At 49.4% G+C, this 57,671-nt stretch carries 57 protein-coding genes and 1 tRNA gene (1 of these 58 running past the window's edge); 43 read left to right on the forward strand and 15 right to left on the reverse strand.

The features are described 5' to 3' along the window. The 8 genes from VGK02_00490 to aroF form a co-directional block, all read left to right on the forward strand. Positions 1 to 232: IS110 family transposase (locus VGK02_00490; GenBank protein ID HEY3373528.1), on the forward strand; the 232-nt coding region annotated here is incomplete at its 5' end. A 39-nt stretch (positions 233 to 271) separates the two neighbouring features. Then, a complete protein-coding gene (locus VGK02_00495; GenBank protein HEY3373529.1) occupies positions 272 to 931 on the forward strand; it encodes a hypothetical protein in 660 nt (219 codons plus the stop codon). Between the two features lie 296 nt (positions 932 to 1,227). Continuing rightward, positions 1,228 to 2,157 carry an ImmA/IrrE family metallo-endopeptidase gene (locus tag VGK02_00500; GenBank protein ID HEY3373530.1) on the forward strand — a complete coding sequence of 310 codons (930 nt, stop codon included), beginning with the start codon at positions 1,228 to 1,230 and terminating at the stop codon, positions 2,155 to 2,157. Positions 2,158 to 2,189: 32 nt separating this feature from the next. Beyond that, positions 2,190 to 3,026: an IS1 family transposase gene (locus VGK02_00505; protein ID HEY3373531.1), complete on the forward strand. Its 837-nt coding sequence runs from the start codon at positions 2,190 to 2,192 to the stop codon at positions 3,024 to 3,026. 212 nt (positions 3,027 to 3,238) lie between these two features. After that, the gene (locus VGK02_00510; protein HEY3373532.1) at positions 3,239 to 4,396 is read left to right on the forward strand and encodes a GuaB3 family IMP dehydrogenase-related protein; all 1,158 of its coding nucleotides are present in this window, start codon (positions 3,239 to 3,241) and stop codon (positions 4,394 to 4,396) included. Between the two features lie 12 nt (positions 4,397 to 4,408). Beyond that, positions 4,409 to 5,953 carry a glutamine-hydrolyzing GMP synthase gene (gene guaA / locus VGK02_00515; GenBank protein HEY3373533.1) on the forward strand — a complete coding sequence of 515 codons (1,545 nt, stop codon included), beginning with the start codon at positions 4,409 to 4,411 and terminating at the stop codon, positions 5,951 to 5,953. Between the two features lie 9 nt (positions 5,954 to 5,962). Further along, entirely contained in the window at positions 5,963 to 6,232 is a 270-nt protein-coding gene (locus VGK02_00520; protein ID HEY3373534.1) for a chorismate mutase, read from the forward strand. 9 nt (positions 6,233 to 6,241) lie between these two features. Beyond that, a complete protein-coding gene (gene aroF / locus VGK02_00525) occupies positions 6,242 to 7,006 on the forward strand; it encodes a 3-deoxy-7-phosphoheptulonate synthase (GenBank protein HEY3373535.1) in 765 nt (254 codons plus the stop codon). Positions 7,007 to 7,189: 183 nt separating this feature from the next. Here aroF and VGK02_00530 read toward each other — a convergent pair whose 3' ends face one another. Beyond that, the gene (locus tag VGK02_00530; GenBank protein HEY3373536.1) at positions 7,190 to 7,537 is read right to left on the reverse strand and encodes a DUF190 domain-containing protein; all 348 of its coding nucleotides are present in this window, start codon (positions 7,535 to 7,537) and stop codon (positions 7,190 to 7,192) included. Between the two features lie 8 nt (positions 7,538 to 7,545). Further along, positions 7,546 to 7,953 carry a fluoride efflux transporter CrcB gene (crcB, locus tag VGK02_00535; protein HEY3373537.1) on the reverse strand — a complete coding sequence of 136 codons (408 nt, stop codon included), beginning with the start codon at positions 7,951 to 7,953 and terminating at the stop codon, positions 7,546 to 7,548. A 191-nt stretch (positions 7,954 to 8,144) separates the two neighbouring features. Between crcB and pcrA the strand changes: the two genes are divergently transcribed. From pcrA to VGK02_00550, 3 genes are all read left to right on the forward strand, one after another. Continuing rightward, the gene (pcrA, locus tag VGK02_00540; GenBank protein HEY3373538.1) at positions 8,145 to 10,247 is read left to right on the forward strand and encodes a DNA helicase PcrA; all 2,103 of its coding nucleotides are present in this window, start codon (positions 8,145 to 8,147) and stop codon (positions 10,245 to 10,247) included. Further along, positions 10,248 to 11,078, forward strand: coding sequence for a DUF166 family protein (locus VGK02_00545; GenBank protein HEY3373539.1), 831 nt, complete (start codon positions 10,248 to 10,250; stop codon positions 11,076 to 11,078). It abuts the gene before it with no gap. A 121-nt stretch (positions 11,079 to 11,199) separates the two neighbouring features. Next, a complete protein-coding gene (locus tag VGK02_00550; GenBank protein ID HEY3373540.1) occupies positions 11,200 to 11,553 on the forward strand; it encodes a hypothetical protein in 354 nt (117 codons plus the stop codon). 137 nt (positions 11,554 to 11,690) lie between these two features. Here the strand turns inward: VGK02_00550 and VGK02_00555 are convergent, their stop codons facing one another. The 3 genes from VGK02_00555 to VGK02_00565 form a co-directional block, all read right to left on the reverse strand. Next, positions 11,691 to 11,906, reverse strand: coding sequence for a heavy-metal-associated domain-containing protein (locus VGK02_00555; GenBank protein HEY3373541.1), 216 nt, complete (start codon positions 11,904 to 11,906; stop codon positions 11,691 to 11,693). 67 nt (positions 11,907 to 11,973) lie between these two features. Further along, positions 11,974 to 13,209, reverse strand: a complete 1,236-nt coding sequence (locus VGK02_00560; GenBank protein ID HEY3373542.1) for a SufD family Fe-S cluster assembly protein — start codon at positions 13,207 to 13,209, stop codon at positions 11,974 to 11,976. After that, on the reverse strand, positions 13,185 to 13,910 hold the full coding sequence (locus tag VGK02_00565; protein ID HEY3373543.1) for an ABC transporter ATP-binding protein: 726 nt from the start codon (positions 13,908 to 13,910) through the stop codon (positions 13,185 to 13,187). The genes VGK02_00560 and VGK02_00565 overlap by 25 nt, the downstream gene beginning before the upstream one ends. A 344-nt stretch (positions 13,911 to 14,254) precedes the next feature. Here VGK02_00565 and VGK02_00570 point away from each other — a divergent pair, with 344 nt between their 5' ends. Together VGK02_00570 and VGK02_00575 are read left to right on the forward strand one after the other, a co-directional pair. Beyond that, positions 14,255 to 14,668 (forward strand): OsmC family protein, encoded by a 414-nt coding sequence (locus tag VGK02_00570; GenBank protein ID HEY3373544.1) that lies wholly within the window; start codon positions 14,255 to 14,257, stop codon positions 14,666 to 14,668. Positions 14,669 to 14,858: 190 nt separating this feature from the next. Further along, a complete protein-coding gene (locus tag VGK02_00575; protein ID HEY3373545.1) occupies positions 14,859 to 16,256 on the forward strand; it encodes a polysaccharide biosynthesis tyrosine autokinase in 1,398 nt (465 codons plus the stop codon). Here VGK02_00575 and rfbD read toward each other — a convergent pair whose 3' ends face one another. After that, on the reverse strand, positions 16,257 to 17,096 hold the full coding sequence (gene rfbD, locus VGK02_00580; protein ID HEY3373546.1) for a dTDP-4-dehydrorhamnose reductase: 840 nt from the start codon (positions 17,094 to 17,096) through the stop codon (positions 16,257 to 16,259). 201 nt (positions 17,097 to 17,297) lie between these two features. Between rfbD and VGK02_00585 the strand changes: the two genes are divergently transcribed. The 14 genes from VGK02_00585 (at position 17,298) to VGK02_00650 (ending at position 34,336) form a co-directional block, all read left to right on the forward strand. Then, positions 17,298 to 18,362 (forward strand): glucose-1-phosphate thymidylyltransferase, encoded by a 1,065-nt coding sequence (locus VGK02_00585; GenBank protein ID HEY3373547.1) that lies wholly within the window; start codon positions 17,298 to 17,300, stop codon positions 18,360 to 18,362. A 62-nt stretch (positions 18,363 to 18,424) separates the two neighbouring features. Beyond that, positions 18,425 to 18,880 carry a dTDP-4-dehydrorhamnose 3,5-epimerase family protein gene (locus VGK02_00590; protein ID HEY3373548.1) on the forward strand — a complete coding sequence of 152 codons (456 nt, stop codon included), beginning with the start codon at positions 18,425 to 18,427 and terminating at the stop codon, positions 18,878 to 18,880. Positions 18,881 to 18,910: 30 nt separating this feature from the next. Continuing rightward, on the forward strand, positions 18,911 to 19,876 hold the full coding sequence (gene rfbB / locus VGK02_00595) for a dTDP-glucose 4,6-dehydratase (protein ID HEY3373549.1): 966 nt from the start codon (positions 18,911 to 18,913) through the stop codon (positions 19,874 to 19,876). Between the two features lie 297 nt (positions 19,877 to 20,173). Then, positions 20,174 to 22,000, forward strand: a complete 1,827-nt coding sequence (locus VGK02_00600; protein ID HEY3373550.1) for a right-handed parallel beta-helix repeat-containing protein — start codon at positions 20,174 to 20,176, stop codon at positions 21,998 to 22,000. Between the two features lie 358 nt (positions 22,001 to 22,358). Beyond that, on the forward strand, positions 22,359 to 23,888 hold the full coding sequence (locus VGK02_00605; protein ID HEY3373551.1) for a flippase: 1,530 nt from the start codon (positions 22,359 to 22,361) through the stop codon (positions 23,886 to 23,888). Then, positions 23,889 to 24,893: a glycosyltransferase family 2 protein gene (locus VGK02_00610; GenBank protein ID HEY3373552.1), complete on the forward strand. Its 1,005-nt coding sequence runs from the start codon at positions 23,889 to 23,891 to the stop codon at positions 24,891 to 24,893. Then, entirely contained in the window at positions 24,890 to 26,170 is a 1,281-nt protein-coding gene (locus tag VGK02_00615) for an O-antigen ligase family protein (protein HEY3373553.1), read from the forward strand. The genes VGK02_00610 and VGK02_00615 overlap by 4 nt, the downstream gene beginning before the upstream one ends. Further along, complete coding sequence (locus VGK02_00620; GenBank protein ID HEY3373554.1) at positions 26,167 to 27,297, forward strand: glycosyltransferase family 4 protein; 1,131 nt, start codon at positions 26,167 to 26,169, stop codon at positions 27,295 to 27,297. The genes VGK02_00615 and VGK02_00620 overlap by 4 nt, the downstream gene beginning before the upstream one ends. Then, positions 27,284 to 28,402, forward strand: coding sequence for a glycosyltransferase family 4 protein (locus VGK02_00625; GenBank protein ID HEY3373555.1), 1,119 nt, complete (start codon positions 27,284 to 27,286; stop codon positions 28,400 to 28,402). The genes VGK02_00620 and VGK02_00625 overlap by 14 nt, the downstream gene beginning before the upstream one ends. Then, complete coding sequence (locus VGK02_00630; GenBank protein ID HEY3373556.1) at positions 28,399 to 30,090, forward strand: sugar transferase; 1,692 nt, start codon at positions 28,399 to 28,401, stop codon at positions 30,088 to 30,090. The genes VGK02_00625 and VGK02_00630 overlap by 4 nt, the downstream gene beginning before the upstream one ends. Further along, complete coding sequence (locus VGK02_00635) at positions 30,071 to 30,784, forward strand: HAD family hydrolase (GenBank protein HEY3373557.1); 714 nt, start codon at positions 30,071 to 30,073, stop codon at positions 30,782 to 30,784. The genes VGK02_00630 and VGK02_00635 overlap by 20 nt, the downstream gene beginning before the upstream one ends. Before the next feature lie 15 nt (positions 30,785 to 30,799). Beyond that, on the forward strand, positions 30,800 to 31,975 hold the full coding sequence (locus VGK02_00640) for a hypothetical protein (GenBank protein HEY3373558.1): 1,176 nt from the start codon (positions 30,800 to 30,802) through the stop codon (positions 31,973 to 31,975). Between the two features lie 88 nt (positions 31,976 to 32,063). Continuing rightward, on the forward strand, positions 32,064 to 33,119 hold the full coding sequence (locus VGK02_00645) for a hypothetical protein (GenBank protein HEY3373559.1): 1,056 nt from the start codon (positions 32,064 to 32,066) through the stop codon (positions 33,117 to 33,119). A gap of 59 nt (positions 33,120 to 33,178) precedes the next feature. Then, positions 33,179 to 34,336 carry a glycosyltransferase family 4 protein gene (locus tag VGK02_00650; GenBank protein ID HEY3373560.1) on the forward strand — a complete coding sequence of 386 codons (1,158 nt, stop codon included), beginning with the start codon at positions 33,179 to 33,181 and terminating at the stop codon, positions 34,334 to 34,336. Here VGK02_00650 and VGK02_00655 read toward each other — a convergent pair. After that, positions 34,333 to 35,091: a class I SAM-dependent methyltransferase gene (locus VGK02_00655; GenBank protein HEY3373561.1), complete on the reverse strand. Its 759-nt coding sequence runs from the start codon at positions 35,089 to 35,091 to the stop codon at positions 34,333 to 34,335. The genes VGK02_00650 and VGK02_00655 overlap by 4 nt on opposite strands. Before the next feature lie 198 nt (positions 35,092 to 35,289). Beyond that, positions 35,290 to 37,128, reverse strand: a complete 1,839-nt coding sequence (locus tag VGK02_00660; GenBank protein HEY3373562.1) for a nucleoside-diphosphate sugar epimerase/dehydratase — start codon at positions 37,126 to 37,128, stop codon at positions 35,290 to 35,292. A 433-nt stretch (positions 37,129 to 37,561) separates the two neighbouring features. Between VGK02_00660 and VGK02_00665 the strand changes: the two genes are divergently transcribed. The 5 genes from VGK02_00665 to VGK02_00685 all read left to right on the forward strand — a co-directional run bounded on the left by VGK02_00665 (position 37,562) and on the right by VGK02_00685 (position 41,650). Then, positions 37,562 to 38,083: a hypothetical protein gene (locus VGK02_00665; GenBank protein ID HEY3373563.1), complete on the forward strand. Its 522-nt coding sequence runs from the start codon at positions 37,562 to 37,564 to the stop codon at positions 38,081 to 38,083. A gap of 98 nt (positions 38,084 to 38,181) precedes the next feature. Beyond that, a tRNA-Cys gene (locus VGK02_00670) sits at positions 38,182 to 38,253 on the forward strand. Between the two features lie 542 nt (positions 38,254 to 38,795). Next, on the forward strand, positions 38,796 to 39,968 hold the full coding sequence (locus VGK02_00675; GenBank protein HEY3373564.1) for a homocysteine biosynthesis protein: 1,173 nt from the start codon (positions 38,796 to 38,798) through the stop codon (positions 39,966 to 39,968). Next, the gene (locus VGK02_00680; GenBank protein HEY3373565.1) at positions 39,969 to 40,376 is read left to right on the forward strand and encodes an NIL domain-containing protein; all 408 of its coding nucleotides are present in this window, start codon (positions 39,969 to 39,971) and stop codon (positions 40,374 to 40,376) included. A gap of 215 nt (positions 40,377 to 40,591) precedes the next feature. Then, complete coding sequence (locus VGK02_00685; protein ID HEY3373566.1) at positions 40,592 to 41,650, forward strand: hypothetical protein; 1,059 nt, start codon at positions 40,592 to 40,594, stop codon at positions 41,648 to 41,650. 22 nt (positions 41,651 to 41,672) lie between these two features. On the opposite strand, the gene VGK02_00690 is transcribed toward VGK02_00685, so the two are convergent. Then, a complete protein-coding gene (locus VGK02_00690) occupies positions 41,673 to 41,882 on the reverse strand; it encodes a hypothetical protein (GenBank protein ID HEY3373567.1) in 210 nt (69 codons plus the stop codon). 197 nt (positions 41,883 to 42,079) lie between these two features. Here VGK02_00690 and VGK02_00695 point away from each other — a divergent pair, with 197 nt between their 5' ends. The 5 genes from VGK02_00695 to VGK02_00715 all read left to right on the forward strand — a co-directional run bounded on the left by VGK02_00695 (position 42,080) and on the right by VGK02_00715 (position 48,308). Continuing rightward, on the forward strand, positions 42,080 to 42,874 hold the full coding sequence (locus VGK02_00695) for a hypothetical protein (protein ID HEY3373568.1): 795 nt from the start codon (positions 42,080 to 42,082) through the stop codon (positions 42,872 to 42,874). Between the two features lie 30 nt (positions 42,875 to 42,904). Next, positions 42,905 to 43,684: an endonuclease III gene (gene nth, locus VGK02_00700; protein ID HEY3373569.1), complete on the forward strand. Its 780-nt coding sequence runs from the start codon at positions 42,905 to 42,907 to the stop codon at positions 43,682 to 43,684. A gap of 124 nt (positions 43,685 to 43,808) precedes the next feature. After that, positions 43,809 to 45,431 (forward strand): Eco57I restriction-modification methylase domain-containing protein, encoded by a 1,623-nt coding sequence (locus VGK02_00705; protein ID HEY3373570.1) that lies wholly within the window; start codon positions 43,809 to 43,811, stop codon positions 45,429 to 45,431. Between the two features lie 9 nt (positions 45,432 to 45,440). Continuing rightward, positions 45,441 to 46,142 carry a PaeR7I family type II restriction endonuclease gene (locus VGK02_00710; protein ID HEY3373571.1) on the forward strand — a complete coding sequence of 234 codons (702 nt, stop codon included), beginning with the start codon at positions 45,441 to 45,443 and terminating at the stop codon, positions 46,140 to 46,142. Between the two features lie 357 nt (positions 46,143 to 46,499). Then, complete coding sequence (locus tag VGK02_00715; protein ID HEY3373572.1) at positions 46,500 to 48,308, forward strand: ATP-dependent DNA ligase; 1,809 nt, start codon at positions 46,500 to 46,502, stop codon at positions 48,306 to 48,308. Between the two features lie 4 nt (positions 48,309 to 48,312). Here the strand turns inward: VGK02_00715 and VGK02_00720 are convergent, their stop codons facing one another. Continuing rightward, positions 48,313 to 49,860: an FAD-dependent oxidoreductase gene (locus VGK02_00720; protein HEY3373573.1), complete on the reverse strand. Its 1,548-nt coding sequence runs from the start codon at positions 49,858 to 49,860 to the stop codon at positions 48,313 to 48,315. 159 nt (positions 49,861 to 50,019) lie between these two features. Here VGK02_00720 and VGK02_00725 point away from each other — a divergent pair, with 159 nt between their 5' ends. The 4 genes from VGK02_00725 (at position 50,020) to VGK02_00740 (ending at position 53,166) form a co-directional block, all read left to right on the forward strand. Continuing rightward, positions 50,020 to 51,360, forward strand: a complete 1,341-nt coding sequence (locus VGK02_00725; protein ID HEY3373574.1) for a hypothetical protein — start codon at positions 50,020 to 50,022, stop codon at positions 51,358 to 51,360. A gap of 7 nt (positions 51,361 to 51,367) precedes the next feature. After that, positions 51,368 to 51,877, forward strand: coding sequence for a nitroreductase family protein (locus tag VGK02_00730; protein HEY3373575.1), 510 nt, complete (start codon positions 51,368 to 51,370; stop codon positions 51,875 to 51,877). Between the two features lie 204 nt (positions 51,878 to 52,081). Next, positions 52,082 to 52,582, forward strand: a complete 501-nt coding sequence (locus VGK02_00735; protein HEY3373576.1) for a spore germination protein GerW family protein — start codon at positions 52,082 to 52,084, stop codon at positions 52,580 to 52,582. Between the two features lie 35 nt (positions 52,583 to 52,617). Further along, a complete protein-coding gene (locus VGK02_00740) occupies positions 52,618 to 53,166 on the forward strand; it encodes a type 1 glutamine amidotransferase domain-containing protein (GenBank protein ID HEY3373577.1) in 549 nt (182 codons plus the stop codon). 70 nt (positions 53,167 to 53,236) lie between these two features. Here the strand turns inward: VGK02_00740 and VGK02_00745 are convergent, their stop codons facing one another. Genes VGK02_00745 through VGK02_00755 form a run of 3 tightly spaced genes read right to left on the reverse strand, consistent with a single transcriptional unit; the run spans position 53,237 to position 54,206 of the window. Further along, entirely contained in the window at positions 53,237 to 53,614 is a 378-nt protein-coding gene (locus VGK02_00745) for a hypothetical protein (protein ID HEY3373578.1), read from the reverse strand. Beyond that, positions 53,578 to 54,003, reverse strand: coding sequence for a phage holin family protein (locus tag VGK02_00750; GenBank protein HEY3373579.1), 426 nt, complete (start codon positions 54,001 to 54,003; stop codon positions 53,578 to 53,580). Before VGK02_00750 ends, VGK02_00745 begins: the two co-directional genes overlap by 37 nt. A gap of 2 nt (positions 54,004 to 54,005) precedes the next feature. Further along, positions 54,006 to 54,206: a hypothetical protein gene (locus VGK02_00755; GenBank protein ID HEY3373580.1), complete on the reverse strand. Its 201-nt coding sequence runs from the start codon at positions 54,204 to 54,206 to the stop codon at positions 54,006 to 54,008. Between the two features lie 155 nt (positions 54,207 to 54,361). On the opposite strand from VGK02_00755, the gene amrS reads away from it, so the two are divergent. Next, positions 54,362 to 55,270: an AmmeMemoRadiSam system radical SAM enzyme gene (amrS, locus tag VGK02_00760; GenBank protein ID HEY3373581.1), complete on the forward strand. Its 909-nt coding sequence runs from the start codon at positions 54,362 to 54,364 to the stop codon at positions 55,268 to 55,270. Positions 55,271 to 55,563: 293 nt separating this feature from the next. Next, complete coding sequence (locus VGK02_00765; GenBank protein HEY3373582.1) at positions 55,564 to 56,298, forward strand: hypothetical protein; 735 nt, start codon at positions 55,564 to 55,566, stop codon at positions 56,296 to 56,298. A gap of 22 nt (positions 56,299 to 56,320) precedes the next feature. Here the strand turns inward: VGK02_00765 and VGK02_00770 are convergent, their stop codons facing one another. Continuing rightward, positions 56,321 to 57,634 (reverse strand): alkaline phosphatase family protein, encoded by a 1,314-nt coding sequence (locus VGK02_00770; GenBank protein ID HEY3373583.1) that lies wholly within the window; start codon positions 57,632 to 57,634, stop codon positions 56,321 to 56,323. Beyond that, a protein-coding gene (locus VGK02_00775; GenBank protein ID HEY3373584.1) for a hypothetical protein crosses the window boundary here: on the reverse strand, positions 57,631 to 57,671 show its 3' portion. Its footprint extends 772 nt past the window's final position; 41 of the gene's 813 nt are visible here — the last part of the coding sequence; the start codon falls outside the window, past its right edge; it ends in the stop codon at positions 57,631 to 57,633. The genes VGK02_00770 and VGK02_00775 overlap by 4 nt, the downstream gene beginning before the upstream one ends.

Raw genomic sequence — 57,671 nt, forward strand, 5'->3', positions numbered from 1 at the left:
AATAACTAAGCGAGGAAGTAAGCTCGGCAGGACAACACTCGTACAGTGTACGTTAATAGCCATTCGCTATTCCGAGTACTTAAAAGCGTTTTACGACAAGCTCAAAGCGAAGAAAGGTTCGGGCAAGGCCATTATTGCTACGGCAAAAAAGCTGCTTGGCATCATCTATCAGACCCTGAAGAACAAGTGGGTCTTTGAGGATTTCAGCAACTTTGTGCTGAGATCGACATAAAAATGTAAGTTGGAGTAGATTTCTTTCATAGGAGAATTAATGGATAGCAAAGCGCTTGAGCAGTTAGTTTTGAAGTATTTAACCGCACCATTTTTGAAGAGTGTCACCGAAGCAGTCTATCTTGCAAGACGTGATGGTTGGGAAGAATCTCGGCAGGCGTTTGAAGAGACGGAAGCAGAAAACATCAGGGGCTTTTACACTAGAGCGAAGTTAGAAGGGCTTCTTCGCGATGTAGCAGATAGATATGGCCTCCAATCAGAAGTTAAGAAAGCGCCGAAACAGCCATGGAATCATACTGAAATAACAAGCGGGCCTGTTACTCTAACCGCTGCAACAGTATCCGCTCCGTGTGCGATGGTAGATGCATGCGACTACAGAAGAGGTCTTGCCAGGACTGCTCAGGGGCAGCTATTCAATCCAGACCCTCCATATGTCATTCCCAGCGAAGACGACCCTGATCGCTGTTACGTAATACTAACACACAGTCGTTATCGGGGGCTTCGAGATGATTATCGAGAGAACGGACACCTTCCGGGGTCTATCTATCTGGTCTGGCCAGCGGCGGACTTTGATTGCTATGTTCATGATATTAACCTAATGGAAGCCTATCCTGATATTGCCAGGAGATATGTACCGAAGCATTGGGATGAGGAAGCGATTTTAGAATATCTCAGGAAATCAAAGAAAGGTATTGTTTAATAATGAAGACAGGAACACCGGGGTTTGTTGGCGCACGCCTTAGGGAAGCTCGGGAGGCTCGCGGAATAACGGCCGCTTCACTGTCTGAACTTTCAGGTGTGTCACCGCAAGCAATCTCACAGTATGAAAATGGTGCGTGCTCGCCTAATTCAAAAACGCTAGAAACCATGGCGAGTGCGCTAAACATGCCACTACCGTTTTTTACTGCACCATCAAGGTCATTGGAAGGCGACACAATCTTCTTTCGCTCTATGAGTGCGGCAACTATTAGGGCGAGAACTAGCGCAAAGTGGAAGGTGAAGTGGTTAATAGACATTGCAATGCATATTGGGCAGTTTATATCCTCACCTGCTGCTAATCTGCCAGATTTAGGGTTGCCAACTGACCCGCTGCTTATTTCTGATGACGACATTGAGAACGCTGCTCAGGATGCAAGGCGTTATTGGGGCATGGGAGACTCACCAATAGGGAATATGATTCTGCTGCTTGAGAATCAAGGAGTATTCACGGCTCGGCTAGAGCTAGGTGCGGAATCATTAGATAGTCTATCAATGCTTGATCCTGAAGATGGTCGGCCTTACATCATATTGGGCACAGATAAGGGTACAGCCGTAAGGTGGCGATTTGACGCGGCGCATGAGCTTGGGCATCTTCTTCTGCATCAGCATGTAAATAAGCGGATTCTTGCAAGAACTGCTGACTTTAAGAGGATAGAGGAGCAGGCGCACCGTTTTGCCGCAGCATTTCTTCTCCCAATGGAGCCTTTCTGTGAGGACTTATTCGCAGTATCTCTTGATGCAATGCGGGCAATGAAGCCCAGGTGGAAGGTATCTATTGCGCTGATGATTATGCGTGCGCGGCAGGCTGGTTTTCTATCAGAGGAGGCTGAGAAGCGTCTTTGGACTAACCTTAGTCGCCGTCAATGGCGACGGCAAGAGCCATATGACCTCGAGATGCCAGCAGAAGAGCCTCGACTCTTACGTCGTGCAACCGAGATGCTTCTATCGTCAGGTATGCAGACCATAGAAGACTTGACCGCAAATACACAGCTATCTAGTGCGGATATAGAGAGGTTGGTTGGTTTTCCTTTAGGGTACTTGACTAATGACTTTACACCTATAAACATAATACAACGTCAACCTATAAATACGCCCAGCCAAAGTGGGGCTAGCGCCCGCGTAATTCAGTTGAAATCCCGTAAGAATGAAACTGACCATAATGCTTGATAATGCCTAACAGCTCAAGTATAATGGTCAGTATGAACAAGCTATCAGTCGAGAAGCGAGCACAAATAATAGGATGCCTAGTAGAGGGAATGAGTATTCGCGGTACTGTTCGAATAACCGGAGCCGCTAAGAATACCGTAACCAAGCTGCTTGTCGATCTCGGTAATGCTTGCTCAGACTATCAAGACAAAGTAATGCACGACCTGCCATGTAAGAAGCTCCAGTTTGATGAAATCTGGAGCTTTGTCTATGCCAAGCAGAAAAACGTACCGGAAGAGCACCAGGGCGAATATGGCTATGGCGACGTGTGGACGTGGGTAGCACTAGATGCTGACACCAAGCTCGTTCCGTCTTGGTTGGTCGGAGAGCGCAACACCGCAGATGCTAGAGCATTTGTCGCTGACGTCGCATCGAGGCTTCGCAACAAAGTACAGCTCACCACAGACGGTTACAAACCCTACCTTGAGGCTATCGAGAAGAGCTTCGGTGGGGATATCGACTATGCAGTACTTCATAAGCTCTACGGAACCGAACCTGAAACACAAAAGCGCTACTCACCGGCACACTGTATCGGTGCGGAGGTAAAGGTTATCGCTGGAAACCCAGATATAAAATACGCTTCGACATCTTACGTCGAGCGCCAGAACCTTACAATGCGTATGGGAATGAGAAGGTTTACACGACTCACAAACGCCTTCTCCAAGAAAGCGGAGAACTTAGCACATGCGGTTAGTCTCCACTTCATGTATTACAACTTCGCTAGACCGCATAAGACTCTATCTGGTCCTTACAAGACGACTCCCGCTATGGCTGCTGGTATAGCGGACCATGTTTGGACGCTCGAAGAGATTGCAAAATTGTTGGATTGAAACTGACCCACTACCGGATACTGCTGTTTCTTGACACAAGCAATCTCCGGGTGTACTATAGTCAAAATTTTATCCATGAATCGAGCACCTATGATCAGAGTCATCAGTTGAATAATTCTGTACGCGACACCCAGAAGCTAGCCCCTAGAGGGCGCAAAGCGCTGGGGTTTTTTGTATAATCATATATACCACTACTTTTTACGGGAGGACGTATGGAAATAGAGATAGGGCGAGGCAAACGAGGAAGACGTGCATATGGTTTTGACGACATCGCGATCGTGCCGAGTAGGCGCACGCGCGACCCTGAAGACATTGATATAGCCTGGGATTTTGCGGGGCACAAATTCGAATTGCCGCTTCTGGCGTCAGCAATGGATGGCGTCGTAAGCCCGAGTCTTGCGATTGCGCTCGGTAAGCTGGGCGGCCTGGCGGTTTTAAATCTCGAAGGATTGCAGACGCGCTACGAGGACACCGCTCCTATCTTTGAGAAAATTGCCGGCTACTCGAAAGAGGATGCGACGCGCGGCCTCCAGGAGATTTACAAAGAGCCCGTTAAAGAAGCGCTTATTGCGAAACGGATCAAGGAGATCAAAGATGGCGGCGTTATCGCTGCGGCGTCCCTTACCCCTCAGAAGGTCGAGAAATATTACAGGATCGCGCTCAAGGCCGGTCTTGATATCTTAATTATCCAGGGAACGGTTGTTAGCGCCGAGCATGTCAGTACTATGGTCGAGCCGCTAAATCTTAAGAAATTCATCAGCGAACTCGATATCCCGGTCATAGTCGGCGGTTGCGCATCGTACTCCGGCGCGCTCCACCTCATGAGAACCGGCGCGGCCGGAGTTCTCGTCGGGGTTGGCCCTGGTGCCGCCTGCACGACCAGGCGCGTGCTCGGCCTTGGCGTGCCGCAGGCAACGGCTATTGCCGATGCGGCTGCGGCCAGAATGACGTATCTTGAGGAAAGCGGCCGGTATTGCCAGGTTATAGCCGACGGCGGTATGCGCTACGGCGGCGACATATCCAAGGCGATAGTGTGCGGCGCGGATTCCGTGATGATCGGCTCGCCGATCGCCAGCGCACAGGAAGCGCCGGGTCTCGGTTATCACTGGGGCATGGCAACGTTCCATCCAACGCTTCCAAGAGGGACGCGTGTGTATGCCGGTCACAAATATTCACTCGAGCAGCTGTTGCTGGGGCCTGCAAACGAAAACAACGGAACTCTCAATTTGTTTGGCGCACTTCGCACCTCGATGGCGACATGCGGCTATCAAAATATTAAAGAATTTCAGAAAGCTGAGGTCATGGTTGCACCATCACTGCAGACCGAGGGTAAAGTGCTTCAGCAATCGCAAGGCGTCGGAATGGCGTAAGGAGAATCAATATTGGCATCATTAAACGAAAACCAGACAGTTCTTGTTGTAGATTACGGGGCGCAGTATGCTCAGCTCATCGCGCGTCGTGTGCGCGAGTGCAAAGTATACTCGGAGATCGTACCGCACGATATCTCGATAGAAGCGCTTAAGGCAAAAAACCCGACCGGCCTGATATTATCGGGCGGTCCGGCGAGCGTATATGCGGATAAAGCTCCGGCGGTAAACCCGGCCTTTTTCGAGCTCGGCGTGCCGATTTTGGGCATATGTTACGGTATGCAGCTGATGGCGCATACGCTGGGTGGCGAGGTAGCTCGCACAGGAAACCGGGAATACGGTAAGACAGACCTGGTTGTTGATGCCGATAACGGTCTTTTCAGGGATCTTCCCCTGAACCAGATTGTATGGATGAGCCATCAGGATGCGGTCAAAAATGTACCCGCCGGTTTTATGGTTACGGCGCACACGAACAGCGCCCCGGTCGCGGCGATGGTAGATCCTGCCAAGAAACTCTACGGAGTGCAGTTTCATCCGGAGGTAGTGCACACCGAATACGGTATGAGCGTGCTCAAGCATTTTCTCTACGATGCATGTGAATGTGCGCCGAATTGGACGATGGTTTCAATTATTGAAGAAGCGGTCGATAAAATTAAGAAGCAGGTAGGGGATAATAAAGTCGTCTGCGGTTTAAGCGGCGGCGTCGATTCCGCAGTTGCGGCTATTATGGTTCATAAGGCCATCGGCGACAACTTGACCTGTATTTTTGTCGACCACGGTCTGCTTCGCAAGGGCGAGGCGGAGAAGGTCGAAGAGACCTTCAAGAAACATTTCCACATAAATCTTATCCACGTACAAGCGCAAGACCGGTTCTTAACCAAACTCGAAGACGTAACCGATCCCGAGCGCAAACGCAAAATTATCGGTGAGGAGTTTATCCGCGTCTTCGAGGAAGAGGCTATAAAATTCCATGATGCGAAATACCTTGTACAAGGCACACTGTATCCGGATGTTATTGAAAGCGGCACCAGAGACGCCGCAAAGATAAAAACACACCACAATGTGGGCGGCCTGCCGGAGGATATGGAACTCGAGCTGGTCGAGCCGCTGCGTGCGCTTTTTAAAGATGAAGTGCGCGCCGTCGGCGAAGAACTTGGCCTTCCGGAAGAGATCGTATGGCGCCACCCATTCCCGGGGCCGGGCTTAGCTGTTCGCATTATTGGCGAAATAACTCTAGAGCGGCTGGATGTCCTGCGCGACGCCGACGCGATTTTCGAAGAGGAAATTAAGCGTGCCGGTTTATACCGCGTAATCTGGCAATCGTTTGCGGTGTTGCCGTGCGTAAAAAGTGTCGGGGTTATGGGCGATGAGCGCACATACGCCTATCCCATAATTCTGCGTGCTGTGACCAGCGAGGATGCTATGACTGCCGATTGGGCGCGCATCCCGTTTGATATACTTGAGAAGATATCGAATCGTATTATCAACGAGGTCGATTACGTAAATCGCGTTGCCTATGATATTAGCTCGAAGCCGCCGGCAACGATTGAATGGGAATAGGGAGGGCTTATGAGCGACAAAGCGTTGAAGGAGATTTACGATCTGCGTGCAAGAATCGATGAGATCGATCGGGGAATAGTTGAGCGCCTTAACGACCGGGCAAAGCTATCGCTCGATATTCGGGAAATCAAAGAAGAGAACAGCATCCAGCTCTACGATCCGGGCCGGGAAGAGGCAATCTTCCAAAATGTAACGACGCAAAACGACGGGCCGCTGTATGATGACGATTTGCGCGGGGTATTCGAAGCGATATTGCGCGCAATGAAGAGCCTGGATTAGGAGGTTAACGTGATAACGAATCGCGATCTTACCGTCATTTCAGGACCTTGTGCAATTGAGAGTGAAGAGCAAGTGATGGAGGTAGCAAAGGCTGTCTCAGAGCTTGGGCTTACATATTTGAGGGGCGGCGCGTTTAAGCCCCGGACCTCCCCGTACAGCTTCCAGGGTCTCGCAGAAGAAGGCTTGCGATTTCTATCGCGCGCCGCAAAAGAGTACGGGCTTCAAGCGGTAACCGAGGTCATGGATACCGAACACGTCGAGCTGGTTCTGCGCTATGTCGACGTGATTCAGGTCGGTACGAGGAACATGGCAAATTTCTCACTATTAAAGAAGATAGGCCAGCTCACAGCTGAGAGACAGGTGCCGGTGGTTTTCAAGCGCGGCATGTCGGCGACTATTGACGAGTGGTTGCTTGCATCGGAGTATATAACGACAGCCGGTAACCCAAATGTAATTCTCTGCGAGCGAGGCATCCGTACCTTCGAAACCGCAACACGCTTTACCCTGGATCTCGGTGCGGTGCCGGTTGTGAAGAAACTCAGCTCCCACCCGATTATCGTAGATATCAGCCACGCGATGGGGCACAGCGACTATATTATCCCGATGAGCAGGGCTGCCGCAGCCGTAGGTGCTGACGGCCTGATGATCGAAGTTCATCCAAATCCAAAGAAGGCGCTCTGTGATGGTGCGCAGTCGCTGACACCGGAGCAAATGAAGCAGCTGGTAAATGAAGTAAGGCCAATTTGCAAGGTTATAGGTAAGCAGCTCGTGTAGTATTTGCGCTTAGATTTAAATGGCAGCGTTTACGTAGAAGCCATTCTTTAAGGTGCTTGCTAAGCTTGCGAAGCATAGCCATATAGCTAGTTGATACACCTTAGGGATTAGTCTGAACAAATATTTGATAACTTATAATTATTAACGTTGAGCCGCCATTAACGGGCGGCTTTTTTTATGCAACTACTCTTCGTCACCGAATCGGTGCCGGTAGACCAAGATATCAACATCCTCCAGCGTTACCAATCCCTCGGAAACCATCTCGTCTAAGATAGGCAGAAACGCGTTAATTCTGTCTTCACGGTCGACTATCTCGATTACGATGGGGAGGTCATCGCTCAGGCGGAGAATTCGCATTGTATGGATGCGGCTATGGGCGCCGAACCCCTCAACGCCGCGCAACATCGTTGCGCCGGCTAAGCCTTCTTCGCGCGCTCGTTCGATGATTGCCGAATACAGCGGTTTCTGATGGTACTGATCGGATTCGCCGATAAAGATACGAACCAGCTTACCGGAACCGGTGATTTTCATGTAGCCTCCTAGATATTGCGCCCGATCATTATGCCAATATATACCCCTAGAAGCGACAACAGCACGCTCGCCACGATGTTGGCGGTTGCAAGCAGAAAGCTCCCGCTCTCGATAAGGTTCATCGTCTCCAGGCTGAATGTTGAGAATGTGGTGTAGGCGCCGAGAAACCCAATCGCGAAAAACGGGCGCCAGAATCCCGCCACACCGAGACGTTCCATGGAAACGGCGAAGAACAAACCAAGCAGAAACGAGCCGGTCACGTTAATAACGAACGTGCCCCACGGGAAGACGAAGCGCCCGGAACCCATAATCCAGCCGCCGACCAGGTATCGTGTTATAGCGCCAAGGAACCCACCGATTCCAACATAAAGCAGTTTAATTATTCTCGCTCCCGGGATAGTCGATATAGCCGTAATCGCATGGTCCTATTATATACCATGCGGTGCATAAAACTTTAGAAATACATATAGCGTTGCGCTATAATAGGAGGGCGCCGGCAATAATAAGGGTCCCATTTGCAGACCCTTATTTTTTTCGGTCATTTATAATTACAGACGACGATATACCGCAGCAACGTAACGAGATAATTAACACGAGGTCATAATAGATGCTAGATAATTTAAACCCGGTTCAATCCGAAGCAGTACAACATACGGACGGCCCGCTTTTGGTTGTGGCAGGTGCGGGGAGCGGTAAGACGAGAGTGCTTACCTACCGGATCGCCTACCTTATCAAGGAGAAAGGCGTCAATCCGCTCAACATACTTGCAATAACCTTTACCAATAAAGCGGCGAACGAGATGAAAGAGCGCGTCGCCCTTCTCGTCGGCAGGATAAGCCGTGCGATGTGGGTGAGCACGTTTCATTCGACGTGCGTTCGAATCCTGCGTGCGGAGGCCGACCGGCTCGGCTACAGCAGCAACTTCGTCATCTACGATGATAAGGATTCAACCCGTCTTGTCACGTACTGCATGCGCGATCTTAACATAGACAACAAGCGTTACCCGGCCTCGAAGATAGCAAACGCGATCTCGGACGCAAAAAACGAGCTCATCGATGCCGAGACGTTCGCCATGCGCGCGATAACACACCCCGAGCGCGTGGTAGCCGATGTATATAAGCTGTACCAGGAACGTATCTACCAGAGCAACGCTATGGATTTCGACGACCTTATTATGAACGCGGTCAGTCTCTTTAAGCTCTTTCCGTCGGTTCGCGAGACGTACCAGGAGAAGTTTCAGTACATCCTCATAGATGAGTATCAGGATACCAACCTCGCGCAGTACGAACTGGTGCGCACGCTCGCCGGCAAACACCGCAACCTCTGTGTCGTCGGCGACGAAGATCAAAGTATCTATAAATTCCGCGGGGCGGACATCCGCAACATCTTGGAATTTGAAAACGATTACCCGGATGCCAACGTGATAAAGCTCGAACAAAACTATCGCTCGACAAAAACGATTCTCAAAGCGGCGAATTTCGTGATGCAGAACAACCGCACGCGCAAACCCAAAGCTCTGTGGACCGAGAATGAAGAGGGCGAACTAATCGTCCGTTCCCAGAGCGAAAACGAGCACGAAGAGGCGACGTTCGTGGCGACCGAAATCGAGCAAATGGTAAAAACAGGTACCAAGTACAGAGATATGGCCGTTTTTTACCGCACAAACGCCCAGTCGCGTGTGCTTGAAGAGATATTTCTGCGTTTCGGCGTTCCCTACCGGATCATCGGCGGTCTTAAATTCTACGACCGCGCCGAGATCAAAGACATTCTTGCATACTTGCGCGTGCTCTATAATCCGCTCGACGCCGTAAGTTTTAAGCGCATTATTAATGTGCCGAAGCGCGGGTTAGGCGATACCACGATCGCAAAGATAGACGCTTTTGCGCTCCGCAACAACGTCAGTTTTTATGATGCGCTGGTTAAGGTCGATGAGATACATGACCTTTCAACAGCGGCAACTAAAAATATCAAAAAGTTTCTAGTGCTCCTTGATGAGCTGCAGGGTATCAAAGAGAAAGAGACGCTTGAGAACATCACAAAAGCTTTGCTCGATCTAACGGGGTATCTCGCATCATACGAGGCGGAAGGTACAATAGAAGCCCAGGGTAAAGCTGAGAACGTTCGAGAATTCCTCGGCGTTATAAAAGAGTTCGAGGACAGCCGGGATGAAACATCGCTCGATGAGTTCTTGGAAGAGATTTCGTTAATTGCGGATATCGACAACTACGACGACGAGCAGAATTCCGTTACCTTAATGACCGTGCACAACGCTAAAGGGCTTGAATTTAACGTTGTCTTCATCGTCGGCTTGGAGGAAGGCATTTTCCCTCATATTCGCTCGATGACCGAGCCCGCCGAACTAGAAGAGGAGCGCCGGCTCTTTTATGTGGGCGTTACTCGCGCGATGAAACAGCTGTATCTATGCAATGCCTGGTCGAGAAACCTCTGGGGCGGCGTTAACTACAATTCGCCGTCACGGTTTATCAACGAGATACCGGCCGACCTGATGACGAGCGGGGAGCAGGTCGACACCAAGGCGTTGCCGCCGTCTGAAATCGGTGAGTTTGTCGCCGGCGATACCGTATACCACAAGAAATTCGGTGAAGGCCGCGTGCTGTCCGTTAAGGGACCCGATCAGGTAAGTGTATTGTTTGCCGTCGAAGGTGAAAAAACGCTGCTCCTAAAATACGCACCGTTAGAAAAACGGTAGGTGGTAATCATCGAACTCTACGTTATCTCTGCAGGGGCCGCCCCGGCCGTCAAGCAAGGGGAGAGTCAATACCTCCTGCAGTTCGACAAAAACTACGCGCTGCGCTTTTTGGCGCATCTCAAAAATACCGATAAGCTCTGCACGGCATGTGGAGAAGACTGTGTAAAATGCCGGGTGAAGCTGGTACCTGACTTTTCAAACCGCATTGCCGGACACCTTCAACTGCCGGTTCTGACGAATCAGTTCATCGATGACCCCGATGACTACCTGCACGGTCTGCTGCCGGTACATGATATAACCATTGCGATAAATATTCACAACGACCTGCTGGTTGAAATCCCGAGGCTTGCCGCACAGGCGGGAAGCAAGGCTCTCATCGTGCCGGTCGAGCATCCCGATTGGCTCGGCAGGTGGACAAAAGAAGAACTTGAAGAAGCATGCAAGACGATGGGCTTAGAATTCGCCGCGCCAAAACCTTTCTGTAATCTTACCGCCGACCCCGATTCGTATATCGGCAGGTTCATGAACGAGTTTCGGATTGGCAGACCCATCTTAGACCTTACCGTAGAAAACGGCGTCATCAAAAAGGCGGATGTTGTGCAAAGCGCTCCGTGTGGTGCCACGTACTATCTTGCCCGCATCCTCGAAAGCCGCAAGGCTGATGAAACCATTATACAGGTCGCATGCAAGGGTCTCTCAAGCTATCCATGCACCGCAAGCACCAAGATCGACTCCGAATTTAAAGACAGCATCACCCATGCGGCCAACTATATTATGATAGATATCCTCAATGACCGCTTAGGGCTGAGCAATACGGCCGCAAACAGATAAATCTCCATAGTATCCGATTATACTCCTACCCCGAATCATGGTGCCGTCATTTTGCTTGGCATATCTATCGGATTTGAAAATATGGGTATAAGTAATGCAGATGAATTGGGGAGGGTCGATCATGGCTAGACCTGAACGCAGAATGGATGAGGAGCAATATCCGACACGAAGCCCGGTTGGAAGAGTGGTTGAGCCGATGAGCGTTGCGGCAGTCTTAAGTACGGTATTTGGTGTTCTAGCAATATTGGCGAGCGTGACTAACCTGGGAGGCATAATCGGGCCTGTCGCAGGCATTATTCTGGCAGTTATTGCGGTAATTTTGGGTGCGGTTGGTCTTGGACAAACACTCTCCGGTGTTAGATCGGGGACGATTTGGGCTGTAATTGGAATTATCCTTGGTTTAGTTGCTGCAGTACTCGGCATTTTGGCGGTAGCGTTTGGAATCGGAGTTTCATTAATACGGATTGTTACCTAAAAAGATTTAAAAAAGTGCTAAAGTTTTTCGCTATAGGTGCCGATATATATTAAGTAGAAGCGCCACAACGTGGCGCTTTTTATTTCCGTCTCCCGAGGGTGAGAACAAGGGATAGGCTAATTACGAGCACCTTTATGCTAACCAACAACCTCGTACCCGATATCTCTCATTTTGTGCTTAATCTCAATCTCACTCGTGAAATCCGTGTTGTATGTAACCGTGACCATCTTGTTGTCTCTATCGACCTGAACACTTTCTATGCCGGCTTGTCCTCTAAGACCGCCTTCGATCGCACCGACACAGTGGTCGCAGCTTATTTCCGGGGCAAAGAGCTTTACCGTTGTTGTGGCCATATACTATCCCTCCAAATACTCTTCCTGGTGTTTTATGCCACTCAACGACTTCACTCTAAACGTCGCGTTACATAAAGCCCTTCTCACCGGTTTCGACAGCTTTTTGAACGGCTGCCTCGAGGTGCGGCGGCAAACCCATAATGCCGACATCTAAGAAACCACGGATGATCGTCGATTTTGCTTCGTCTTCGCTTAAGCCGCGCGCCATGAGGTATTCGATCTCTTCCTTGGCGATCTTGCCGACCGCAGCTTCGTGCGACATCTCGACATCAGCGACGCGGCCCTCAAGCTCGGGCACGGCCGCTACGATACCGGTTTCCGTAAGGATAAGGCCGTTGCACTCCATATGCGCTTTAACACCGGGGACCTCGCCGATCATATGCCCGCGGGAAATAACCGTCCCGCCGGTAGAAATGGTGCGTGAGATGATCTCGGCTTTGGCGCCGGGGGCCCTAAGCCAGGTGCGGGCACCGCTGTCGACATGGCTGCCTTCAGGCACGGCGATGATCGAGTTGAAGCTGGCTGTGGCGTTTCTGCCGTTTAGATAGGCGTTCGGGTACATCTGAAGCGAGTGCGCTTTGCGAAGCAGGATGTAGTTCGACAGATACACACCGCCTTCTTCGATGATGATACCGGTGCGCGGCCGTACCGCGACGTTCTCGTTCCAACCGTGGATCATCGTAAACGAGACCTTGGCTCCTTTTTTAATAAAGAACTCGGAAACGCCGAGATGGATACCTTCTTTAACGTGCGGTCCCGTTGTACAGCCGGTGATAATATGAAGCTCTGAGCCTTCCTCGGCTATTATGATGTTGTGGACGTTTTGGGCGAATTGCTCTTCCCGTAGGTAGAGGCATGCCTGCAGCGGAAATGTCGTTTTTACGCCGGGCAGCGTTCTGATGAAGTATCCGTCGTTCTGGTGCAGCTGCACGTGCGCGGTATATTTATCCTGGTCGACATTTACCGCTTTCCACCAGTAGTCCTCGAGCCAGTCGTATTTCTCAAGGGCTTCTCTAGTGCCCATGACCTCGACGCCTTCCTGCATCGAACGGCGATGCGATACGCTGACGTCATGTTGCACGAAACTGCCGGAGCGCTGGGATTCTTTAGTATCGACGCCGACGGCGTAGAGACGCTCTTTCTCGTCCTTTGGAAGCGTATCCAGGTTTTCGACGTAGGCCTGACCCTGGGATACCTTAATATATTTCGTCAGATCTATGTCTTCGCCAAACGGCGCTTTTTTATCGATTGCGGCGTGCGCACGCACATTTAATTCTTCTAGCATACCGGACAAATTGCGCATTCATCATACCCACTTTCTTTGATGTGTTTGAGCATATCTCTAGGGTTTCCCGAGCAAGAGACCTTGCCGTTGATTAGGATATGTCCTCTGTCGGCTTCCACGTAATCGAGAATATAGCCGGTGTGCGTGATGATAAGCCCCGAATTTACGCGTTTCCGCTTCATGCCTTTTTGCAGCAGCTTATTGATTGCTCGCCCCAAAAGCGATATGTTCTCGAGATCGACACCCGATTCCGGCTCGTCGAGGAGGACGAATTTTGGTTCTTGCGCCATAAGCTGTGCGAGCTCGGAACGCTTAATCTCTCCTCCAGAGAACCCGTCGTTAACATCGCGGCTTAAAAGGTAACCGAGGTTTACCTCGTTTGCAATTGCGTCGATATCGACACCGTCGCGTGCCGAGAGCTCGATGATTTGGTGGGTCCTCAAGCCCTTTATCGTCGGCGGGCGTTGGAAACTCATCCCGATGCCTTTTCGGGCTCTTTCATGAAGCGGCATATACGTAACATCTTCACCGTTGAAAATGATTTTGCCCGCGGTGACTTTATATTCCGGGAATCCCATGATCGCCATCAAGAGTGTGGTTTTCCCGGCCCCGTTCGGGCCGAACAGCACGTGCGTTTGCGCTTCATCTATCTGCAGGTTAACTCCGTGGAGGATTTCCTTACCGGATACCTCTACTTTTAAATCCATAAGTTCAAGCATAGCATCTCCTTTCTGCGATACTCGCTGCATGAGCGCACGTAAACTTAGTTGCGCACGCTCATGAATATTATTGAATTATAGCTGTTACGGGCTGAATTCATCAATCAACATGCATGTGGTTATATACCCGGCAACCGCTTATTTAAATCACTAATCACGGCTGTAGCGGGTAAATAATGGATATTATGCCGGTGATATACGCCTCACAGTAGTGTTATTGGGCACATCATAATCCGCAGGATTAACGCTTATAAGAATAGCTAAGAGGGTACATACCCATATGTAAGAAATGTCGATTATGTGTACATAAATAGACGGGTATCGTGAATCCGGCGGAGGATACTATGAAGCTTCATGTCGAGTGGGTAGATAACCTGCAATTTGTTGGCGCGGGCGAACGTAAGATGACAGTTGTGATGGACTCGCTTCCCGAGCATGGCGGTGAAGGTGCGGGTTTTCGCCCTACGGAATTGCTCTTGCTCTCCTTGGCCGGCTGCACGGCGATTGATATTATCAGCATCTTGGAGAAACAGCACCATAGCGTAACTTCATTTAGTGTCGAGGTCGAGGGCATTCAGCAGGATCAATACCCGAAAAGGTTTACGCAAATCGAATTAACCTACAGAATAACCGGCGATAGCATCAGCGAATCGGCATTGAAGCGGGCTATCGAATTATCGGAAGAAAAGTATTGTTCGGTGCGGGCGACGCTTTTAAACGCACCCAAGATAGAATCTCGATATGAGGTTGTGCCATAGATCGTAGGCGCAAGGAATAGATCTCAAACAGGGCTTTGTTTGAAAATCTATTACAAACGGTCATTAGTACGTTAACTCCTCATGTTTAAAGTGAGAGATGTTTTGCAATAAATAGAGGAAGTAATTTACAAAAACCGAAAGGAGCTGTATTGCCGAGCAAGCCGTGTTTCTACTTGTTCGGTAAGAACTTATGGATAAATCAACCGATACCGACTTAATCGAAAGTTTGCATATATTAGGCAAGCGAAAAGGCTTGATACTAATAGTGACTTTGCTATGTATGCTTGCCGCCGCCATAATATCGTCGAGAATGATACCAGTATATGAAACATCGGCCAAATTGTTGGTTGCCCACAGGCCGGCTGCATCGTCGAATCAGACAACCGCTGATCCGTATCAATCCGTATTATTGGATGAGAGGCTGGCAAAAACATTCAGCGAGCTTTTAAACGGACAAGTCGTCGCAAATGAGGTTATTAAACGACTTAAGCTAAATACGGGCTCGGGGGATCTTCTCAAAAGGATAACTGCGGCGCCAATTATCGATACCCAGCTTATACAGGTAACAGTCAAGGACACTAATCCCAAGAGAGCCACCGACATTACAAACATGTTAGGCATAGTTTTATCGGAGAGGATTAAAGACATTCAATCGTTTTCATCCTCAGAACCGGTGACGTTCATACGATTGGTAGAACCTGCCACACAGCCGATATATCCGGTGCAACCGAAGCCCGCACTCTATCTAGTGATCAGCATGCTCGCAGGGTTGATGTTCAGTTCGGGCTTGGCTTTTCTACTCGAGCGATTGGATACATCAGTAAAGGTCGCCCCCGAAATTGAACGTTTAACGGGGCTGTCCGCTCTGGGCACTATTCCGGTAATGACTAATAGAAGGGCAGTGGGTAAACAAGAGGCAAACTCGGTTGTTCTGGAGGCATTTAGAAGCCTGCGCACTAATATCCAGTATTTCAATTTCGATCAATCGACCAAGGTAATCCTTGTGTCGAGCGCAGGCCCGAAAGAAGGCAAAACTACGGTAAGCGCGAACCTGGCGATAATGCTCGCCAAGGGAGGCCAGAAGGTTATGTTTATTGACTGCGACTTCAGAAAACCACAAGCGCATACTGTTCTTAACGTAAAAAATGAGGTCGGCCTTTCGAACATATTAGCGAGCAAGGTAGATGCAAGGGGTGCGGTTGTGAGCACTCAAATCGAAGGGCTCGATATGATACCGAGCGGCCTGATTCCTCCTAATCCTGCCGAAATGCTTGGATCCACCCGCATGAAGGATTTTCTTATGAGCTTAAGGACATCGTATGATTTCATTATTATCGACTCACCGCCGATTCTTGCGGTGACGGATGCCGCGGTAGTTGCACCGAACGTGGACGGGGTCTTGCTGGTCACGCGTTATGGGCAAACTAAGAAGCATGCTCTTATCAGTGCAAAAGCCGCGTTTGAAAAGATAGGCGCCCGTATGCTGGGCATTGTCATTAACCATGTGATGCCGGGTAACGGATACGACTATAACTATATCCGGTACGAAACACATCCGAGTGGAGCCCCGGCCCGAAGAGCTTCTTAGCTAACGCTTTATCATAAACTCTTCGAGAGCGGCGTCCCAAGGACGCATAAAGTCGCCAATTGTAAGCTCAAGTGCCATGTTCCGGAGCGCCGAAAACCCCGGCCGCTTTGCCGGTCGATTAAGTGCCTGGGTGGTGATAGGCTCCACTACAATATCATTTCTGCCTGCAAGCTCTAGTATTTTGCTTGCGAAACCGAACCAGGAGACTTCACCCTTATTAACCATATGGTATGTTCCGTAGTTTTGGGTGGCTAAAAGCTTGAGAATTCCTCGCGCTGCGTCTTTCGTATAGGTGGGCGAACCTACTTGGTCGCTCACTATCTGTAGTCTATCCTTCTCATCGGCCAACCGCAGTATGGTTTTGACGAAGTTGTTGCCATGCTCCCCATACAGCCAAGCGATCCGCACTACGTAGAATTTATTGAGGAGCGCACGTACGATTTGCTCTCCGGCATACTTTGACGCGCCGTAGACCGCTAGCGGGTTCGGCATATCCCACTCCAGATACCGTTCACCCTTCTTACCGTCAAAGACAAAATCGGTGCTTATGTAAAGCATCGGTATATCCAGAGCTTGGCAGCCAAGCGCAATGTTTTGCGTGCCCACCGCATTTACTTTATACGCTAAAGCGACGTTAGTCTCACACCCGTCGACATTAGTGAACGCTGCTGCGTGGACCACGATATCGGGATTGATTCTTGCGATGTTTTTGCCGGTTACTACATTATCCGTTACGTCGAAACCATCTATGTCGACGCCGATTACGTCATGCTTAGCAGAAAAGGCGGCGAGCAGATCGGTGCCAAGCATTCCCTTAGCGCCGGTTACAAGTATCTTCACGAGCGGTCTCCTTTACTTAGGTTGTGATATTTATATCCATTCTTACTTTCAACCAATCACAGCACTACTCTTGCAACAGAGCGCAGGACGCTAGATAGCCGGGCCTTTAAGATTTAGTAAATGCATGTTTTGGGAATAACAAGACGTGCAAATGTCGGAAACATAGGTAAATTTCAACGTCGAAGGCTCGGAGGATGATTAATGAAAGGCTTAATCCTTAGCGGTGGAAGCGGCACGCGTCTACGACCGATTACGTTTACGAGTGCGAAACAATTAGTACCCGTCGCCAACAAACCTATTCTCTTTTATGCGATCGAAACCGTTAGAGATGCGGGCATAAAAGACATTGGAATCGTAGTTGGCGATACGAAAGGAGAGGTCATGCATGCCGTTGGTGATGGCAGCCGGTTTGGAGTCACTATCACCTATATCGAGCAAGAAGCCCCTTTGGGTCTGGCGCATGCCGTAAAAATCTCCCAGGACTTTATCGGCGAGGACGATTTCGTCATGTTCCTTGGGGATAACATGATAAAAGACGGTATCAACGGTCTCGTTGAAGCATTTAACAGCAATAAACCCAACTGCCAGATACTCTTAGCTCACGTTAAAAACCCGCAGCAGTTCGGTGTGGCCGAGCTGGGCGACGGAAAGGTGAAAAGACTCGTTGAGAAACCTAAGAACCCTCCGTCGGATCTGGCGTTAGTCGGCGTCTACATGTTCGACAAGAACATATTCAAGGCGGTGAATGAGATCACGCCGTCCCGACGCAATGAACTCGAGATCACCGACGCCATCCAGTACCTGGTGGGGAACGGCTATGATGTGCACCCGCATGTTATCAGCGGCTGGTGGAAAGACACCGGAAAGCTTGAGGATATGTTGGAAGCCAACCGGATAATGCTTGAAGACATCGAGCCCAGAATCGACGGTATTATAGGCGAAAACACCCGGCTTTACGGGCGTGTTGTTGTGGAAGAAGACGCCGAGATTCATGATTCCGTGATTCGCGGGCCTGCGATTATCGGCAAGAACAGCAAGGTTTTGCACAGCTATATCGGCCCCTTCACCTCGGTTCACGATAACGTGACGATAACCGGAAGCGAGATCGAGCACTCGATAATACTGGCCGACTGCATAATCGATGCGATTGGCAGCCGCATTGAGGACAGCCTTTTAGGTAGAAATGTAACGGTTCATCGAAGCGAGCAGCGGCCCAAAGCGTACCGGCTGATGGTCGGCGATAACAGCGAGGTTGAAGTGGCGTAGATAACTTGTTTGTACTGGCCCATGCATGGGGAAGTTTGATGGTCTAAGAGGAGGCTGATAACGTGATAGACGGTGTGAAGCAAAAAAAGCTGCGAGTGATTCCGGACGAGCGCGGTCGTTTGATGGAGATGCTTAGAAGTGATGACGACCTTTTTGAAAAGTTCGGTCAGATATATGTAACAACGACCTATCCAGGTGTTGTTAAGGGCTGGCATATGCATAAAAAGCAGGTAGATAACATCGCCTGTGTTAAGGGGATGCTAAAGCTCGCCCTCTACGACGGACGGGAGGGTTCCGCAACCGAGGGTGAGGTCAACGAGTTTTTCATCGGCGAGCACAACCCGACGCTCATTCATGTGCCGAATGAGGTATATCACGGTTGGAAATGCATAAGTGATAACGAAGCGATGGTGGTAAATGCACCGACGGAGCTGTATAACTACAGCGAGCCCGACGAGCACCGCCTTCCACACGATACGGATGAGATTCCGTATGACTGGTCGCTTAAGCATGGATAGTAATACCTATTATATTCAGGGGGTTTTATTTTGAAGCTGTTCATTACCGGCGGGGCGGGCTTTATCGGCTCCAACTTTATCCGTTATATGCTCGCAAAATATCCCGATTATCAGATAGTAAACTTCGACAAGCTTACCTATGCGGGCAACTTACAAAATCTGAGCGAGGTCGAAGAAGCCCCGCATTACTCTTTTATTAAAGGTGATATATGTGATACAAGAGCTGTTCTGGCTGCGATGAAGGGTGCGGATGCGGTAGTAAACTTTGCTGCGGAAAGCCACGTCGACCGCTCCATATCATCAGCGAAAGAGTTCTTAACAACCAATGTTCTTGGATGTGAAACGCTTCTAAGTGTGGCACGCGACCTGGGAATCACCAGGTTTCTTCATGTATCGACCGACGAGGTCTACGGGAGCATAACAGAGGGTTCATTTAAAGAGACCGACAAGCTGGAGCCGAGCAGCCCTTACTCTTCCAGTAAAGCCGCTGCCGACCTACTTTGCCTGGCCCATTTAACTACGTTCGGCACCCCGGTGCTAATCACCCGAAGCTCGAACAATTTTGGCCCGTACCAGTATCCGGAAAAGCTGATTCCGCTGTTTGTGACCAACCTCCTCGCCGACGTGCCGGTGCCTATTTACGGTGACGGCAAGAACGTTCGCGATTGGTGTTTTGTTGAAGATAACTGCTACGGCATTGACGTCGTGCTGCGCAAGGGCAAAATCGGTGATATATATAACATCGGTGCGGGCAACGAGGTAACGAATCTCGAGATTACCGAGACTATTCTAAATCATCTCAGCAAACCAAAATCCCTTATGAATTTTGTCGAGGACCGCCTTGGCCATGATCGCAGATACTCGATAGACACGAGCAAGGTGCGCGCACTTGGCTGGGCGCCCGCATATGGCTTTTCCGAAGCGATGAGCATGACTATCGACTGGTACAAACGAAACGAGCGGTGGTGGCGCTCGATTAGCGCACGGGCGGCCTAAAGCTTCAAAGGCGCTTTGCAGGTAAGCCTATCGCCGGGCAGAAATGTATTCTTTTTGTAAAACGCAATCAACATGCATATACAAATGTATGCCTATCCTGACCAGGAATAATAGCGCATGATAGCGCATTTCCACAAGCCGAAGTCAAGCAAGCCCTCATTTCTTGATAACAATTTTCCCTATGCTACTGTATTAAATGGCGGCCATACCACAGTAAATGCGCCGTGTCTTAAGACTGGTTTTCGCTTAGTAGCACACCAAGTGTGCATATGTAACATGTAAGGATAGGAGTGTTTTATGCAAGTAGGGAAAACACAGAAGAGACAACGATTTTGGAGGGTTTTAAAAGACGTGAAGTACACACCAAATCATCTAGCACAAGTGGCTCGGAAAAAGTGGATCAAGAAGCCTGTAGTTGCCATAGTGGCAATGGTCGTAGCTACCCAGCTAACGTTTCCGGTTTTAAATTCTTCAGCGGCAACTTGTACCAACACCGCGGCTACAACCAACAACACGGTTGTAGCGACAGCGGCAGACGCAACAGTGACTCCATCATCTGTTGCAGCTACCACTGAAACACCAAGTATTCCAGAAGTTCCCAGTATCGTAACCGTTTCGTATCCCGCAGGATGGAATATGGTTGCGGTTGGCAATGGTGTTGATCTAGGCACCCAGCTGTATGCCTATAATGCTAAGACTGGGACGTATGACAAAGCTGACCCAGCCGTTATGGGAGCCGGATATTGGGCGTTCTTCTCGAAAGAAACAACGGTAACTATGAACATGAAGTCTACCGGCGAAGCTGCAACAGAGCTTCAAGCAGGCTGGAACATGGTTGGAAACCCGTTTGACGATGATGCTCTGGTCCCGACCGGCTATGATGCTTATGTCTACAAACAAGCAACAAAGCAGTATAAGTTGACAACAACTATTCCTGCAGGTTCCTGTGCTTGGATTAACTCGTCGGTTCCAAAAACGATAACGCTTAAGAAAGAAACCCAGACCGCACCGGTCGATACGACCACAAACACCGGTACTGGTAATACAACAGGAACGACAGGAACGGGAACCACAACATCAACGGGTTCCGGATCAAGTGACGGTGGCCAGTATGTGATCACGGGTGCGACTGTTAATGCTGCCGATTACGGCGCAAAAGGCGATGGTTCCGATAGCACCGGCGCTTTGCAGTCTGCGCTTAATGCTTCAGTCGGCAAAACGCTTGTTATCCCCAAAGGATCCACATTCGTCAGCGGTACGCTCGATGTGCCGTCAAATGTAACGATTGCAGGCGGGGGTACCATCAAGAAGAGAGCCGGCAGCGGGCGACACCTGCTTCGGATAGGCGGCAAGTCTAATATCGCGATTCATGATGTCACACTCGATGGCAATGCGAGCGCATTCGGCTTCGATGAATTCCATCATATCGTGTGGCTTGCACAAAGCTCGAAAGTCACGTTCGACGGCGTAACATTCGCGAATCCGGTTTCCGACGGTATTAACGTAACCCGTCAGCCGGATCAGCCAGGAACGGGCTGTGCCGATATCGTGATCAAGAACGATCGTTTCACCGGCAACATGACGAATCGCTGCGGCGTATCGGTCGATTGCGGCGAGCGCATCACCATCAGCGGTAATTACTTTTACCGGATGGGCAAAGACAATATGCCTGGCGCCATCGACTTCGAGCCGGTCGCCTCGGGCGATTACTCAAGAGACAGCGTAGTCGAGAATAATACCATTGTCGGCAGCGCTTCAGCACCGAATGAGCCAATGGGCATCGCCCTTCAAAACGGTAATGTCTACCAGCATAAAAACATCAAGATTATCGGCAACAAAATTACCGGTAAGTACCGCCACGGTATCGTTGTCTTTGGCGGCGGCACCGGCATTGTAATTCAAGGCAATACGGTCCGCAATATTGATAGCGTCATCAGCCGTGATGTCGATACTCCTTGCGGTATCAGCACGACCAATACACAGGGGACCATCCAGGGCAACACCGTAAGCGATGTTGCGGGTTATGGTATCAGGTGCGTCGGTGGCAGCAGTGATATTAGTGGCGGCAATAATAATATTAACAACACTTCGCTCTCAGCAATCATGGGCACGATAAAAAATTAATTGAGCCTTGTAGTAGAAAGTAATCCCAAAAGGGGGCCATTTTGGCCCCTTTTTTTGTTTTCAAACCCGCACGGCTAAGACTGTCCTTCACGTGAATACATCACTCGTAACGCTCACATATCCACTCATTTTCGGCAGTAATGACATGGTAGGCCAATGTTTAAGGTCACGCCATATGGAAAAACATATACATGAACTAGTTAAGCCTACAATAGCTATGAGCTAGGCATTATCGGGTAGAGCATACCTGATTAAGAAGCCGGCTGTAGTGTGAGCGAAAGAACCTGCTGGAAGGTGAGATAACTGCAATACAAGCGAATTTGCCATTTTGTTTTAAGTCGCAACGGAGTGATTTTTCATGTCGGAATATAACTCTCGCGAGTTAACGCGCGGCACCCTTCTAGCACGGAATACCATCCTTAACATCACAGGACAAGTCCTTCCTATGGTGGTCGCCGTTTTCGCTATACCGCTTCTGGTTAAGGGGCTCGGCACAGAGCGCTTCGGATTGCTGACCTTGATATGGGCGATTGTCGGGTATTTCAGCATATTCGATCTAGGGCTCGGACGCGCCCTGACCAAGCTCGTGGCCGAAAAACTGGCGTCTGAACAATCAAACGAAATCCCGTCCTTGTTTTGGACGTCGGTATCGTTGATGTTTCTTTTAGGGCTGGTAAGTGCGGCAGTGTTAGCTATATCTACGCCGTGGCTGGTCCGCGACGTCCTGGGAATTTCTAAGAAACTACAACCGGAAGCGCTTCTTTGCTGCTACCTTCTGGCAATATCCATGCCAATTGTCATCAGTACCATGGGCTTGAGTGGTTTTCTTGAAGCGCACCAGCGGTTTCCGGTAATCAACGCTATTCGCGTGCCGATGGGCATTTTTACCTTTATAAGCCCTCTCGTGATGCTGTATTTCTATAAGGGCCTCGTGCCCGTAGTAGCAATTCTCGTTTTTGGCCGATTGGTGGCCTGGCTGGCCTATGCAATGTCATGCTTGACTATGGTGCCTCAGTTGCGGCGGCGCATTATCATAAATTATCGCCTGGTCTCGTTTTTGTTCAAATTCGGGGGCTGGATCACGGTAAGCAATACCATCAGCCCGGTCTTACTCTACCTCGACCGGTTTCTAATCGCGGCTTTAGTGTCCACCGTTGCCGTGGCCTACTACGCAACACCTTACGATTTAATGATGAGAACCCTGATTATTTCAACCGCATTTGTCGGCGTGCTATTTCCGGCGTTTACGACGAGCTTTACACAAGACCGTGAACGGGCGTTGAAACTTTTCATGAGGGCAATTAAGTATATTTTCCTGCTTATGTTTCCGCTGACGTTTTTTGTTATTATATTTGCTCGCGAAGGCCTCAACCTCTGGCTTGGCGCTGAGTTCGCTACGCACAGCACGCGCGTTCTTCAATACTTGGCTGTAGGCATTTTTGCTAACAGCCTGGCACAGGTGCCCGTGAGCCTCATCCAAGGCATGGGGCGTCCGGACCTGACGGCGAAACTGCACCTTATCGAACTTCCTCTTTACGTGGGGTTTGTGGTTTTAATGATACGGTCATTCGGCGTGGAGGGTGCGGCTATCGCTTGGATGCTGCGTGTAACCATCGATATGCTGTTTCTTTTTACCGTACTTCGAGTGGTATTAAGGCAGGATGCGCTACGGTTAGGAAGGGCGGCACTCGTCTTTACGACTGCCGGGCTATTGCTTGTTCTTGCTTTTGCACAGTTAGGAGCCGCTCTCAAGGCGATGTTTCTTATGATCGTATTTATAACCTTTGTGCTGACGGCTTGGTTCCGGCTATTAGCGCCGGAGGAGCGCTCGCTTATTCAGGGCTGGTTGCGGTTGCCATCGTATTCTCAAGGACCGGAGGCTAAATAAGTGGATGATCTTGTAGCGAGTCGATCTAAAGAGGCAAAGGTAGGGATCGTAATTCTTAACTGGAACAACTACAAAGATACAGCCCGTTGTCTTCGCTCGCTGGAGTGCGTCGACTATCGCAGCTATGTCATCTACTTGGTCGATAATGGCTCGACCGATGATTCGATGAGCACGCTGATGGCCCAATTCTCAAAACGAGACATTGAGTTCATTCTGAACGGCGAGAACTTAGGTTTTGCTGCGGGCTGCAACCGCGGTATCGCGCGTGCGCTAGACGATAATTGCGACTACGTACTGCTTCTGAACAATGATTGCGTCGTCAAGGACACGGCTTTTCTCACAACAGCCGTAGAGTTCGCCGAGCATCACCCCGAGTTCGGCATCTTTGGCGGAAAGATACTGTTTTGGCCGGATACGCAGCGGATATGGAGCGTTGGGGGCAGCATATCGAATTGGGGCAATGAAACATACATCGGCTTCAATGAGGTCGACGAAGGCCAATATGAAACAGCGGAAGAACGGAGTTTTATATCCGGCGCGCTCATGCTTATAAAACGGGAAGTCTTTTCTGCGATCGGTCTCTTGCCGGACGTCTATTTCTTCGGCCTCGAGGACTGGGAATACTCTACGAGAGCGATTCGAGCCGGCTATAAGTTAGCGTATAATCCAAAGTTCACCGTTTGCCATGAGGCAAATCATTCTCACGACACTACCGATCCCGTGTATGTGTATAACTATACCTTATCTAAAATCATCTACAAAAAGCGTAACTTGCCCCGGTATCGTTTTGCCGCCTGGGGTTTCGCGTACAAAACGTATCTCCATGCTTTTTTCTCGCTTAAGTACAGGGCGCAAAAGCAAAAGTACGTACCCGGCATTAGCGCGCGCATGATCCGGCAAAGCATGCTTCAGGCGCTTTCGGATTCGAATAGAATCGACAGGATCACAGAAGATACATTGCTTGATTTCCGGCGAAATTTTGAGAAAAAGGATCCACTTAAATGAGCGAACAAAGACTAAGTACACTCGATGCGATTCGGTGGTTGGGATGTTTGCAGCTAGCCCTGATGCCGATCGTATCTTTAGCTGATAGAATCGAGCTCTTCAACATAGCGGGGCTCTCCATTAGGCCGGTTGATGTACTTTTTGTTCTAGCGTGCCTAACCTTAGCGGCTTATATACTCATGCTCGGCAAGATACCGAAGACCCTGCCTCTGTTTTTGTACGTGCTCGCTCTTTATGCACTTCTTTCCTTAACCAGCTTCGCATTCTTAGTTGGGTATGACGTCGATTGGGCTACGTTTTCTCGTTTTATTGAGACGATGCTCTGGGGTGGTCTTGCTCTAACGTTTATTAAATCGATGCAGGACTTAAAAGACTTCACCAATAACTTGGCCATTGCCGGGTCCGCTATCGGCATTTATTCACTTTACCTATATGTAACGGTACCCGGGCTTCATCAAATCGCCGGTTTTATCTCGTATGCCGGCGGCGAAGGTCTCAAATACCAGGCAAGTTATAACGAAATAGGTGCTGTGCACGCGCTTGCCTGCATCTTGTTGCTTCATAACATAGTTGCACCGGATCCTCGCGAGGAGAAAAGAAATCTTCGCCCGGTATATTCTGTAACGTTACTTGCCTTTAACCTTATCGGTTTAGCGCTGACTCAGTCCCGCAGCGCAATGTTGGCATTCTTTGCCACGGCGCTCATTTTGTCTCTGGTGCTGGTGAAGAGGTCTGCGACTGAAGGAAGGCGGACAAAGCGCGCGGCAGTATTGCTGATACTGGTTATGAGTATTGCTATCACCTTAAGCTATTTTATCTCCCAAGACCTAACGATAAATCGGTTTACTGAGTCTTTTACCCAGGGAACGGTCGCACGTTCATCGATAGAAGGGCGCTTTGACCTATGGATACGAAGTTTAAACATGTGGCTTTCAGACCCGGTTGCCTTTCTTTTCGGTTTTGGCAACAATACATTCCATCAACTTTTAAATGCGACCACATCTGATAGTTTCTTTCTGGACCATGGCGTATCCGACGGCTTACTTGGGCTTATCATATTGCTTGCTCTCATCGTCGGGCCCGTTCTGAAGATTCAACGAATGGAAAGATACTCGAGACTTGTTCGTATTGCGCTGCTGGTTACGTGCATAGCGCTCATAGTTTCCCTAACCGGAAACGTGCTGGTAGACCCATTTTACGGGGGCTTAACATTTACTATACTATATGGCGCACTATCAGTAGCTATGCACTATAGAACAACGGGAGCGGCCGGATGAAAGTAGTTTTGATCCCAGCATCGCCAGAGCGTGTCGGCGTCGGGGTGCATGTTCTCAATCTTGCATCCTTGCTTCATGATGCCGGTCTGTTAGACGTGGTAATATGCCCCGGCGAAGGATGGCTGACCGAACAGCTTGAAGATGAGCGGTTGCCGTTCACAACGCTCGCAATTTCTTTTAAACCGGCTCAGTTTATAAGCTCGAATATACGGCTGTTTAGATACCTAAAGTCACGGCCTTCTGCCAGTGTCGTTCACGTTCACGGCCGTTTCCCGCTTTTCGTCTCCTCATTATCGATGGTCCTTTCTGAGAACTTGGCTTTTGTAAGCACCGTGCATCAGTTTTCAGATTCAGAAGGTTCCGGTTTAGAGAATCAAAAAACCGGAATCGAGACGTTTCTTCTTAAGAGGTTGCGGCGCATATGCTGTGTTTCCGAGGCGCTCAGGGTGCAGGTTATCACCCGTTTAGGGGAAGATCATAGGGCAAAGATCGACTATATTCCAAATTGGATTCGACCGGTTGAGTCGCGGCAGGGAGATGTCGACCGCATGACAGTTGACGACAACAGGCATGCGTCTAAGAAGCATATTAAGATCTGCACGGTCGGTCGGCTTGTAAGAGACAAAGGGTTCGATGTACTGATTGAAGCCATGGCTGTTTTACACCAGAGAGGTTTTGAGGCGAGCTGCCATATATTTGGTGCGGGCTTAGATGAGGAACACCTGGCGAATCTGATAGGCGAGCGCGGACTATCAGGTATCGTTGAGCTCAAGGGCAGGTGCTCTGATATCCAGAGAACCCTTCCCGCTTATGATCTGCTTGTTATCCCTTCGAGAAGCGAGTCGTTCAGCCTTGTTGCCCTGGAGGGATTTAACGCAGGACTGCCGATAATAGCGAGCGACATACCGGGCTTAAACGAAACGGTTCTGGCCGATACAACAGGCCTTCTCTTCGAAAAAGAAAATGTTGAAGCGCTTGTAGACTGTATCATGCGTGTTACGGCATCCGATGATTTGGCTAGAGCCCTGATTCTTAACGGCAATAAGTTCCTGCAAGATTATATTCCCAGCGAGCAGCTTCTCGCTAAGTTTATTAGATTTTACAAGGAAGCGTATGAGAAAAATTAATGTTTTACTATTAACCCGATACAGCCGGTCCGGCTCTAGCAGCCGTCTGCGTTTTTATCAGTACTTACCGGCACTGAACGCAGAGTCCATTAACGTCACTATTGCACCTTTGCTTAGCGACGGTTATATCGACGATCTTTATAGCGGCCGGAAGAAAAGCGTGGCGCCGATTCTCAGCAGCTACCTCCGGCGTATCCGGGATGTTCTCAAGAGCAAGCAATTCGATGTTTTATGGATTGAAAAGGAGATTATCCCGTGGGCGCCTGCATGGGCGGAAGCGATTCTGGCTCGCCTAAAGGTGCCGTATGTTGTTGATTATGATGACGCTACGTTTCACGCCTATGATACGAATACCAATCCGGTGATCCGCAGGCTATTAAACAAGAAGATTGATCATGTGATGAAAAACGCCTCACTGGTTGTTGCCGGAAATGAATATATAGCGGAGCGGGCACGTACGGCAGGGGCTAGACGTATCGAGTGGATGCCTACGGTTATCGACCTCAATCGTTATCCATTAATGCAAGCACCACCCAATCAGGTTTTTACGATCGGGTGGATCGGCGCACCGGTTACCGCACGGTATTTGGAGCTGGTACAACCCGCGCTAGCTGAAATCTGCAAAGATGGGAATGCGCGATTGGTACTTGTAGGGGCCGGGAATATAAAGCTGTCGGACGTTCCGACTAAAGCGCTGTGCTGGTCTGAGGAGACGGAGGTTTCGGAGATTCAGGGTTTTAATGTTGGAATTATGCCCCTGGCCAACAATCATTGGGAACGCGGTAAATGCGGGTATAAATTGATCCAGTATATGGCGTGCGCAAAGCCCATAGTTGCTTCACCGATCGGGATAAATCAGCGCATAGTAGCACACGGGGTAAACGGGTTTTTAGCGAGCACCAAAGAAGATTGGGTCGAGGCGTTACGTGAACTGCGCGATAAGCCCGCATTACAAGAAACAATGGGAAAGGCAGGCCGAGCGCAAGTAGAAAAGCGATATTGCCTGCAAGTAACGGCGGCTGATATGGCGGCGTTACTCCGTTCGGTGGTTATCCCGGATGCCGGAGAAAAGACGGTGCTAAAGAAGGAGGGAAGGGCAGCGTGAACAGGTTCATGAAGCGAGCTATGGATATTATCGGATCGGCGATCGGGATAGTTGTTTTGTCTCCCGTTCTGGCGGCAACAGCGATAGCCGTACTGTATTTCATAGGGTGGCCTATATTGTTTACTCAGGTAAGGCCAGGCATGAACGCTATGCCCTTCACAATATATAAGTTTCGCACGATGACGAACCAACGGGATAAAAACGGCGATTTGCTTCCCGACGACGATCGTCTGACTAAAGCCGGGCGTTTTTTACGGCACTGGAGTTTAGACGAACTGCCGCAGCTGTTTAATGTTCTTAAAGGAGATATGAGCCTCGTTGGGCCCCGGCCGACACTTACACAATATGTGGCGAGATACACTCCGGAGCAGATGCGGCGGTTCGAAGTGAAACCGGGCATGACAGGATTGGCACAGGTAAATGGTCGAAACGCGCTTCTTTTTAGCGAGCGTCTCAAATATGATATCGAATACGTAAAGAGTTTTAATGTAGTGAAAGACCTTCAGATTATCCTATTGACCGTATATAAATTATTGTTTAAGCGCCTTGATGATGGGGCCGGGCAGGATGCCGTCTCGGTAGATGATATCGGCCTTAGCAGTTCCAGCCATTCTGCTATCATGCAGCAAACACACTGGCAGAAACGGCATAGAGCGCAGAGTGGCGGTCACGTTCTACTGCCGAATGGCGGTAGATGGGTAGGGTTAGCATTGCAATTAAAACAGACTATGCGCGACACAGCAGCGTTATCTGATAGTAAGCTTATCGTTGCAGATAAGGACGAGCTGACTCCGGCAAGTTGTTTTGCCGATGAGACGCTGGTTCTGCCGGCCTTTAATGAGCCTGACTTTATCGAGCGTCTTGAAGATGCTTGTATGCGGTTCGGCGTGGGCATTGTTATTCCCACGATGGATTTAGCACTCAGTAGGATTGCACCCCATAAGCAGCGTTTTGCCGAAGAGGGTATAACGGTGGCATGTCCTGAACCGCACCTCGTTGACTTATGCCTGGATAAACTGCAATTTGCCGCATTTATTGAAGAGGAAGCACTTCCGCAACCCAAGACATATGCGAAAGCTGAGCTGGATTTTGCAGACTACCCCATCTTTTATAAACCGAAACGCGGATTCGGCTCACAGGGGTGCGGAACCTGCAAATCCGTTGCAGAGGCGAAACAACTATTGAATGCTAATCCGGATATCATCTTTCAGCAGTTTATCGATGCCAAGGAAGTCAGCGTCGACGCGTATATCACATCTACCGGGGCATGTAATGTGTGCGTACCGCGCATACGCGATAAAGTCATAGGCGGCGAAGCGTATATTTCGCATACAATTGGCTCTCGACTCGTACGGGACGTCGCATACCGCCTGATCGATTCGCTGTCACGCCGGGGCTTGCGGGGCCCCTTAAATATTCAGATGTTCGTGCAGGGCGATAAACCCACATTAATTGAGGTTAATACGAGAATCGGATCGGCCACTGTTCTAGCCAACATCGCCAGCCGTGGAAGGCTCTTTTCCTCATTACTCTTGGAGGCCTGCGGGGAACAGGCTGGCGGTGATCCGGATGATTACATAGAGAACGTCCGCCTCTATCGTTTTTTGGGTGATGTTTTCCACGTTGGTTCTGAAGTTATCGAGGTAATACCTTCTGGGAGCCGGGTTCATGATAAGCAGGTTGTTTAAAGGCATTATATTTGATTTAGACGATACGCTGTATCGCGAAATAGATTTCTTCAGAAGCGGTTTTTCTGAAGTTGCGCGCAAGCTGGAAGCGCGAGGCGTCGGCAACTCACGCGACACCTGCGGCTTGCTTGAAGACATTCTTTTTAATGAAGGCCGGGATTTCATTTTTGAAAAAGCCGCTGTACGCTTAGGGTTTTCCGAATCTTGGGTGAGGGAGCTTGTCGAATTGTTTCGTGAGCACATTCCGAGCATCGAGTTGGCAGATGATGCAAAGAGGGTACTGCCCTTATTAAAGCGCACGTACTTGTTGGGCTGTGTTACCGATGGGCACGCTCGGGTGCAGCGCAGGAAAATTGAAGCGCTCGGTGTCGCCCCGTTATTTGATGCCGTCGTTGTAGCCGATGACCTTGGCCGCGGGCACTGGAAGCCAGACCCGCTGCCTTTTAAGGTTTGCTGCGGCCAACTCGGATTAACGACCGGCGAGACGGTTTACGTGGGCGATAACGTAGAAAGAGACATCCAAGGAGCGAAAAATTTGGGCATGCGGAGCGTTTTGCTCCGCCGCGAGGATGCATACTTTACCTTGCGTCCGGCAAGCACAGAACATAGCGCAGATGTAGAGATAACTACGCTTTATCAATTAGGAGATGCGCTAGCCAGGCTTTTGTATAAGAGCATACGAAGTTATAAGTAGATGGAAGGATAAGCAATGGAAGGAAATGCAGCTGAATGCAGATCACCACGTGTAAAGCATGCAGAGGTATGGCTGGGCGCTGGTTTCGATACACAAGCCGGTGAGAATCATGAATATAAAGAATACGGATCTGATTTTCATTTACTATTAACAGACCAGGCAAATGATATAGCTGAACAACCATGGCATAAGAACGGATTGCTTTTTGGGACCGGACGAGATGCGTTTCGTGCATTGCTTACATACGGTATGAAGGAACGTGGATGGCGACGTTTTTTAGTCCCCAGCTACTTTTGTCAAAGAGTCGTCGCTTCGTTTCTGACGACCGGCATTGACGTAGTCGCGTATGAGGATAACCCGACCCTGCCAGCCCCAAGGTGTGAAAACATTGAGCTGAAATCAGGCGACGTAGTTCTTGCGGTTAACTATTTTGGTCTGCGCCCGGCTACGGATATCAAAGCTATTTATGGGAATGACATAGAGGTAATCGAGGATCATACGCATGATCCGTGGTCCGATTGGGCTTATAACAGTACGGCAGACTGGTGCGTGGTGTCTTTAAGAAAAATGCTGCCGGCACCCGACGGCGGGGTACTGTGGTCGCCTGCCGGCCATCCAATGCCTTATCCGACAAAGCTAAGCGACGGCCACAGACAAGCATCGCTTGAGAAGCTCGCAGCAATGTCGCTTAAAGGCCTCTACTTGAATAATCAGTCTATTAACAAGGAAGTTTTTCTCCGGCTTGCCAGGTCTGGTGAGGCGCAGATTGCCTCGGGTGAAATATCCGGCATTTCTGATTGGAGCGGGAGTATGCTCAATATATTCCCAACACAACTGTGGCGCCGGCAGAGGCGGTTAAACTATCAGGCATTATATGATGTATTAGCAGATGTCTCATGGCTTACTATGTTTAGGGCTGAAGAGAATATAGGTAGTTGCCCGTTTTCGGGCATAGTCGTATTTAATACACCCGGACGGCGGGCATATATACAACAGAAGCTGATTGACTCGCATATCTATACCGCGGTTTTATGGCCGCTCGAAAATCCGGCAGTTAAGGGAATCGACCAGGCGGGCTTAGATCTTAGTCGCAGGATGATATCGGTCTATTGCGATATGCGCTACAGCACAAAAGATATGTCTTACGTAGGCTCACGCATCAAAGAGATCGGTGCTTCGTATCGCGAGTAAGCAATATGTTTTTGAACGTATGGCATCGCAGCCTTAATACCGGTAAAAAGCTGTGTTGAGTCCGCATGCGGCTGAAAGGGGGATACGTGTGACAGCTGAGTTCATAACACCGGATGATAAACGATGGGTTAAGTTCTTAGAACAAACCACGTACGATTTTTACCACCTCCCGGAATATGTAGAACTAACCGCTCAATATGAAGGTGGTATGCCGGTTGCATTTTATGCGGAAGCCGGCGATTACAAGTTCTTAGCGCCTCTTCTAATACGCGGCGTACCTGCTGTTTTAGAAGCGCCACACCAGTGGTATGATGCCGCTTCACCATACGGGTATCCGACACCGTTAATAACCCCGTTCGCCGATGCCCCCGCCCTTGATAGTTTCTTTAGGTCTTTTAAAGAGGTCGGAGTCCAATCGGGCATAGTGAGTGCGTTTTTTCGATTGCACCCGCTGTTAAGTCTTCCAACAGAGCAAATGGCTCAATATGGCTTGCTGGTAGCTCATGGTCAAACCGTCTATATCGATCTGTCACAGTCCATGGAAGAGTTGTGGACGCAGAAAGATCGCGACCATAAAAGAGACATTAAACGGCTTGTTGGGGCGGGATTTTCGGCCAGAATCGATGATTGGGATCTTTATGATAGTTTCATTGCACACTACCGGGAAACGATGGAGCGAGTGTCGGCCAGCGAATCATATTTCTTTCCCAACAGCTATTTTTACGATTTTAAGTCTGTGTTGGGAAGCGCGTGCCATTTATGCTCGGTTTTGACCGATGACGGCAACGTCGCGTCATCAGTCTTATTCACTACCGTTAACGGCATTGTTCAATACCACCTCTCCGCGACTTTGGGCGCATACAATAAACTTGCGCCGTCAAAGCTTGCCTTTGAAACGGCATGTATCTGGTCGAAAGAACATGGCAATAAGTACGCTCACCTTGGCGGAGGGGTTGGCGGTAAAAAAGACTCGCTCTTTAGATATAAGTCCGGGTTTTCGAAACGGCGGGCCGATTTTTATACGTTTAGGATGATCCTGGAAGGACAACGGTATGCCGATCTTACAAATCGCTGGCGAAATCGGGTCCAGCCTGAGGGCTTGAGCGATGACTTCTTCCCTGATTACCGAAAAAACTGCGCTTGAGATGACATCAACCGGCGGAAAGAGATATGTCCGTCTACCCAGAGAGGGGATTCAGATACATGCGATTGCTTATACTTACCACAATAGCACCGACCATCCGGGGCTTTCTTATGCCGTTTGCCCAGCATTTTCGCAATCTGGGCTGGCAGGTCGACGCTATGGCCAATGGCGTTTCCAACTGCGATGATTGCCGGGCTAACTTCGATAACATATGGGAGGTGGCATGGTCTCGTAGTCCATTAGACGTAAATAACTTCAGCCGTTCTATCAACCGTGTCCAATCCCTCGTACGGCAGAATAAATATGATATTGTCCACGTACACACACCGGTTGCGTCATTTGTAGCCAGACTGGCCTTACGAGAAGTTCGGCTACAGGGCAAACTCAAGGTTGTCTATACCGCACACGGTTTCCACTTTTACAAAGGCGGTTCGCCGCTTAAGAATACGGCCTTTCGTAGTCTGGAAAAACTGGCCGGCCGTTGGACCGATTATCTTGTGGTTATGAATCAGGAAGACAGAGAGGCGGCATTACGATACCGTATTGTTGCCCCCGATCGCGTACGGTATATGCCGGGGATCGGTATAGATACGGCGCTTTATAATGCAGAGCAAATAACCGAACCGGCGATCGCCGCAGTAAGGTCGGAGATCGGCCTAGGGAAGAACGAGCCGCTTTTTGTTATGGTGGCGGAGTTCATTCGGCGCAAGCGACACAAGGTCGTACTGCAGGCATTTGCCCGCTTAGCGCATCGGAGAGCCCACCTTGCCCTGGTCGGCGACGGCCCGTTGATGGACGAACAACGTGCGCTCGCCCAAGAATTGGGTATCGTGGAGCGGGTCCATTTCATGGGGCATCGCAATGACGTATCTACTATCATGAGAAGCTCGGTTGCGACACTATTGCCTTCTGTGCAGGAAGGTCTTCCTCGTTGCGTTATGGAATCGATGAGCCTGAAAACTCCGGTTATTGGGTCGGATATTCGCGGAACCCGGGATTTATTATGCGATGATTGCGGTCTATTAGTAAGAGCAGGGGACATAGAAGGTTTCGCACGCGCCATGTCGTGGATACTTGCGAACCCTGATAAGGCGCGCGCTATGGGGTTTCGCGGCCACGCAAAGATAGTAACCGGGTTTGATACGAGGAATATTGTTGCGCTCCACGAGCGCCTCTACGCGGACGCTGTAGGAGAAGAGCTACCGTTTGCCGGCTAGCGCTTCGTGCAGATTATATACAACCCACCCTCTACGCCTTTTTTTGCAAGCTGTTTGTAGGAATTAAAGAACTTGTCTTCTCGGATAAACAGGGTTGAGGAGAGCGCAATTATATCGAAACCATGCCGGTCTAAAAGTTCGTATGCTTCCTGTACGGTGAACCAATAGGCGTATGGGCCGCCATCCAAGAGGGCCCTGTAGTTGAGCTTATCGTCAACCTTTAGAAAGGGTAAGCACTGGGGTGATCGATCCGAGCCTCGAAGCCCTCTGAACGCCCTGAGATACTTTACATAAGCGCTGGTGATAAGACTCTTGTACCTATAATCTATGCATAAAAACGAAAATATAGCCGTTCCCCCGGTCTTGAGAATTCGGAACGCTTCGCTTACGGCGTTCTCCCTGCCGGTGCTATCGGTTATTGCGGATAAAATCTGCTGGATGTAGAGGATTTGGCTAAAGAACTCATCGGGGTAATCAAGGTCGATGGCGTCTTGCACATCAAACGTTATACTGCACGATTCATCCCGGTTTCTTGCCGCCGCAATCATGTTCGGCGCAAAATCAAAGCCGTACAGGGATGTAAAACCGAGGTCTCTTAATGCTAATGGAATTCTACCGCCACCCGTCCCGGCATCGACGGTTTTGGCATTCGAATCGAGATACTCCCTGATAACGTGCTGCTCGTCGGGCAGCAAGCCGGCTTCCTTTGCCCACTTATCGACCTCTACTTCGTTGTAAACCTTGTAGGAATCCATCCAACCTCCAATGCTTCGTACGTTAATACCTTTTAGTTTGTTCTATGAATAAAGAGCTGCCGGCAAAAATGAGCTCAACAGAGCGGTCAACATAATGGTTTATTCCGAAATGATTGTATGGATAAACCCTTCGTTTTGCTGTTGTTTATCTCCAGTTTTACCTAGAGCTACCATGGGTCTGCTAACCGCATATGAGAATTACGCCGCCGGGAAAAGATAATTATTGTTGAGATACTCCGAAAAACGCTTTGCATCTCCTCTAATAACCGCGTCTTCGAGCTCGTTGAGGAACGCCGTTAGTATGTTTTCATTGAGCTTGCTTGATACCTTAAAGATTTGCGGATGATCCGTCTTCTTTGCAATCTCTTCTTGTGCGAACAGTTCCTCATAGAGCTTCTCGCCCGGTCTCAAGCCGGTGAATTTTATCGGTACGTCCCGTCCCGGCTCTAAACCCGATAACCTGATGACGCTCATTGCTAAATCGACGATCCGCAGCGGCTCGCCCATATCAAGAACAAAAACTTCACCGCCTCTACCCATGGCTGTTGCTTGAATGACGAGGTGCACCGCTTCCTGAATAGTCATAAAGTATCTGGTAATATCCGGGTGTGTAACCGTTATGGGCTCTCCCTTACTAATCTGGCGCTTGAATTTCGGTATTACGCTTCCATTGCTGCCCAGTACGTTGCCGAACCGGACGGCCATAAATTTAGAGGCACAATCCGGTTCCCTGGCTGCAGCTCGTATTGATTGCTCTGCCAGGTGCTTTGATAAACCCATAATACTTGTTGGGTTAACTGCTTTATCGGTCGATATCAGCGTCAGCCGTTTAATATGATGGTGTTTAGTTTCCTCGATTAGCACACGCGTACCGAGAAAGTTGTTTTCCATTGCTTCAATCGGATGCCGCTCCATCATAGGTACATGTTTATATGCGGCCGCATGAAAGACGATATCCGGTTCGTAACGAGTAAATATCCTGCTCACGGCGTGGCTGTCTCTCACATCCATGACGCGGGCTTCAAATATCGTTCTATGACCGTTCAGCGAAGAAAAAATTTCCTCCTCCAGATGATACAAACCGTTTTCCGAGATATCGGTGGCGATTACTTTCTTTGGACGGAGCATCAGCGCTTGCCTGCAGATCTCAGAACCAATCGACCCGGCGGCCCCCGTTATAAGGATTACGTGTTTCTCATACTGTTTGACTGTCCCCATAAGGTCGATCTCGGCCTCTTTTCTACCGAGAACTTCCTTAGGGTCGATATCACGTATTTGGGATACGCTCACTTTGCCGTCGACAAGTTCCGCGATATCCGGGATAGTTTTGCAAGGGATGCCCAGCTCACGGCATTCACACGCGAGGCCTTGCCGTTTGCTGCTCTCAGCCGACGGCATAGCCATGATGATCTCGTCGGCAGGGTAGTCGGCCATGATGCCCGGGATCATTCTTGCGCTGCCGACGACCTTGACCCCGTGGATCATAAGGCCTCGTTTTGATAGATTATCATCCAGGAATGCCACCGGTTTGTATCCCATATCCGGGTTACACTGCATCTGCTTAACGAGCATACTGCCGGCCTGCCCGGCCCCAACAATAATGACGCGTTTTTGTTCGATGCTATGATTACTCATCTGTGCTCTTAAAGTCGGCAATAAGTCTTGCTTCGCCCTGACGAGAAACCTGCTGGCTCCGATAAAGGCGGACGTTAGAAGCCAATCGATAATGAGAATACCCCTGGGCAGCTCGATGCTCTGAATCAAGAAAACCGCGCAAAGGAGTAGAAGAGTAGCTGCCAGTACACCTTGTGCGATTCTCATGAGTTCTTTTAAGCTCGCATATTGCCACAGCTGGCTGTAAAACCCGGAGAACTTAAAGACGGCGATTTTAATAACGATTGCGAGTGGAAGCAAAAGAAAGAGCGATGTCATATACACAGGCTTGATATCTGTGCCGAACCTCAGCAAAAACGCCAAAAATAATGCTAGGCCGATAAGGAATGCATCGCTTATTATATATACATATCTCCTGATCATCCTATAACCATCCTACCCCTAAAGCAGACAAATAACCGGTAATTAATGTGATTCTCGTCTCGTTTGATAAACGATAAGATAGCTGAATCGAGTTAAGTTTATCCGTATATGGCGGCCTTAAACGTAAAAGCAGTCTTCGCGGAAAGGCGGAAATCTTTGTGATGGTTGAGCTTTCTAGGTGAACATCTTACATGAAGCTTTATTACCTGCGCTAACTTGAAGATTCGCTTTGTCTAGAAGCATTAACGCCTAGTAAAGCCATTTTTACAAATGTTGAAGCACCTCAATAGTATTATTGAGGAGTTGGCAGAAAGGTGGCACTCCCGTCTAAGGTTGCATTAGAACTTAACCATCCGAAGGTTTTAGCACGTCATTATTGAGAAATAAATCAAGAGTACTTAAGTGTAGGCATCACAGTTTCTTTGATTGAGATATGAGAAGATCAGATTCGTTCGTTATAAGGCTCGCTATATATGCTGCGGCCGCTGTGCTTGTGTTGGCGGCTGTTCTACTTGCCGTTAGCGTTGCCCGAGAGGTTACGTGGAAATCTAAACTGAGCGACACAGCGCTGGTTGAAGAAGGGCTTAAAGCCTCGGCCTCTCTGACCGATTTCACGCAAGGGCGGCAGGCAAATGAACCATCGGTAGATTACGATAACTGGAATAAGTCGGTGCAGCGCCTGACTCTATATACCCAGGAAAGCCAGAATCTCTATGATCGGGATTATGGTCCGAGAATTGCTTTTCTCAGAGACGAATTTGCACACCGCGGGTTTTCTGACCAGGAACTCGATCAGGCCTATCAAAACCCCGTCAACTATATCGGTTTGCGCACTGTTGCAGTGAGATTAGGCGTTCTGTCATACAAACTTAAAGAATCAATTCGCATCAAAGGAAAACAAAATTATCCGTCTACAAATACTGAAGGTCCTCCAGGTCCACCGCAAACCCGCTAGCATTGGTGCTTGTCCGCTTGGGTTGCCGGGGTGCCAGCCAAATTGCTGGTTTAATCGTGAAAACGTTTAACGTATTTGAAGCCGGGGAATTCATAAGTGGCGACGTAGCCGAGTGGCAAGGCAATGGCTCGCAAGGTCATTTTACACTGGTTCGACTCCAGTCGTCGCCTCAAAACCCAGTGATTTGCTAACTGCCGCTAAACCTTAAAGGGCATCCGTATAGATGGATGCCCTTTAAGGTTTTACGCAGTATGCATATTAGTTTGAGCACATATTGACAACCGTTTCGTGCTCGTGCTAGCTTAAAACAAGAGCAGTAATTTACAGTTATTGACAGTTAGATGCGCTGACGGGAATGAGTAGGCTGAAAAGCCGGCCGTACTAGCGACCCGGGTCAGGTGAAAGCCGGGCGGCGGCGAAGCCGAACATGGTCCTCGAGCTTCCGGAAGAACAGGTACGCCAATGACACGCATACTTTGGTTGTGTGCCGGGGCATCCCAGTAGAACCGGACGGTGCCAGCCGTTATTGGGTTAAGTGCAGTTTTAATAATGCAGTGGTTCTTTATCAAGCGCCGGTCACTATAAGGTGCGGTCGCTGCGCTATCAGCTGAACGTGGGTGGTACCGCGGGAGTTTCTCTCGTCCCATATGGGATGAGAGTTTTTTTATTTCTTTTAATAATTTCTAAAAGTATTTACGAAAGGGAGGTAAACATGGCCGTAACAAAAACTTATGAAGAAATCAACGAGAAGATACGGCGCGGTGAAGCGGTAGTTGTAACCGCAGAAGAAATCATCGACATCGTACAGGAGGAAGGCGTCGCCATGGCGACAAAAAAAGTCGATGTCATCACGACGGGGACTTTCGGGCCGATGTGCTCGAGCGGCGCGTTTCTTAACTTCGGCCATAGCGAGCCCCCGATCAGGATGGCTAAAATCTGGCTGAACGACGTACCGGCGTACGGAGGGCTCGCCGCAGTCGATACCTATATCGGCGCTACCGAACCGTCTGAAACAGTGGGCATGGCCTATGGCGGCGCCCACGTTATCGAGGACCTCATCAGCGGCAAGACGATTAAGCTCGAAGCCGAATCGTACGGGACCGATTGCTATCCGAGAAAAGAGCTTCTCACATATATTAATAAAGATACGATAAACGAGGCATATCTCTTCAACCCGAGAAATGCCTATCAGAATTACGCGGTCGCGGTAAACTCGTCCGCCCGCATCCTGTACACATACATGGGTACGCTTTTGCCGCGCCTCGGCAATGCGACTTACAGCACGTCAAGCCAGCTCAGCCCGTTGATAAACGACCCGTATTACCGGACCATCGGTATTGGAACCAGGGTATTTATCGGTGGTGCGCCGGGTTACGTTGCCTGGAACGGTACGCAGTTCAACTCGAACCAGGTGCGAGGCGATAATGGAGTACCGCTGTCATCGGCGGGAACGCTTGCGCTTATCGGCAATCTAAAAGAGATGAGCCCCGATTTTATCAGGGCGGCCACCTTCCACAACTACGGCACGACCATGTTTGTGGGCGTCGGCGTCCCGATACCGGTGCTCGACGAGGATATCCTTCAAAAGGCTGCGATTAGCGATAAAGATATTTACACATCGATTTACGATTACAGTATCCCATCGCGTTCACGGCCGGTGTTGGGCAGGGTAAGCTATGCCGAGCTTAGAAGCGGCAAAATTGAAATAAACGGGAAGACAGTTCGAACCGCACCTGTGGCAAGCTATAGCAAGGCGAGAAAGATTGCGGAGACCCTAAAAGGCTGGATACAGCAGGGGGATTTCTATCTCCAACAGCCGATCGAGGGTTTCTCAACGGAGCAATCCGTCAAGCCACTTGAGATCGTAGCAGAGGGGGAGATTTAAGTGGCGAAGAAGAAAATCGTCCTGCACTATCCGGAAGAGCGGGTGGAGAGCCCGACAACGTATCACCTAGTAAAGGATTTCGATCTCGTGCCGATTATCCTTCGCGCGCAGATTGATGAGAACGAAGGCACGCTTGTCGTCGATTTGGAAGGTTCGCCCGAGCAGATCGCTAAAGGCATTGAATACCTGCGTGAACAAAACATTCGCGTCCAGGAAGCGATAAAAGATATCGTCGTAGACACCGAGAGGTGTGTAAGTTGCGGTTCGTGCACCGGCGTGTGCCGTGCCGGTGCACTGACGATAGGCGCACAAAGCGACTGGAATCTTGTATTTGACCAGGAGAAATGCGTGTTCTGCGAACTTTGCATTAACACCTGTCCAATACGCGCTATTAAAGTCCAGTTCTAGAGACAGGGCGGCTAGTATTCGGCGCATAAATAGCCCGGTAAAAGGGTATAGTAATCAGAACAAAATCTGTCGATAATAGTATATTTAATGCGCAGAGAACCCGATCGCTCGGGTTCTCTGCAAAACTACGCAGCCGCAGGTTTTCTGTATAATTACATAACAACTTGTTTATGAATGGCGACATGTGAAGCCAATGACGTAAGTGAGGAACGATTATGACATTAGATGCTAAGTGCAGGGCGACTGCAATTGGGAGCGTGCCGCATACGGATGTTGATGCGGCATGTAAATTGGTTTTCGATTCGCTGCCGGAAATTCCGATGTGGCCGCAGCTGCCAAATGTAAACTATAAAGAGAGCATTTATGTGCAGTACTCCGAGGGCATGCCGGGCCTTGTCGTTGATGAACCCGAGCGCCGGGTCTGGTTTGACTCGACCGGTGACGTGATTAGCGAGCTCGACCGGCTTTTTCAGGCGTATATGAATGATGACGTTGAAGCGCTGGCGATAAGCCCGCAGTACGCGCAAGGCCTTTACGCATTTCTCGACTTGCTGAAAACCGGTGAACATCCGGCGATAAGTATGCTCAAAGGCCATATTATTGGGCCTCTTACCATTGGATATACTGTAGCAGATCAGAATAAGAAACCCGGCATCTACGATGAGGTTATTCGCGAGGGCATAATAAAGACGCTTGTCATGAAAGCGAAATGGCAGGTAAAGAAGTTTAAAGAGGTTCGTCCCGATTTGCCGGCGCTTATCTTTATCGATGATCCCTCTATCATGTCGATCGGGTCTGCACTTGTCAGCATGAACCGGGATGACGTCATCGGATACCTTAATGAAATCATCGACGCCGTCGACGCCTTTACGGGGATTCACTGCTGCGGCAATACCGACTGGAGCGTTCTCGCGGCTACAAATACCGATGTTATAAGCTTTGACGCATACGAGTATAGCGAGACACTCGCACTCTACCCCAATGAGATGAAGGCATTTCTCAACCGTGGAGGCGTATTGGCGTGGGGCATCGTACCATCCGGCTTGCCAACACCGACCCAAGTTGCGGATGAGACCGTCGAATCGCTCGCCAGGCGGCTTGAAGCCGGGATGCAGCTTCTCGTCGACCGGGGAATCGATAAGGAGCTTATCCTCCGCCAAGCGTTGATTACGCCGAATTGCGGCACCGGGACTATGCAACCCAGCATGGCCGAGCGCACGTTTACTTTGACGCACGGCGTTTCAAATACGATGCGTGAACGCTATTTCGGGTAAAAGTATATAGCTACATAAGAACCTATTCGTTAGCGGCTTTTTTACGCTTACCCGATTCGTGCTCAGCTTTCTGCTCGGCACTGTTGGTTTTGGGGCTGATGTAGCGCACGTTGTCGGTTGTGTCGGGCTTTCGCGTCCGAAATTTGCCGGTCATGGCGGCATAAAAAAGACGTGACGTGAGCCCGATAAAGAAACCGATTACAAACAAGATTAAGATAGTTGATATATCCATACAATCGCCTCATGACTATAATCCTACAAATCTTACGCCGGAGCGACATCGGCCCTTATGTGCCTGCCGGTATGCTCGTGAGCTGCAATTACTATACCTATTATATTTCCAGCAAGGCGTCATTTAATTCGCTCATGCGGATAAAGTTGTATAATTGACGTGAGTCTGAGAAGATAGACCGATATGAAGGGATATAGATGTCCAAAGATAAAGATTCTATAAATTTAACAAATAGTGATAACGGCTTAACCAAGGCTAATAGGGCAGTATATCAGAAGCTCCGCGACTGCCAGGTGCCGGAGATGATCGCCGTAAAGCCAGCATACCATCTTGCCCAAATGTACGTGCAGGCGCAGGACTTCATCGTAAAATCAAACGACCTTACTAAGCTTACGGAAACAACTAAAATTGCTGAAAAGGTCGTTGAAATTCGTGAGTCGGTCAAGACCTTAAAGCACTTTTCCGAACAGTTCGGCCGCAGCTACTATGTGCTCATGGACAAGTTGACCGCCCTTACCGATGGTTGGCTTAGTGAAGAGGTCGAGCGCGGGGAAGATCTGGACGCCGTTGATTCCGTATTAGATGGCCTGCAATCGCCGGATCTTTCGGAAGGTTTGAAAGACGAGCTCGTCTCTCATACCCGTAAACAATATAGCGCGGTCGTCAAGCAGCTTATTGCCAAGGGCTGCCCGGAAGACGCCGCCAACTATTTTGCCGAGAATGTGTTCGAGCTCAAGATTGAGGCGCATAATCTGATAGCGCTTGTCGATCACTTGATTTCGCTCGATGACGATTTCGAAGATCTCGTGTTTGATGTTGAAGAAACGCTGGTCGAGATTTCCATTCCGTGGGTCGGATTTAGCCCGGGCGAGACGGCGCATGCACTCTGGCATATCGGCAACCACGATGAGGACAACTTCTTCTTTATGGGCTTCTTGGGATGGTCGCTCGCCATCTTAGAATCACTTCAGGAGAATACCGAAGACCTTTAGGGTGTGAAATTAGCCGGTAGGCCGCCAACTATGCACGACACCATCAACTACGCGGAAGCGCTGCGAATACTCGAGAATTCATTCGAACTGTACGTCTGGTCTGAAAACCTGACAGCTTTTGAAGTGCTCATCTCAACTATCCTGTCGCAAAAAACCGAGCGCAAGAATAAAGAAACAGCTTTTCTTGCGCTCAAGCAACGGATAGGGGTTACGCCCGAACGATTAGCGGCAGCACAGGTTATGGATATTGCCGACGCCATTCGTCCGGCCGGTCTTTTCCGTTCGAAAGCGCCGAAAATACAGGAGGTCGCGCAGATTGTTCTCGAGCGCTATGATGGCGATCTCTCGGTTGTACTTAAAATGTCGATGAATCACGCTCGAAAAGAGCTGATGAGATTGCCCGGCGTTGGGCTTAAGACCGCCGATATTCTCTTGAGCTTCGTGGCAAATCGGCCGGTCTTTGCGGTAGACGTTCATATCGAGCGAATCGGCAAACGCCGCGGTCTTGCGCCGCAAGCTGCCCGCTACGAAGAAATCCGAGCGGCCTACGAGGCCGAAATATCGCCGGATGAGCGCGTGCGTACGCACAAAGCGCTTATCGAATTCGGCCGTGAAATCTGTACCGCGAGAAACCCCAATCACGATATCTGCCCGGTATCCGATTATTGCATGTATAACCGAAAACTTGATGATCCGAAGGTCGGGGATCAAACGAGTGTGTCATCTTCGGGGGTTATGGTCGTAACGATAGTTTTAAACACTTTCATTTGCGTGCTTCAGTCATCAAAGCGGATTCTTAACTGTTATTAAGACTATACCAATCAACTTTGTTTAAGCACGATTCTTTAACGGCGAGGCAAGCAAGGCTCTGATATAATCATTCTATGATTTACTCATATGCAGCAAAGTAAAATATCGTTTTTTGGAGGTGCGGTTGCAAGTTCTTAATTACGGCACGGTTTTTACCAAACGGTGGGTGGTTGAGATGATCCTGGATCTTGCTGGCTACACTGCTGATCGAGATTTAGCACAAATGGTAGCCGTAGAGCCTTCTTGTGGAGATGGATCGTTTTTGGTTCCGATGGTTGAACGGCTCTCAAGATCCTGTAAAACACGCGGGAGAGCGATTATAGATGCCAAGAACTCAATCCGTGCTTTTGAACTTCAAGAGTGTCACGCTGAAAAGGCAAATGAAGTGGTAAGCGCGACACTGATATCTGAGGGATGGCCTGTCAACGATGTGCGGGAAGTTCTATCTAGCTGGATTAAACAGGCTGACTACTTACTCGAAGAACATCCTAAGGGAGAGGTTGATTTCGTAATTGGCAATCCCCCTTATATTAGAGCGCAAGAGATTCCTTCAAGCTGTAGAACTACATATATCAAAAACTGCAAGACTATGACAGAAGGTACGGATATTTATGTAGGTTTTTTTGAAGTGGGTCTTAGATCCCTAAAACCCGAAGGTGTTCTTGCTTTTATTTGCGCTGACAGATGGATGCGCAATGCATACGGAAAGCGACTTCGTAAGCTCATATCATTGCTTCATGCTGTTGATACAGTACTTGAGATGCATGGTGTCGATGCCTTTGCAGAAGAAGTATCCGCGTATCCTGCAATAACAATTTTAAGAGCGGGCGTGCAAGGTTCAGTTGTAGTGGCAAGTGCTACACCTAATTTTAGTGCTGCGTCTGTACCATCGTTGCTTGGCTGGATTAAGAGCAATAACCATGATTCGCTTAAATTGCCATCTATCGTTGCTGCTCGCTTGCAAGAATGGTCTTACGGTGATATGTTTTGGCCTACAGGATCGCCAGCACGATTAGCAGTTTTGGATGACCTTGAAAGACGTTTTGCGCCGCTGGAGGATGGTTTTACAGGAACAAAGGTTGGCATTGGCATTGCAACAGGGGCCGATAGAGTTTTCATAATACATGACAAGACGGTAGTGGAATCAGATCGATTATTACCATTGGTAATGACATCTCATATCCGGTCTGGGTTTCTTGAGTGGTCTAATACATGGTTGGTAAATCCTTGGAATGGCAATGGTGGACTTATTGAGCTAGATCGCTATCCACAACTTAAATGTTATCTAGAGAGCTCATCGAATCAATTAAAGCAACGTCACATTATCAGTAAAGCGCCTGAAAAATGGTATCGTACGATTGATAAAATTGACTCTACTCTAGCCGTAAAGCCGAAATTGCTTTTTCAGGACATGAAAGCATCTATACAACCTGTTCTTGATCCCGGTGGCCTGTATCCTCATCACAACTTATATTGGGTTACTTCTGAGAAATGGGATTTAGAGGTTCTAGGTGGTCTACTTTTATCAAAGGTAGCTCAGATGTTTATCGAGTGTTATGCCGTACGCATGAGAGGCGGCACACTTCGCTTTCAGTCGCAGTACTTACGGCGGATTTGTGTTCCAGACCCAGACAACTTAAGCAATGAATTGAAGTTACATCTGACCCATGCGTTTCGTGAACGCAATGTTGAGTTAGCCACAACTGCTGCGATAAAAGCTTATGGCCTTACAGAGATGCCAGACTAGGAGGATTAGGTGCCAGAATATAATTTTCGAGAAGCGGCAACAAAATGCTGGACGATAAGAGCGAATGCTGCAGAACGGCAAGCTGAAAAGGGAGTCGCAGATATGGGGCTTCGAGCAGAGGTTACATCTGGTAGACATATGGTTCCCTTGGAGAATCTTATCGCTCAAATCTTTATTGACGCTGGTTTGCCTGAGTCAAGTTTATTTCTTAAGTCAAGGCTGGAACTACCCGGATATTTTAGAGCAGAGAAGCAGTGGGATATTGTAGCTGTGCATAAGGGTACTTTAGTGGCAGCAGTTGAGCTAAAATCCCAACTCGGATCATACGGAAAGAACTTGAATAATAGAGCCGAAGAGGCAATTGGCAACGCCATGGATCTTGTTACAGCAGGTAAAGAAGACCTGCTAGGCCCAAGACCACCATGGCTTGGCTACGTCTTTGTCATGCAGGATGACGTAGAATCGTGCGCGCCGGTAGGGGTCAAGGAACCCCACTTCCCAGTCGACCGCGAGTTTAAAGATGCATCATGCCAGAAGCGGATTGCAATTATGTGCAGGCGTCTTCTTATCCAACGTCTCTATAATGCTGCGTGGTTTGTCACTGGAAAACCAGAGGTAAGGACTGAGGATATCATGGAGCCTGATCTCGAGCTTATTTTTGCAAAGCTTACCGCCGCAATTCGGGGTAGGGTTGGAGAAATACTCGCTTAATAGCATGCAGGTTAGAGGGAAATGTAACGTTAGCAATCCTCTTCAGCGACTAACTGAAAGCCGTTCATTCTTAATATACTAATTAAGAAAACCAACGGATAGCATTTTCTGGTACTTAATGCCAATGCCAATTTCTATTTCAATGCTTGGATGGAGGTACTTGGCAATTTCTCTTATCTTTATATGCACAAGCTCGCTCGGTAATATGGTGCCCACCGATTATATGATAAGTCTCGATTTCAAGGAAACTTAAGAAACTAGAATTTCTCTAGTTCTAAATGAACCAGTTATTGGGTGAGGGTCAGTTTTTCATTTTTTCGGGTACAAACATCTATAAACCCGTAAGGCGGCGAGCTTATGCTATACCTTCTTTTAGCTCAGGCATTTCGAGACATAGAAGCTACAACGAAGAGAATTGCAATGACCGATTCTCTCGCAACACTGCTCCGCGAAACTCCGCCGCAAGACATTGCGAAGGTCGTCTATCTAATCCAGGGAAGACTGCATCCCAACTTCATGGGTATTGAGATCGGAATGGCCGAAAAGCTCGTTGTGCGCGCCGTAGCCAATGCAACCGGGTTATCGATAGATGATGTGCAAAACTACCTCAATGAAAGCGGCGATATCGGCTCAACAGCACAGATTGAGCTTGACAAGGCATTCCACGGAATCGAACAACCGGGGTTGGCGGCCCGGGTTGAACACGGGGAAGCACTGCAACCTCGCGGCCAAGCATTTACAGTTGCGGATGTATACGAAACGCTCAACGAAATTGCGACAATGTCGGGACCGGGAAGCACAGAGCGGAAAATCGTTGCGCTGAGCGTACTGCTTCGTAGGGCGACCCCACTCGAAGCGAAGTATATAGCGCGAACCGTAACCGGAAAACTGCGCCTTGGAATCGCCGATATGACGGTCCTCGATGCGCTGGCGCTGGTCTACGGCGGCGGCCCGGCATCACGCCCTATAATCGAGCTCACGTACAATATCACATCGGACCTCGGGCTGGTGGCAGAGGCGCTTGAGCGTGGTGGTGTCGATGCACTGCGGGCATTTACGGTTCAGGTTGGCATGCCTATTCGTCCGATGCTTGCCGAGCGACTTGGAACACCTGCCGATATCCTCGCCAGGATGGGGGGCGAATGCATTGCCGAATACAAGTATGATGGTGAGCGCGTTCAGGTTCACAAGAACGGCGACACTGTGCTACTGTTCTCACGCCGTCTTGAGAATATAACGAGCCAGTATCCCGATATAGCCGAGATTATTCGCAGTACCATAACGGCTGACACCGCGATACTTGAAGGCGAAATTGTAGCCGTTGACCCCGAAACCGGTGAGAACCGTCCGTTTCAGGAGCTCATGCGCCGGCGCAGAAAACGTAATATTGCCGGGATGGCGCAAGAGCTTCCGGCGTCGATTTTCTTTTTCGACAGCCTCTTTGTCGATGGTCGTGATCTTACCGGAATGCCGTTTTTGGAGCGTCGTCGTGAACTCGAGCGTATTATAATGCCGTCAGATCGTTCACGCATTGTTGAATCTACCGTGGTCCATAGCATTGATGAACTTGAAGTTTTTTTCGAGGCAGCCATCGAAAAAGGTACTGAGGGCATTGTATGTAAAGCGATTGGCCCTGAATCAACGTACCGGGCGGGTTCACGGGGCTACCTCTGGATTAAATACAAGCGTGAGTATAGAAGCGAGATGACGGATACCGTCGACCTGGTGGTTGTTGGTGCATTCTACGGTCGGGGCAAGCGCGCCGGCGTATATGGTTCGCTTCTGATGGCGGTGTATTTGCCGGAGACCGATACCTTTAGAACCGTCACACGTCTCGGGGCCGGTTTTACGGATAAAGACCTCGCCGAACTGCCGCGCATGCTTGAGCCTCATAAAATATCTCACAAGAATCCGCGAGTTGACGCCAAAGAGCACTCCGATGTCTGGTTTGTACCGGAGGCTGTACTTGAGGTAATCGGCGCGGAGATAACGATAAGCCCGCTGCACACCGCAGGTTTAAACATTTTCCGGCCGGGTAGCGGACTGGCGATTCGCTTCCCGCGTTTTACCGGCAAATATCGATTCGATAAGGCTCCTGAAGACGCGACGACCGAACAGGAGGTCATCGAGATGTATCAATCACGCATAAAGAAGATAGCATCTTAATACCCTAATCGCTGTCTTCCTCAGGCAGATTTGCTAAGGCCGGTCCGTGGATGACTTCACCTTTAGCTGTAAAGCGTGAACCGTGACACGTACAATCCCAGGTCAATTCAGCGTTGTTCCAGCTTAGCGGGCAGCCCAAATGCGTACAGTTTGGTGAGAGCTTGTAAACAGTGCCGTCTTCATCTTTGTGGACGGCGACCTTTTTATGATCCACCAGAACGACCTCACCCTCACCTTTGTCGAGATCCTCGGGGTTTTTATGTTCGGGCTGCGAGATCACGCGCTTCGCATATTGTTCAACGATATTGAGGCCTTCGCTGGCAAACCGTTTACCGAACGAGGAAAGCTCGTGCCGCGACGGGTTAAAGAATCCCTTCCAGGGATTATCACGCCCGAGGACCTCATCGGCGAGCAATATAGCCGAGGCGGTACTATTTGCCATGCCCCAACCGTCAAACCCTGTTGCAAGGTACACGTGATCCGTGTGCGGGGATTTACCTATGTACGGTGCCGTATCGGCGGTGCGGTAATCCTCTGTCGACCAGTAGTAATCAATTGATTTTACGTCAAAACGTTCTTTGGCCTCATGTTCGATGTCGCGATAGTGTTTGAGTATATCTTTGCCCTGACCGGTTTTATGACTACCGCCGCCAATGATTAAGATTGTTCCTTTATCGGTCGGCTGATTACGCAGAGAGAAGTGCTCGCCGTCCTCTGTGTAATACATTCCTTCGGGTACATCGCCCCTTACGTAAACGCCCAGCGCATAAGCATAGTAAGGGTAAAGCCTCGCGAAAAACTGCCCCTTATCATAGAAGGGGAACGCGGTTGCCAAAACGACGTTCTTGCCCTTAATGGTGCCTTTGTTGGTAATTACCTCACACGGTTCGCCCTCAGCGATGTTCAGCGCTCTTGTGTTTTCAAAAATATAGCTGCCATCACCTGGTATTTCATTAGCTAGTGCAAGCAGATATTTTCTTGGATGAAATTGTCCTTGATTATGCAGTACCACCGCCGCCTTGATCGGAAACGGCAGGGGGGCTTCTTCTACATAGGAGACAGGCAGCCCGACCATTTGCGCGGCTTTTGCTTCGGCTTTTATCGCAGAAACATTATTCGCCTGCTCGGTATATGTATATGCGGGTGCGCGCTTGAAATCGCAATCGATGTGTTTGTGCTCGACAGTGTCGGCTATATGATCGATTCCTACCTGGTTAGCCTCTGCGTACGTACGGGCATCGTCAGCGGAAAAATACCGCAGCATCCGATGGTAATGCAATCCCTGTAGCGAGGTAATCTTTGCCGTGGTATGCCCTGTTACTCCCTTAAGGATTTGCCGCATTTCGATGACCGCAACAGTTTGACCGGCCTCTTTTAGCATACTCGCTACCGAGATACCGACGATACCACCGCCTAAAACGACCGAATCCACCTCAATACCTTGCTTAAGGCTCGGAAAATCGGTATCAGGAGTCGTTGCAATCCATAATGATCGTGATTTACCTGGTATTATAGCTTCATTACCAGTAGAACCAGCACCTCTATTATCCACTTTACATCCCCCACAATCTTTTAATCTACTAGCTTACTATATTTCTCAATGAGCTGCGGTGGAAACTTACGTGGATTTACCGCCAAAACCATCGCTTATTGGATGAATTTTCTATAGAATATATAGTATGGTGTACTTTCACTACCAAGGTGAAGATGAATGATAGTAAAGAACAAGCTGCTCGGCTTCTTGTTAGTGACTACTATATTTGTTTTAGTACTACCGGCTGTAGCGTATGCTAATAGTGCAAATCTGGTAGGCACGGGCAAGAGTACTCATACTGAAAACTCACAAGATATCGCTGTCGAGAAACTGGTAACCCAGATTTGGCTGCATAAGGGATATGCAGAGGTAGAAGAGGTCTACCAGTTCTATAACACCGGTCAATCCCAAGACGTTACCATGGGTATCCCCGAACTTATCAACTCAAAGGCCTCGCTCAAGTACGGTATATACAACTTCCATGCCTATGTCGATGGAAAACCGATGGATTCGCAGATGGTAAAGACGAGCGATCAAACCATTGGCACAAATTACGGCAGTTTCAACTGGCATGTAAATAGCTTCTATATAAACGAGAGGCAACGCAGAATTGTCGTTCATAGGTATTGGGTACGAATCATCCCGTGGGAGAATAAGCTTACACTGCCGCTTGACCCTGCGTCGACGTGGAAAGGTAATATTGGTGAAGCATACATCGCAGTCTATCTAATGGGCGGCCTTACCGAACGCGATCTTGTATATCCGGAGGGTTACGGTAATTACACAGGTAAATACTCGATCATGCCAACCGGATTTAGTACAAGCCCGAGCCAGATAACCTGGATGTTCAGCAACTATAAACCTGCACGAAACTTGCAGATAGAAATTTTCCCGGACCCGGACTACATTCCCATCGAAGAAGCGCACGCTTCTGGAGCGCACTCCGAAGGTGACGTGGTTTACGCACTTAAAAATGTTCTCGATGCGGACCCGGCCACAGTCTGGGGCGAAGGCGGTCCGGGGCCCGGCGAATGGATTACACTAAAATTCCCCAAAAAGCAGTGGGTTCGTGAATTTCGAATTATCCCTGGATATGCCTCGCTCGAAGGCATGTTTCGGTATTACAATCGCCCGAAGAATATCACACTCGTGTTTCCAAAAGGGATAACGCAGCACTACCGCCTTAAGGATGAGCTTGAAATGCAGTACTTGCCGGTTCAGCCGGTGCAAACCGATAAAGTAATGATGCGAATTGACAGCGTCTATAAGGGGATTTATCCCGATGTGACATATGTTAGCGAAATCGAGGTCGGCCAGATCGGTACCAAGTCGAAAGTCGACCCGACATCATGGAAAATCGGTCTCGATCAGCTTGAAGAAATGAAATTACGCCCACGCTATTCCATAACGGAACTCATAACTGTGGCAGTGACCGCTTTTGTATTTATCTTCATTCTATGGCAAGTAATTGTTGCATATCGGCTTCGCAAGCAACGTGCGGAAAAAGAATCGGGGTAAGGTTTTTGTGGACGCAATAGACGCAATTCTTTCCAGACGGAGCATACGGCGCTATACCGGTGAATCGGTGCCGAGTGAAACCATGGAATTACTGCTCAGAGCAGCGGTGAGCGCGCCTTCGGCAGGCAATCGGCAGCCGTGGCGCTTTATCGTTATAGACGATAAAGATATATTGCGGAAAATCCCGACCGTTCATCCTTATTCAAGCATGGTGCCGCAAGCGGCGGCGGCTATCCTCATTTGCGCGGATCTTGCGCTTGAAAAGCATCCGGGCTACTGGGTGCAAGACTGTGCGGCGGCAACACAGAATATACTGGTTGCAGCCCGATCTTTGGGCTTGGGCTCGGTCTGGCTTGGTGTCTACCCGCGAGATGATCGGGTATCGGGCCTCAAGCGGCTTCTCGGCCTCCCTGAAAACATCATGCCCCTGTCACTTGTTCCCGTAGGGATTCCGGCTGAAGAAAAGCCGCCGTCGGACCGCTATAATCCCGAGCGAATACACCGGAACCGCTGGTAATTTATGCGGCTTGAGCCCTCCCCTCAACCTGGCTCCTAAAACAGTTAAGGTCTTCCTCCGGAGCTGTTATTGTAATAGTTCTGCTGTAGTGCAGTTGCGCTTTGTGTGCTACCGTATTTATTACGATGACTTATCTGTTTGCAATAATTTTAAGTATGGTTGGGAATATTACGGAGTAAAGATTATTAACTGGTGGTGTTATGAATGACAGAATTTGGAGAAGTTGCGGATAAGATCATTAAGCAGCTCGGCGCTACAAACGTGGAAATGATATTCGGCGAGTCGAGGCAAATCGGCGACAAAGTTGTTATCCCCGTCGGCAAGATACAATACGGCTGGGGTGGCGGCGGCGGTCGTGGTGCCGCTTGCGGCAAGAAAGGCGAAGAAGCTACCGGACAACAGCCGGAAGGTGAAGGCCAGGGCATGGGCATGGGCGTTGTGGTTAAACCGTTAGGCTACATAACAGTTACGTCCGATCGCGTAACCTATGAACCGATCATAGATTTTAGCCCGGTACTTATGATCATGGCGCCGCTTCTCGGGCTCGCGTTACTTAAGTTTTTTGGATCGATGAAACACATGGCAAAGGGTGGATGTCGCTGCGGCAAGTGCATCTCAATGTGGAATAAGGGCTTTCCCATGGCCAAGTTCATGCACCATAAAGGTCATTCTCATCGCGCAAAAGGCTGGCATGAGCATAAGTAAACAAGAGCGAATGTTTGCAATCGAGGGGAATTTCAGTGTCTCTAGAGGGTAAACGCGTTGCTTTCATAGTAGCACATGAATTCGACGAGAAGGAGTTCGCACAGCCTTATGAGCGCCTCGTAAGAGAAGGCGCTCATGCTGTAGTTATCGGGGTTGAGGCCGAGCAGCGGCTCATTAGCCATCACCGGCAAGAAGAGGTCATCACCGACATCGGTATAGATGATGCCTCAGCCGACAATTTTGACGCGGTCGTAATCCCGGGGGGTTATTCACCCGATAAGCTCCGCTTAAGCAAGGGTATGGTCGATTTTGTGCGCGATATGTACGATCAGGGCAAGCTTATAGCTGCCATCTGTCATGCACCGGCGCTTCTCATTTCCGCCGATATTGTGCGCGGAAAAACGATGACCTCGTGGCCGTCAATCGCTATCGATCTTGCAAATGCGGGGGCTAACGTGATCGATGCGGAAGTTGTCATTGACGGCAACATAGTAACGTCGAGAAATGTCTCAGACCTTCCAGCGTTTATGCAGACCGTTGTAAATATCCTGGCCGGTAAAGCGCGAATGATTGCGGCAAGCTAGCAAAGCGATATTTTTATTGTGCCGGGTTTCTCGAGTAGGGCACAACTAAACATGACCGGCGTTATCAAGTTTACTGTTTTGGATTTTGCGGTTGCCGTGGGCTTTGTTGCGACTCTCGTATATATCTAACTACCAAACTCGTTATGACCGGCATTACAATCGGTTGTATCCAGCTAGCGACCGAGCTACCTGAGCGCTGGTGCGTTTGTTGATTATTTCTATTGCCACCGCCGCCAAACAGGCGGCCTACGGCTCGAAACAACACACCCGAACCGAGCACAAACCCCACAGTTAACGCGCCCAGCGCGATTTCCAGGGGATAGGCATCGATTGTATGACGCCAGTCCGTCACACGCTCGAACCGCTCTTCAAGCTGCTCGGCGGCCTCTGTTATGCGCTCACGCGTTTCTTCTATTTCTCTTCTGGTCTCGTCGGGTGTTTCAGCCATTCAGCATCCTCCTTTAATGTTTCAACGGTTTGCGGAGCTGTCTGTATGCTCCTGAATCTATTAATTCCCATGTAGATTACAATAGCTCCAACCGCCAGGAACGCCAGTCCGACCAATGCCGCCGAGATCCAGGGCGTGATAAGCGCGGATAAAAGCACGATTAGAGCGAATCCTAAATAGCCGATCGCAAAAATAAGGAAGAATGCTCCCGCAGCGACTAACGCCACCGCGACCCCGGTCCGTTGAACCGTGTTGGATAGCTCCTCACGTAGTAATTGGAATTCTTCCTGGATAAGCCTGCTTGTATCCTGAACTATTTGCCTTATTAACTCAGCAGCCGATTTGCTTTCCGGTCGTTCATCGGGCGGTCTTGGTGCAGCCTGTGCCATGATTAACGCCTCCCAAACAATATACCAAGCAGTAGTCCCGCAGCAAGCGCTCCTAAAATTGCGGGTACCGGGTTCTCACGAATAAAGGCCTCAGCTCTAGCAAGCTGCTCATCGAGCATATCTTCTATCTGTTGCATCTGCCGCGCTCTATCGTTTGAAGCGGTCTTGGGGACAAGCCTCGCCTCGCTGCCGGTTACTCTCATAACTCCTCCTATAGTTGTGTTTTTATTTTTTATTCCCGCACCGAGAAATGACAAACTCTGTATAATACGGGGTACAAACCCGACTAGTACCGGATATTCGTCCTATCGCATATTATAGCGCTTGTTGACCGGCCATATTCTAGAGAGGCGATACAATGGAAAACGGCATGCTTCATGAAGCAATGTTTTATGAAAAAAGGGAAGAAGGTAATGTTAAATGCAAGCTTTGCCCGCAGCTTTGCCTGATCGAGCCCGATGATACCGGTTATTGCTTCATTCGAAAAAATATTGACGGCGTGCTCTATGCGGTTGAATACGGCCGCATCAGCTCCGCGCATCTCGACCCGATCGAGAAGAAGCCCCTCTACAATTTTCACCCCGGAACAACCGTTTTTTCAATCGGTGCCCTCGGGTGTAATTTGCGCTGTCCTTGGTGTCAGAATTGGAGTATATCTCAGCCCAGCGCAAACTTCCCATCCATGTCCATTGATGAAGTTACCGACCAGTTTACCGAGCGTATGGCACCTGAACAGGCGGTAGAGCTTGCGAAAAAGTTCGAAACGAGTAGTTGCATTGGTGTAGCGTACACATACAACGAGCCGTTCACCTGGTATGAATATGTGCGTGATATCGCCGTACTGGTTAAAGAGGCAAGTTTGCACAACATAATGGTGACCAACGGCTACGTGTTGCCGGAGCCGCTAAAGGAGCTTCTTCCGCTGATTGATGCTATGAATATCGACGTAAAGGGGTTTAGTGAGTCGTTTTACCATACGCTAGGAGGGCATCTACGCCCCGTACTAAAAACTGCCGAGACCGCAAAGGAATTCTGCCACGTAGAAATTACGAACCTGATTATTCCCGGTCTCAACGATAGCAAAGAAGATTTTGAGAAGCTCACCAATTGGATTGCAGAATCACTCGGGTCCGATACGCCGCTTCATTTTTCCCGGTACTTCCCGTCGTATAAGTTGGCGACCGAGCCGACACCGATAGAAACCTTGCGCCTTGCCGAACAAGTCGCTCGCGAGCGACTTGAATTTGTCTACCTCGGAAACATCTAGCACAATTTGAAAATAGGCAACATATAGCGCTACCCGCATGCCGAAAATGTGGGTAGCGTGGTCTTATGTGAAGATAAACCGGGTTGTTTTCATCACCGCATTACTGGTCTGCATGATCAGCTATTAGCCTTTGACAACCTGAATTCGGCCTATCATGGTAGTACGTGTAATCAAGCTAACATAAGGTATAGTTATTATGGTGATGATAGGCCTTTATATTATGGTAAGCCTATGTTATACTACTAACAAAGATTGCTGTCTAATAGAGTTCGGCAAGGCGTGGGAAGAAAACCATGAGAAAATATAGGATAGACCTGCATAATCACACACCGCTCATACCGACGGATTATAAAGGCGATCCCACTACCAGCGGCGCCGATATCGTTGATACCGCGCTGGCAAAAGGAATCGATGTTTTTGCGGTAACCGATCATGTATCGGTCGGGTTCTTTTCGCACGTACAGCGTGCCGCCGCAAAAGCGCAGGCGATAACCGGTCGCAAACTGCTCGTCATTCCCGGGAGCGAGCTTAAGATAACCTGGCTGGGCGATGAAGTGCACCTCATAACGCTCTTTCCACCTGCGGATGCCGAGAGGCTTTTTGAAGAGCTCATGTTGTTCCTCGGGGCAGAAGCGTCAGAGCGCGCGCTCGATAACCTGCCCATGATCACAATTGAAATGGACCCGGCCATCGTCATCGACGAAGTCAGCTCGCTTGGCGGCATATGCCATATCGCCCACGTCGACCGCTATTTCGGCAATTACCGTTTGATGGACCGACCGATTATCGACCGTCTGATAAGTGAAACGCCGATTGCCGCCGTCGAGGTTATCGATATAAGCAATAGCCAGATGCTAAAGAGCAGGACAAACGGGGTTAGGCACATTCATTCGTCTGATTCTCACTGCAACGATGAGATAGGCAGGCGCTTTGCAGAGATTTTTATGCACGAATTAAGCTTCGAGGGTCTCAAAGATGCGCTGATGTCACCGGCAACATCACTTGAGCAAGAATCCTACGCAGGCTAAACAGCACGCCCACGCCACAGTTTTACTTATCAACTTTAAACGCGTTTAGCGTTTTCGGCCAGTAGATTCCGTTAAAGGGTTGCAGCTTGGCGCTGTAGTACTTTATGCGGTCGGTCAGGTTCAAAATTGTGGGCATCATATCTTTACCGTCGATTCGTCCCAATCCACCGGACACACACGCCTTTTCGTTGAACTCCCGCACCGAATCAGGCCAGGTATTTCGACCCAGCATGAGAAGTGGGACAGCTTCGCCGGAATGAAGCAAATCCGTGCCGCTCGGGGTACTGTGGTCGCCGGTAATAATAATGAGGTTCTCATCGCTTAGCAGGGGGCTATCAAAGAGATAGCCGAGTGCCGCATCGAGTTCGCTGATAACGGCGCGCTTTAAAAGCGGGTTTTTCTCGTGAGCGGCGTGGTCGGGCCCTTTGGTATGCACGTGTACAAACTCGTAACCGTCATCGAATGCTTTTTCTGCCAGCTTGAGGCGGTTTACCAGGTCGTCTTGCCAGTCGGGCAGGTATTTAACGCCGATCCAATCCATGCCGAGCTCAGTCGCAATACCGTTATAGATGATTCCCGATGATATACTTGCCGCCTTGAACCCGTAAAGCTTCTCGAACGGAATAAGCTCGCGCTTTCGACCGCACCATTTTATCAACAGGAAATTCGCCGGTAGCTTACCGTGCGCTTTTTGCTCCGCGTTAATCGAGTGATTCGAAAGCTCTTTGTAAACCAATTGCAAATACGCGTTCAGGCATGCGGCGGTTTTTGCCGCTTTTTTGGGCTCTTTGGTGCCCTCTAGCGGTTCGACCGTAATAATCGGTAAACCTTCGAGGTATGGATCCGCATCGGTGACGTCTTCACTTACATCGCCTCTCAGGTAGAGGATACCTTGTTTTTGCGAGTTAAATACAAACTCGCAGGAGACGCCGCCCAGCTCAAAACGGCCGATGTTCTCAGCCAGCTGTGCGCAGAAATTGTCTGCCATATCAATCGGGCGCTCGACCACAGTTAGTGAGCCGTCTTTTTGCTCTTCAACCGCGCAAAACAAACCTCGATACACAACCTCATCGGTTGAAAGAGGCATTCCCTCGCCGACAGTCTCGAACACACCTCTGCCCGGGTATTGTTCGAGCGGATAGCCGAAGATGACGAAATGAGCGACTTCGCTCCCCGGTGCAAGGCCCCGGCCAAGCGGCTGCAAAAGCCCGGTCATGCCAAGGCTTGCAAGTCTGTCGAGGTTCGGTGTATCTGCCGCCTCAAGGGGTGTCATATTGCCGATCTCCGGCCAGCAGCGGTCTGCAAGCCCATCCAGGATTATAAGTAGCGCTCTCACGAAGCGGTTCCTCCTTGTAAGGTAATAACATTTTTTA

This window comes from Candidatus Aquicultor sp., assembly GCA_036504445.1.
Classification (GTDB): Bacteria; Actinomycetota; Aquicultoria; order Aquicultorales; family Aquicultoraceae; genus DASXVE01.

Bases quoted from the DNA above. Each gene is read 5' to 3' on its own strand.
- VGK02_00495 (HEY3373529.1), top strand. From the start codon at position 272: ATGGATAGCAAAGCGCTTGAGCAGTTAGTTTTGAAGTATTTAACCGCA.
- VGK02_00505 (HEY3373531.1), top strand. From the start codon at position 2,190: ATGAACAAGCTATCAGTCGAGAAGCGAGCACAAATAATAGGATGCCTA.
- VGK02_00510 (HEY3373532.1), top strand. From the start codon at position 3,239: ATGGAAATAGAGATAGGGCGAGGCAAACGAGGAAGACGTGCATATGGT.
- VGK02_00520 (HEY3373534.1), top strand. From the start codon at position 5,963: ATGAGCGACAAAGCGTTGAAGGAGATTTACGATCTGCGTGCAAGAATC.
- VGK02_00530 (HEY3373536.1), bottom strand. From the start codon at position 7,537: ATGAAAATCACCGGTTCCGGTAAGCTGGTTCGTATCTTTATCGGCGAA.
- pcrA (HEY3373538.1), top strand. From the start codon at position 8,145: ATGCTAGATAATTTAAACCCGGTTCAATCCGAAGCAGTACAACATACG.
- VGK02_00550 (HEY3373540.1), top strand. From the start codon at position 11,200: ATGGCTAGACCTGAACGCAGAATGGATGAGGAGCAATATCCGACACGA.
- VGK02_00555 (HEY3373541.1), bottom strand. From the start codon at position 11,906: ATGGCCACAACAACGGTAAAGCTCTTTGCCCCGGAAATAAGCTGCGAC.
- VGK02_00560 (HEY3373542.1), bottom strand. From the start codon at position 13,209: ATGCGCAATTTGTCCGGTATGCTAGAAGAATTAAATGTGCGTGCGCAC.
- VGK02_00565 (HEY3373543.1), bottom strand. From the start codon at position 13,910: ATGCTTGAACTTATGGATTTAAAAGTAGAGGTATCCGGTAAGGAAATC.
- VGK02_00570 (HEY3373544.1), top strand. From the start codon at position 14,255: ATGAAGCTTCATGTCGAGTGGGTAGATAACCTGCAATTTGTTGGCGCG.
- VGK02_00575 (HEY3373545.1), top strand. From the start codon at position 14,859: ATGGATAAATCAACCGATACCGACTTAATCGAAAGTTTGCATATATTA.
- VGK02_00585 (HEY3373547.1), top strand. From the start codon at position 17,298: ATGAAAGGCTTAATCCTTAGCGGTGGAAGCGGCACGCGTCTACGACCG.
- VGK02_00600 (HEY3373550.1), top strand. From the start codon at position 20,174: ATGCAAGTAGGGAAAACACAGAAGAGACAACGATTTTGGAGGGTTTTA.
- VGK02_00605 (HEY3373551.1), top strand. From the start codon at position 22,359: ATGTCGGAATATAACTCTCGCGAGTTAACGCGCGGCACCCTTCTAGCA.
- VGK02_00615 (HEY3373553.1), top strand. From the start codon at position 24,890: ATGAGCGAACAAAGACTAAGTACACTCGATGCGATTCGGTGGTTGGGA.
- VGK02_00620 (HEY3373554.1), top strand. From the start codon at position 26,167: ATGAAAGTAGTTTTGATCCCAGCATCGCCAGAGCGTGTCGGCGTCGGG.
- VGK02_00625 (HEY3373555.1), top strand. From the start codon at position 27,284: ATGAGAAAAATTAATGTTTTACTATTAACCCGATACAGCCGGTCCGGC.
- VGK02_00635 (HEY3373557.1), top strand. From the start codon at position 30,071: ATGATAAGCAGGTTGTTTAAAGGCATTATATTTGATTTAGACGATACG.
- VGK02_00640 (HEY3373558.1), top strand. From the start codon at position 30,800: ATGGAAGGAAATGCAGCTGAATGCAGATCACCACGTGTAAAGCATGCA.
- VGK02_00650 (HEY3373560.1), top strand. From the start codon at position 33,179: ATGCGATTGCTTATACTTACCACAATAGCACCGACCATCCGGGGCTTT.
- VGK02_00655 (HEY3373561.1), bottom strand. From the start codon at position 35,091: ATGGATTCCTACAAGGTTTACAACGAAGTAGAGGTCGATAAGTGGGCA.
- VGK02_00660 (HEY3373562.1), bottom strand. From the start codon at position 37,128: ATGATCAGGAGATATGTATATATAATAAGCGATGCATTCCTTATCGGC.
- VGK02_00665 (HEY3373563.1), top strand. From the start codon at position 37,562: ATGAGAAGATCAGATTCGTTCGTTATAAGGCTCGCTATATATGCTGCG.
- VGK02_00675 (HEY3373564.1), top strand. From the start codon at position 38,796: ATGGCCGTAACAAAAACTTATGAAGAAATCAACGAGAAGATACGGCGC.
- VGK02_00685 (HEY3373566.1), top strand. From the start codon at position 40,592: ATGACATTAGATGCTAAGTGCAGGGCGACTGCAATTGGGAGCGTGCCG.
- VGK02_00690 (HEY3373567.1), bottom strand. From the start codon at position 41,882: ATGGATATATCAACTATCTTAATCTTGTTTGTAATCGGTTTCTTTATC.
- VGK02_00695 (HEY3373568.1), top strand. From the start codon at position 42,080: ATGTCCAAAGATAAAGATTCTATAAATTTAACAAATAGTGATAACGGC.
- nth (HEY3373569.1), top strand. From the start codon at position 42,905: ATGCACGACACCATCAACTACGCGGAAGCGCTGCGAATACTCGAGAAT.
- VGK02_00715 (HEY3373572.1), top strand. From the start codon at position 46,500: ATGCTATACCTTCTTTTAGCTCAGGCATTTCGAGACATAGAAGCTACA.
- VGK02_00725 (HEY3373574.1), top strand. From the start codon at position 50,020: ATGATAGTAAAGAACAAGCTGCTCGGCTTCTTGTTAGTGACTACTATA.
- VGK02_00735 (HEY3373576.1), top strand. From the start codon at position 52,082: ATGACAGAATTTGGAGAAGTTGCGGATAAGATCATTAAGCAGCTCGGC.
- VGK02_00745 (HEY3373578.1), bottom strand. From the start codon at position 53,614: ATGGCTGAAACACCCGACGAGACCAGAAGAGAAATAGAAGAAACGCGT.
- VGK02_00750 (HEY3373579.1), bottom strand. From the start codon at position 54,003: ATGGCACAGGCTGCACCAAGACCGCCCGATGAACGACCGGAAAGCAAA.
- VGK02_00755 (HEY3373580.1), bottom strand. From the start codon at position 54,206: ATGAGAGTAACCGGCAGCGAGGCGAGGCTTGTCCCCAAGACCGCTTCA.
- amrS (HEY3373581.1), top strand. From the start codon at position 54,362: ATGGAAAACGGCATGCTTCATGAAGCAATGTTTTATGAAAAAAGGGAA.
- VGK02_00765 (HEY3373582.1), top strand. From the start codon at position 55,564: ATGAGAAAATATAGGATAGACCTGCATAATCACACACCGCTCATACCG.